The sequence below is a fragment of the Burkholderia sp. Ac-20384 genome, from assembly GCF_017104605.1.
GTDB classification, from domain to species: Bacteria; Pseudomonadota; Gammaproteobacteria; order Burkholderiales; family Burkholderiaceae; genus Burkholderia; species Burkholderia lata.
Genome location: NZ_JAAGPE010000032.1, coordinates 1 through 55692, shown reverse-complemented (window position 1 = coordinate 55692; position 55692 = coordinate 1). Strand labels below are relative to the sequence as shown.

At 66.5% G+C, this 55692-nt stretch carries 57 protein-coding genes and 1 tRNA gene (1 of these 58 only partly in view); 31 read left to right on the top strand and 27 right to left on the bottom strand.

Annotated elements, in window-relative coordinates; genetic code table 11:
- Positions 1–244, top strand: partial view of a class II histone deacetylase gene (locus G3O00_RS08975; protein WP_206142747.1) — the end only. The gene continues 866 nt to the left of window position 1, outside the view; only the last 244 of its 1110 coding nucleotides appear in the window; its start codon lies off the left edge, out of view; it ends in the stop codon at positions 242–244.
- A gap of 117 nt (positions 245–361) precedes the next feature.
- On the top strand, positions 362–592 hold the full coding sequence (locus G3O00_RS08970; protein ID WP_174930944.1) for a hypothetical protein: 231 nt from the start codon (positions 362–364) through the stop codon (positions 590–592).
- A 105-nt stretch (positions 593–697) separates the two neighbouring features.
- Here G3O00_RS08970 and G3O00_RS08965 read toward each other — a convergent pair whose 3' ends face one another.
- Both G3O00_RS08965 and G3O00_RS08960 read right to left on the bottom strand, forming a co-directional pair.
- The gene (locus tag G3O00_RS08965; RefSeq protein ID WP_206142746.1) at positions 698–994 is read right to left on the bottom strand and encodes a hypothetical protein; all 297 of its coding nucleotides are present in this window, start codon (positions 992–994) and stop codon (positions 698–700) included.
- 193 nt (positions 995–1187) lie between these two features.
- Positions 1188–1274, bottom strand: a tRNA-Leu gene (locus G3O00_RS08960).
- A gap of 235 nt (positions 1275–1509) precedes the next feature.
- Here G3O00_RS08960 and hpnD point away from each other — a divergent pair.
- Positions 1510–2343, top strand: a complete 834-nt coding sequence (gene hpnD / locus G3O00_RS08955) for a presqualene diphosphate synthase HpnD (RefSeq protein WP_206142745.1) — start codon at positions 1510–1512, stop codon at positions 2341–2343.
- A 10-nt stretch (positions 2344–2353) separates the two neighbouring features.
- Here the strand turns inward: hpnD and G3O00_RS08950 are convergent, their stop codons facing one another.
- From G3O00_RS08950 to G3O00_RS08940, 3 genes are all read right to left on the bottom strand, one after another.
- On the bottom strand, positions 2354–3574 hold the full coding sequence (locus tag G3O00_RS08950; RefSeq protein ID WP_206142744.1) for a DUF1501 domain-containing protein: 1221 nt from the start codon (positions 3572–3574) through the stop codon (positions 2354–2356).
- A 67-nt stretch (positions 3575–3641) separates the two neighbouring features.
- Complete coding sequence (locus G3O00_RS08945; protein WP_206142743.1) at positions 3642–5144, bottom strand: DUF1800 domain-containing protein; 1503 nt, start codon at positions 5142–5144, stop codon at positions 3642–3644.
- 132 nt (positions 5145–5276) lie between these two features.
- Positions 5277–5555, bottom strand: coding sequence for a hypothetical protein (locus tag G3O00_RS08940; RefSeq protein WP_011352385.1), 279 nt, complete (start codon positions 5553–5555; stop codon positions 5277–5279).
- A gap of 267 nt (positions 5556–5822) precedes the next feature.
- On the opposite strand from G3O00_RS08940, the gene ompR reads away from it, so the two are divergent.
- From ompR to G3O00_RS08920, 4 genes are all read left to right on the top strand, one after another.
- Complete coding sequence (ompR, locus tag G3O00_RS08935; RefSeq protein ID WP_004199523.1) at positions 5823–6548, top strand: two-component system response regulator OmpR; 726 nt, start codon at positions 5823–5825, stop codon at positions 6546–6548.
- 40 nt (positions 6549–6588) lie between these two features.
- Entirely contained in the window at positions 6589–7950 is a 1362-nt protein-coding gene (locus G3O00_RS08930; RefSeq protein WP_206142742.1) for an ATP-binding protein, read from the top strand.
- Positions 7951–8139: 189 nt separating this feature from the next.
- On the top strand, positions 8140–8688 hold the full coding sequence (locus G3O00_RS08925; protein WP_011352387.1) for a peroxiredoxin: 549 nt from the start codon (positions 8140–8142) through the stop codon (positions 8686–8688).
- 76 nt (positions 8689–8764) lie between these two features.
- Positions 8765–9292 (top strand): carboxymuconolactone decarboxylase family protein, encoded by a 528-nt coding sequence (locus G3O00_RS08920; protein WP_011352388.1) that lies wholly within the window; start codon positions 8765–8767, stop codon positions 9290–9292.
- Positions 9293–9426: 134 nt separating this feature from the next.
- Here G3O00_RS08920 and ispF read toward each other — a convergent pair whose 3' ends face one another.
- Both ispF and ispD read right to left on the bottom strand, forming a co-directional pair.
- Complete coding sequence (gene ispF / locus G3O00_RS08915; RefSeq protein ID WP_174930950.1) at positions 9427–9912, bottom strand: 2-C-methyl-D-erythritol 2,4-cyclodiphosphate synthase; 486 nt, start codon at positions 9910–9912, stop codon at positions 9427–9429.
- A 28-nt stretch (positions 9913–9940) separates the two neighbouring features.
- Entirely contained in the window at positions 9941–10651 is a 711-nt protein-coding gene (gene ispD / locus G3O00_RS08910; protein WP_011352390.1) for a 2-C-methyl-D-erythritol 4-phosphate cytidylyltransferase, read from the bottom strand.
- Between the two features lie 107 nt (positions 10652–10758).
- Here ispD and mfd point away from each other — a divergent pair, with 107 nt between their 5' ends.
- The 4 genes from mfd (at position 10759) to G3O00_RS08890 (ending at position 17213) form a co-directional block, all read left to right on the top strand.
- Positions 10759–14229, top strand: a complete 3471-nt coding sequence (gene mfd, locus G3O00_RS08905) for a transcription-repair coupling factor (protein ID WP_206142741.1) — start codon at positions 10759–10761, stop codon at positions 14227–14229.
- A gap of 105 nt (positions 14230–14334) precedes the next feature.
- Positions 14335–15555, top strand: a complete 1221-nt coding sequence (argE, locus tag G3O00_RS08900) for an acetylornithine deacetylase (protein ID WP_011352392.1) — start codon at positions 14335–14337, stop codon at positions 15553–15555.
- 61 nt (positions 15556–15616) lie between these two features.
- Entirely contained in the window at positions 15617–16636 is a 1020-nt protein-coding gene (locus G3O00_RS08895; RefSeq protein ID WP_011352393.1) for a threonine/serine dehydratase, read from the top strand.
- 145 nt (positions 16637–16781) lie between these two features.
- On the top strand, positions 16782–17213 hold the full coding sequence (locus tag G3O00_RS08890; RefSeq protein ID WP_206142740.1) for a DUF3574 domain-containing protein: 432 nt from the start codon (positions 16782–16784) through the stop codon (positions 17211–17213).
- Positions 17214–17297: 84 nt separating this feature from the next.
- On the opposite strand, the gene G3O00_RS08885 is transcribed toward G3O00_RS08890, so the two are convergent.
- Complete coding sequence (locus G3O00_RS08885; RefSeq protein ID WP_174930952.1) at positions 17298–19814, bottom strand: penicillin-binding protein 1A; 2517 nt, start codon at positions 19812–19814, stop codon at positions 17298–17300.
- A 443-nt stretch (positions 19815–20257) separates the two neighbouring features.
- Between G3O00_RS08885 and G3O00_RS08880 the strand changes: the two genes are divergently transcribed.
- The 4 genes from G3O00_RS08880 (at position 20258) to G3O00_RS08865 (ending at position 23636) form a co-directional block, all read left to right on the top strand.
- The gene (locus G3O00_RS08880; protein WP_011352396.1) at positions 20258–20938 is read left to right on the top strand and encodes a PspA/IM30 family protein; all 681 of its coding nucleotides are present in this window, start codon (positions 20258–20260) and stop codon (positions 20936–20938) included.
- A gap of 88 nt (positions 20939–21026) precedes the next feature.
- A complete protein-coding gene (locus G3O00_RS08875; RefSeq protein WP_206142739.1) occupies positions 21027–22193 on the top strand; it encodes a tetratricopeptide repeat protein in 1167 nt (388 codons plus the stop codon).
- A gap of 231 nt (positions 22194–22424) precedes the next feature.
- Positions 22425–22856 (top strand): large conductance mechanosensitive channel protein MscL, encoded by a 432-nt coding sequence (gene mscL, locus G3O00_RS08870; protein ID WP_006487991.1) that lies wholly within the window; start codon positions 22425–22427, stop codon positions 22854–22856.
- A 333-nt stretch (positions 22857–23189) separates the two neighbouring features.
- Positions 23190–23636 (top strand): hypothetical protein, encoded by a 447-nt coding sequence (locus G3O00_RS08865; protein ID WP_027784713.1) that lies wholly within the window; start codon positions 23190–23192, stop codon positions 23634–23636.
- 66 nt (positions 23637–23702) lie between these two features.
- Here G3O00_RS08865 and G3O00_RS08860 read toward each other — a convergent pair whose 3' ends face one another.
- On the bottom strand, positions 23703–24596 hold the full coding sequence (locus G3O00_RS08860; protein WP_206142738.1) for an NAD(P)-dependent oxidoreductase: 894 nt from the start codon (positions 24594–24596) through the stop codon (positions 23703–23705).
- A 135-nt stretch (positions 24597–24731) separates the two neighbouring features.
- On the opposite strand from G3O00_RS08860, the gene G3O00_RS08855 reads away from it, so the two are divergent.
- The gene (locus tag G3O00_RS08855) at positions 24732–24941 is read left to right on the top strand and encodes a dodecin (protein ID WP_011352399.1); all 210 of its coding nucleotides are present in this window, start codon (positions 24732–24734) and stop codon (positions 24939–24941) included.
- A 220-nt stretch (positions 24942–25161) separates the two neighbouring features.
- A complete protein-coding gene (locus G3O00_RS08850) occupies positions 25162–26091 on the top strand; it encodes a LysR substrate-binding domain-containing protein (protein ID WP_006402708.1) in 930 nt (309 codons plus the stop codon).
- A gap of 94 nt (positions 26092–26185) precedes the next feature.
- Here the strand turns inward: G3O00_RS08850 and G3O00_RS08845 are convergent, their stop codons facing one another.
- Positions 26186–27598 carry an 8-oxoguanine deaminase gene (locus G3O00_RS08845; protein WP_011352400.1) on the bottom strand — a complete coding sequence of 471 codons (1413 nt, stop codon included), beginning with the start codon at positions 27596–27598 and terminating at the stop codon, positions 26186–26188.
- 509 nt (positions 27599–28107) lie between these two features.
- On the opposite strand from G3O00_RS08845, the gene uraH reads away from it, so the two are divergent.
- The gene (uraH, locus tag G3O00_RS08840) at positions 28108–28461 is read left to right on the top strand and encodes a hydroxyisourate hydrolase (RefSeq protein ID WP_011352401.1); all 354 of its coding nucleotides are present in this window, start codon (positions 28108–28110) and stop codon (positions 28459–28461) included.
- A gap of 52 nt (positions 28462–28513) precedes the next feature.
- Positions 28514–29707 carry a urate hydroxylase PuuD gene (locus tag G3O00_RS08835; protein WP_011352402.1) on the top strand — a complete coding sequence of 398 codons (1194 nt, stop codon included), beginning with the start codon at positions 28514–28516 and terminating at the stop codon, positions 29705–29707.
- Positions 29708–29800: 93 nt separating this feature from the next.
- Here the strand turns inward: G3O00_RS08835 and G3O00_RS08830 are convergent, their stop codons facing one another.
- Both G3O00_RS08830 and G3O00_RS08825 read right to left on the bottom strand, forming a co-directional pair.
- Positions 29801–30217 carry an ACT domain-containing protein gene (locus G3O00_RS08830; protein ID WP_206142737.1) on the bottom strand — a complete coding sequence of 139 codons (417 nt, stop codon included), beginning with the start codon at positions 30215–30217 and terminating at the stop codon, positions 29801–29803.
- Between the two features lie 72 nt (positions 30218–30289).
- The gene (locus G3O00_RS08825; RefSeq protein WP_206142736.1) at positions 30290–31210 is read right to left on the bottom strand and encodes a LysR substrate-binding domain-containing protein; all 921 of its coding nucleotides are present in this window, start codon (positions 31208–31210) and stop codon (positions 30290–30292) included.
- Positions 31211–31344: 134 nt separating this feature from the next.
- Here G3O00_RS08825 and G3O00_RS08820 point away from each other — a divergent pair, with 134 nt between their 5' ends.
- Positions 31345–32160 carry an aminotransferase class IV family protein gene (locus tag G3O00_RS08820; RefSeq protein ID WP_206142735.1) on the top strand — a complete coding sequence of 272 codons (816 nt, stop codon included), beginning with the start codon at positions 31345–31347 and terminating at the stop codon, positions 32158–32160.
- 31 nt (positions 32161–32191) lie between these two features.
- Here G3O00_RS08820 and G3O00_RS08815 read toward each other — a convergent pair whose 3' ends face one another.
- Positions 32192–32596 (bottom strand): RidA family protein, encoded by a 405-nt coding sequence (locus G3O00_RS08815; RefSeq protein ID WP_174930958.1) that lies wholly within the window; start codon positions 32594–32596, stop codon positions 32192–32194.
- Positions 32597–32747: 151 nt separating this feature from the next.
- Here G3O00_RS08815 and G3O00_RS08810 point away from each other — a divergent pair, with 151 nt between their 5' ends.
- The gene (locus G3O00_RS08810) at positions 32748–33713 is read left to right on the top strand and encodes a LysR family transcriptional regulator (RefSeq protein ID WP_206142734.1); all 966 of its coding nucleotides are present in this window, start codon (positions 32748–32750) and stop codon (positions 33711–33713) included.
- Between the two features lie 81 nt (positions 33714–33794).
- On the opposite strand, the gene G3O00_RS08805 is transcribed toward G3O00_RS08810, so the two are convergent.
- The 11 genes from G3O00_RS08805 to G3O00_RS08755 form a co-directional block, all read right to left on the bottom strand.
- The gene (locus G3O00_RS08805; protein ID WP_043187989.1) at positions 33795–34307 is read right to left on the bottom strand and encodes an ureidoglycolate lyase; all 513 of its coding nucleotides are present in this window, start codon (positions 34305–34307) and stop codon (positions 33795–33797) included.
- Positions 34304–35317, bottom strand: coding sequence for an allantoicase (gene alc / locus G3O00_RS08800; protein WP_206142733.1), 1014 nt, complete (start codon positions 35315–35317; stop codon positions 34304–34306). Before alc ends, G3O00_RS08805 begins: the two co-directional genes overlap by 4 nt.
- A gap of 62 nt (positions 35318–35379) precedes the next feature.
- The gene (uraD, locus tag G3O00_RS08795) at positions 35380–35901 is read right to left on the bottom strand and encodes a 2-oxo-4-hydroxy-4-carboxy-5-ureidoimidazoline decarboxylase (RefSeq protein ID WP_011352410.1); all 522 of its coding nucleotides are present in this window, start codon (positions 35899–35901) and stop codon (positions 35380–35382) included.
- Positions 35898–36851, bottom strand: a complete 954-nt coding sequence (gene puuE, locus G3O00_RS08790) for an allantoinase PuuE (RefSeq protein WP_041492879.1) — start codon at positions 36849–36851, stop codon at positions 35898–35900. The genes uraD and puuE overlap by 4 nt, the downstream gene beginning before the upstream one ends.
- A 148-nt stretch (positions 36852–36999) precedes the next feature.
- Positions 37000–37791 carry an aspartate/glutamate racemase family protein gene (locus tag G3O00_RS08785; RefSeq protein ID WP_206142732.1) on the bottom strand — a complete coding sequence of 264 codons (792 nt, stop codon included), beginning with the start codon at positions 37789–37791 and terminating at the stop codon, positions 37000–37002.
- 10 nt (positions 37792–37801) lie between these two features.
- Positions 37802–39286, bottom strand: a complete 1485-nt coding sequence (locus tag G3O00_RS08780; RefSeq protein WP_011352413.1) for an NCS1 family nucleobase:cation symporter-1 — start codon at positions 39284–39286, stop codon at positions 37802–37804.
- 150 nt (positions 39287–39436) lie between these two features.
- Positions 39437–40141 (bottom strand): GntR family transcriptional regulator, encoded by a 705-nt coding sequence (locus G3O00_RS08775; RefSeq protein ID WP_174930963.1) that lies wholly within the window; start codon positions 40139–40141, stop codon positions 39437–39439.
- Between the two features lie 307 nt (positions 40142–40448).
- The gene (ldcA, locus tag G3O00_RS08770; RefSeq protein ID WP_011352415.1) at positions 40449–41387 is read right to left on the bottom strand and encodes a muramoyltetrapeptide carboxypeptidase; all 939 of its coding nucleotides are present in this window, start codon (positions 41385–41387) and stop codon (positions 40449–40451) included.
- 111 nt (positions 41388–41498) lie between these two features.
- Positions 41499–42095, bottom strand: coding sequence for a tRNA adenosine(34) deaminase TadA (tadA, locus tag G3O00_RS08765; protein WP_206142731.1), 597 nt, complete (start codon positions 42093–42095; stop codon positions 41499–41501).
- On the bottom strand, positions 42092–42493 hold the full coding sequence (locus G3O00_RS08760) for a DnaJ family domain-containing protein (RefSeq protein WP_006478536.1): 402 nt from the start codon (positions 42491–42493) through the stop codon (positions 42092–42094). The genes tadA and G3O00_RS08760 overlap by 4 nt, the downstream gene beginning before the upstream one ends.
- A gap of 280 nt (positions 42494–42773) precedes the next feature.
- Positions 42774–44000 (bottom strand): MFS transporter, encoded by a 1227-nt coding sequence (locus G3O00_RS08755; RefSeq protein ID WP_206142730.1) that lies wholly within the window; start codon positions 43998–44000, stop codon positions 42774–42776.
- 323 nt (positions 44001–44323) lie between these two features.
- On the opposite strand from G3O00_RS08755, the gene G3O00_RS08750 reads away from it, so the two are divergent.
- From G3O00_RS08750 to G3O00_RS08715, 8 genes are all read left to right on the top strand, one after another.
- Positions 44324–45094, top strand: a complete 771-nt coding sequence (locus G3O00_RS08750) for a GntR family transcriptional regulator (protein ID WP_206142729.1) — start codon at positions 44324–44326, stop codon at positions 45092–45094.
- Positions 45091–46830 (top strand): fumarate reductase/succinate dehydrogenase flavoprotein subunit, encoded by a 1740-nt coding sequence (locus tag G3O00_RS08745; protein ID WP_206142728.1) that lies wholly within the window; start codon positions 45091–45093, stop codon positions 46828–46830. The genes G3O00_RS08750 and G3O00_RS08745 overlap by 4 nt, the downstream gene beginning before the upstream one ends.
- Before the next feature lie 10 nt (positions 46831–46840).
- Positions 46841–47086, top strand: coding sequence for a ferredoxin family protein (locus tag G3O00_RS08740; RefSeq protein WP_206142727.1), 246 nt, complete (start codon positions 46841–46843; stop codon positions 47084–47086).
- 31 nt (positions 47087–47117) lie between these two features.
- A complete protein-coding gene (locus G3O00_RS08735; protein WP_206142726.1) occupies positions 47118–48113 on the top strand; it encodes a HEAT repeat domain-containing protein in 996 nt (331 codons plus the stop codon).
- Positions 48110–48397, top strand: a complete 288-nt coding sequence (locus G3O00_RS08730) for a DUF971 domain-containing protein (RefSeq protein WP_206142725.1) — start codon at positions 48110–48112, stop codon at positions 48395–48397. The genes G3O00_RS08735 and G3O00_RS08730 overlap by 4 nt, the downstream gene beginning before the upstream one ends.
- Before the next feature lie 97 nt (positions 48398–48494).
- On the top strand, positions 48495–49379 hold the full coding sequence (locus G3O00_RS08725; RefSeq protein WP_206142724.1) for an NAD(P)-dependent oxidoreductase: 885 nt from the start codon (positions 48495–48497) through the stop codon (positions 49377–49379).
- 51 nt (positions 49380–49430) lie between these two features.
- Positions 49431–49922: an NUDIX hydrolase gene (locus G3O00_RS08720; protein WP_174930972.1), complete on the top strand. Its 492-nt coding sequence runs from the start codon at positions 49431–49433 to the stop codon at positions 49920–49922.
- A 113-nt stretch (positions 49923–50035) separates the two neighbouring features.
- Positions 50036–50500, top strand: coding sequence for an acetyltransferase (locus G3O00_RS08715; RefSeq protein WP_174930973.1), 465 nt, complete (start codon positions 50036–50038; stop codon positions 50498–50500).
- 127 nt (positions 50501–50627) lie between these two features.
- Here the strand turns inward: G3O00_RS08715 and G3O00_RS08710 are convergent, their stop codons facing one another.
- Complete coding sequence (locus G3O00_RS08710) at positions 50628–51182, bottom strand: TetR/AcrR family transcriptional regulator (RefSeq protein WP_174930974.1); 555 nt, start codon at positions 51180–51182, stop codon at positions 50628–50630.
- 93 nt (positions 51183–51275) lie between these two features.
- Here G3O00_RS08710 and G3O00_RS08705 point away from each other — a divergent pair, with 93 nt between their 5' ends.
- Together G3O00_RS08705 and G3O00_RS08700 are read left to right on the top strand one after the other, a co-directional pair.
- Positions 51276–51941, top strand: a complete 666-nt coding sequence (locus G3O00_RS08705) for a DJ-1/PfpI family protein (RefSeq protein WP_206142722.1) — start codon at positions 51276–51278, stop codon at positions 51939–51941.
- A 234-nt stretch (positions 51942–52175) separates the two neighbouring features.
- Positions 52176–52793 (top strand): 3'-5' exonuclease, encoded by a 618-nt coding sequence (locus G3O00_RS08700; RefSeq protein WP_206142748.1) that lies wholly within the window; start codon positions 52176–52178, stop codon positions 52791–52793.
- A 155-nt stretch (positions 52794–52948) separates the two neighbouring features.
- Here the strand turns inward: G3O00_RS08700 and G3O00_RS08695 are convergent, their stop codons facing one another.
- Both G3O00_RS08695 and guaA read right to left on the bottom strand, forming a co-directional pair.
- Complete coding sequence (locus G3O00_RS08695) at positions 52949–53242, bottom strand: hypothetical protein (protein ID WP_174930976.1); 294 nt, start codon at positions 53240–53242, stop codon at positions 52949–52951.
- 546 nt (positions 53243–53788) lie between these two features.
- On the bottom strand, positions 53789–55408 hold the full coding sequence (guaA, locus tag G3O00_RS08690; RefSeq protein WP_174930977.1) for a glutamine-hydrolyzing GMP synthase: 1620 nt from the start codon (positions 55406–55408) through the stop codon (positions 53789–53791).
- Positions 55409–55692: the final 284 nt, after the last annotated feature.

Sequence of the window (55692 nt, the reverse complement as noted above, 5' to 3'; positions counted from 1 at the left end):
GCGTGCGGTGAAGGAGGCCGCGCAACGCCATTGCGGTGGGCGGCTCGCGATCGTCCACGAAGGCGGCTATTCGGAAGCGTACGTGCCGTTCTGCGGGCTCGCGATCGTCGAGGAACTGGCGGGTGTTCGCACCGACGTCGGCGATCCGATGCTCGACCTCGCGATCGCACAGCAGCCGGGCGAGCGGTTCGTCGCGTTCCAGCGCGAACTGCTCGACGAACTGGCGGCGTCGTTCGGGTTATAGCGCGCGCACCGGGAGACGCGACGGAGGGTCGGCCTGAGCCGGCCCTCTTGCGCGATCGGAGCGAATGGGGTTTCCTGTGCTTTTACCCCCGTTCCGGCGCAAAGCCCCACTCTTCCGATGAAATCGTCCCCGCGCGATAACAATGACGATACAAAGACGCGCCGCCAGCCTTCGAAGCTGGTCCTGAACATTGCCGCCGTGACGGTCGGCCTCATCACGTTCGCGATCGGCGCGGCGTGGGTGATCTATAGCTGGGTCGTCGATCGCGAAGCGCAGTATTTCGCGATCCCGCTGGTGTTCTCGGTGCCGGTGATCGTCGCGGTCGCGATCCGGAGTTTCTGGGAATAGGCACGCCTGACATGACGAAGCGCCGCGGGTCGGGCGACGCGCGGCGCTGGGTGTCTGGCTTGTTTCAGATGAAGCGGGGATTCCCGCGGTTCGCTTGCGGGCCGGTCACAGGCCCGGGCGCGCGCACGGATTGGGAGCTGCGCCCTGATATCCGCCTGTGACGGCGCCCAGCGCAGCGCCGGCCAGCGACGTGCCGAGCGCTTTCAGCACGTTTTCCGTAGAGAATGTCTCGCCGCTCGACATCAAGCGCCCTGAATACGCAGAGCATGCCGACGACGCCGATGCCACCGTCTGCACGGGCCTGGCGCTCCACGCAATGTTCTCAGCAGGCGTATTGGCAAAAGCCGGCGCGACCAGCATCAGTGCCAGTACGGAAATCGGAATGCGTACGGTGTTTTTCATCGGTGGTCCTCGGCGCAATTGTGTTTCTTGTTTGAGCGGTGAACACGATATTACCCGCGGCACGAATCTTCGCGCACCGCTTGCCCAGGCTCGTGCGCCCGGAAAAGCACCGACATCAACAAAAAAGCGCTGCGGCCAATCGACCGACAGCGCTTTTTGGTGAACGGCCCCTGTCAGAGGCGCATTCGACTTCTGGTGCGTGAGGCCGGACTCGAACCGGCACACCCTTGCGGGCGTCAGGACCTAAACCTGGTGCGTCTACCAATTTCGCCACTCACGCGCATTTCTGTCGCCTGACCACGTGGCACGCAAGATGCGTTGCCACGCGCCCGGGACATCGCGCCGGCTTGTAACCGGCACGCCCGATCAGGCGAGCGCGAGATTCTACCCGATCCGTACGAGCTTGTCTCGCCCCCGCCGGCACCCATCGTGCAGCGATGCTAGAATGCCGCGCTCGACGTTTCGGCACCGCGCCGCCGCGCGTCCCCCGAACCCGCCCCCACACGATTCCGCCCGTGAACTTCGACGACTACTGTCAGCAAAAGGCCGCCCCTGCGGGCTCCAGCGTCTACTACGCGCTGCGCCAGGCACCGCTCGCCACGCAGCCGCGCCTGACCGCGCTGTTCGCGCTGCGCCGCGAACTCGAGGAAACCGTCAAGGAAACCAGCGACCCGACCGTCGGACACACGAAGCTCGCGTGGTGGCACAAGGAACTCGCGGCGCTGGCCGACGGACAGCCTTCGCACCCGGTCACGAAGGCGCTCGCCAAGCATCACCCGGCGATCGCCGCCGAAGCCGATGCGTTGCGTACGCTCGTCAACGGTTACGGGATGGATCTCGAACAGGCGCGCTACCTCGATCTCGCGAACCTGCAGCGCTATATCGCGCAGGTCGGCGGCACTTTCGCGTCGCTGGTCGCGCGCGCAAGTTCGGCAAACCCGGCGGACCCGCAACCGTGGGCCGCGGACGCCGGCCGCGCGCTGATGCTCGCGCAATTCGTGCAGGACCTCGGTAACGATGCGCGCCACGGCCGCATCTACCTGCCGATCGACGAACTGCAGCGCTACAACGTGACCGCGGCCGATCTGCTGAACCGCCGCTACAGCCCGGCCTTCACCGAATTGCTGCAATTCCAGACGGCCCGCGCGCGCGAAGCACTCGTGGCCGCCGAAGCGGCGATCCCGGCATCCGAACGCCGCGCCCAGCGCACGCTGCGCGCGCAGATCGCACTGGCTGCTTCGCTGCTCGACGAAATCGAACGCGACGGCTACCAGGTGCTGCATCAGCGCATCGCGCTGACGCCGATCCGCAAGCTGTGGATCGCGTGGCGCACCGCGCGCCGGCGCTGACCCTTCTCCCTCACGCCTTCAGCAACGGCAGCGTGTCGAAGCGCTGCTGCAGCACGCGGGTCGCGTCGAGCCCCCACCACGGCCCGAGCACGGTCGCGTAGAGCTGGCGGAAATCGACCGCGACCGGCAGATTGCCGTTGCCGTCGAGCCGCCCAAGCGCCGGCGGCGCACCGTACAGCCCGCCGGCCACGCGGCCGCCCATCACGAAATGCGGCGCGGCCGTGCCGTGATCGGTGCCGTTGCTCTGGTTCTCGCGCACGCGCCGCCCGAATTCCGCATACGTCATCACGAGCGTCTGGTTCCAGCGCCCGAGTTCGATCAACGCGCCGCGCATCGCGCTCATCCCTTCCGCGAACTGCTTGAGCAGTGCAGCCTGCTGCCCCGGCTGGTTCTGATGCGTATCGAAGCCGTTGAGCGTCAGCCGCAGCACCGCGACACCATCCTGCGCGCCGGGCCCGGACGCTTCGCACGCGGCCAGCACCTGCATCGCGGTCTTGACCGACGTGCCGAACGCGCCGGCCGGAAAGGCTGTCCGGAATTCACGCATCCCGCCGCGCGGGCGCAGCCGGTCGGCCGCCTTCACGATGTCATTCTCGACGTCGATGATGTGGGCGAGCGCAGGGTTCTGTTCGCGCAGCGACGACGGCTCGGCAAGCCGGGCCGCACGGATGAACTGCGCGGGATTGACGAGCGCGATCGCACGCGCACCGTTCGACAGCGGCCCCATCTCGGCGCTGCCGAGCACGACGCCGTCGGCCGCGAAACCGGGCGGTACGGGTGCTTGCGCGAACGTGCGCGTGAGCCAGCCTTCGTGCAGGTATTGATCCGAGCGCGACGCGGTATCCCAGATCTCGATCGAGCGAAAGTGCGACAGGTTCGGCTGCGGATAGCCGACGCCCTGCACGACCGCGACCTGCCCATCGCGCCACAGCGGCATCAGCGGCGCAAGCGACGGATGCAGCCCCGTGTGTGCGTCGAGTTGCAGCACCTGCTCGCGCTTGATGCCGATGCTGCGCCGGAACTGGTAATACAGCGGGTCCGCATACGGCACCACCGTGTTGAGGCCGTCGTTGCCACCCTTCAACTCGACGAGGATCAGCACGTTCGCATACCCGGGCGCCGGTTGGCGCCCCGCCTGCGCCACGGAAGTCGCCATCGCAGGCGTCTGCCACATCGACACGCCGGCCGCGGCCGCAGCGCCCGTCAGCGTCAGAAAATCACGTCGGTTCATCGCGCATCCTTTGGTTTGCCGTCCGGCACCTTTGCCGCACCGGCTCCCCGCTTCATCGTCGTTCGAATCATTTCAGTTGATAGGCCGGATCCATCAGCAGCGCCTCGAGATACGCGCTGCCGGTCGAATCCGTATCGATCGCCGCGACCGGCGACAGTTGCAGCACCGCGTGCTGCAACTGAAGCTCGGTCGACAAGCCCGCGATCGCCTGCGGCCGTGCGCGATATTGGGCAAGCCAGCGTTCGAGGTCGAAACGCAGGCCAGCGCGTGCGGGCTTGGCGGGCGTGCTGCGCATGCCGGCAGCGGACGCCGTATCGACCACCGGCATCGCATGCGCGCGGACATTCGGCGCCGGCGACATCGCATGCGCCGGCGGGTGCATGCCGGCTGTCTCCGTCGCGCGAAACAGTTGCTCGACGAACTGCTTGCGCGCGAGCAGCGTGGTGCTGTTGATCCACAGCGCGCCGCCGGGCCAGCCCTTCACGTTCGGCGGGTAGAACAGGTTTTGCCCGAGCGTGCGCACGGTGTTCGCGAGCATCTGCGGATCGCCGTATGACACGTCGAACAGCCGCACCGACCCGACGACGAATTCCGCTGGCGACTTGACGAGCACGCCGCGGTTGCGTGGATCCCAGAAGGCGTCGGTCGACCACAGCGCGGCGAGCGCCGCGCGAATGTCGTAGCCGCTCGATCGAAACCGTTCGGCCACCGCATCGAGCGCACCCGGATCAGGCGTATCCGACACGAACTCGCGCCACAGCTTGGCGGCGATGAAGCGCGCGGTGCCGGGCCGCTTCAGCAGGATGTCGAGAAAGCCGTCGCCGTCGAACGGCCCCGTTTCGCCGAGGATCGTCTTGTCGCCCGCATCGTGCAGATCCGGCCGCACCTCGAAGCGATAAGTATCGGGATCGACGGTCCAGCCCGTCATCGCGCGCGCGGCTTCGGTCACGTCGTATTGCGTGTAATGCCCTTCGCCGAGCGTGAACAGCTCCATCACCTCGCGCGCGAAATTCTCGTTCGGGCGCCCCTTGCGATTGCTCGCGCCGTCGAGGTACTGCAGCATCGCCGGGTCCTTCGCGACCGCATGCAACAGCACACCGAAGTTGCCGAGCGCCTCGCGGCGAAACAGTGCGTTCTGTGCCGCCATCGTCTGCGGGTAAGGCACCTTGTCCTGCCCCGACGTGAAGTGCCCGTGCCAGAACAGCGTCATGCGTTCGGTGAGCGGCGACGGCGTCACGATCATCTCGTTGACCCACGCCGCGCGCAGCGCATCGTAACGAACGTTGCGCTCGCGCTGCTCGTCGCGCCGCATGTCGGGGGTCAGCGCCTGGCGCTGCGCGCGCGTCGGCGGCAACTCGGCGATCCAGTCGGGCCACGTCGTGACGGGGTCGCGGCGAACGTTGCCGAGCGTGTCGGCCACGACCTGCGCGCGCGTCATGCCGACGACGCGCGCAACATCGGCCGGCGCCGGAGAAAAACCGGTACGACTCAGGAAAAACAATGCATCGTCGGCATCGAGCGGCGACTGCATCGCGGGCGACGGCGCCGGTGCGGCAACGTTCGCTTTCATCGTCATGGACTCCCGGAACGCACCGGCGGTGCGGATGCCGGTACAACGGCAATCGGCAGGGGAAAGTTGACGGAAAAATTGCTACGAATCTTTTCCGCGCGGCATGTTCCGCGCAAGGCGAAGGACGGCGTGTCAGCGCTTGTACAGTTCGCGAACGGCGTCCTCGATGTGCTGGCGCAAAAGGTGGCGCTCCTCGGGCGTCATGTGCCCGTCGCGGCGGCGCTGTTCGAGATCGGGAGGCACGGCGGAACGGACCGTCATTTCGGCGGTACGATCGGACTGCGGCGCTTTGCCGCGCGGCAGCTTGCGCGACGATGCGCCCTGCTCGGGGCGCTGCGCATACGCGAAGTTCGACGCATACGGACCGGCAAGCGCGATCGTCAGCATCAGTGCAATCCGGGCAGATCGCATGACCGTCCTCGCTTCTTTGGTCGATTTGTTCCCTTCGTCACGCGGCAACCGGTTACCTCTGGTACTTGAAAAACCCTGCGGAATTCGGGTGTGCAAAGATGAAAGATGGAGTGCAGGGGAGTATCTACCGAATTTCGGCTTCGAGTAAAGGAATCTCTATAGCCTGCCTTTACTCGGCGCGACACTACGGGTAAATTTTGTAACCGACTGTAACGCCCGAAAATACGCGGCCGTGCGTCAATTCCCATTCGCGATAAGATGCCGATCATGGAAACGAAAAACCCCTCCAAGATTCTCGTCGTCGACGACGACCCGCGCCTGCGCGATCTGCTGCGCCGCTATCTCGGCGAGCAGGGTTTCAATGTCTACGTCGCCGAAAACGCGACCGCAATGAACAAGCTCTGGGTACGCGAGCGTTTCGACCTGCTCGTGCTCGACCTGATGCTTCCGGGCGAAGACGGCCTGTCGATCTGCCGCCGCCTGCGCGGCAGCAACGACCGCACGCCGATCATCATGCTCACCGCGAAGGGCGAGGATGTGGATCGCATCGTCGGCCTCGAGATGGGCGCCGACGATTACCTGCCGAAGCCGTTCAACCCGCGCGAACTCGTCGCACGCATTCATGCGGTGCTGCGCCGCCAGGCGCCGGCCGAACTGCCGGGCGCGCCGTCCGAAACCACCGAGGTGTTCGAGTTCGGCGAGTTCTCGCTGAACCTCGCGACGCGCACGCTGACGAAGTCCGGCCAGGAAATTCCGCTCACCACCGGCGAGTTCTCGGTGCTGAAAGTGTTCGCGCGTCACCCGCGCCAGCCGCTGTCGCGCGAGAAGCTGATGGAACTCGCGCGCGGCCGTGAATATGAAGTATTCGACCGCAGCCTCGACGTGCAGATCTCGCGCCTGCGCAAGCTGATCGAACCGGATCCGGGCAGCCCGCGTTTCATCCAGACCGTCTGGGGCCTCGGCTACGTGTTCATCCCGGACGGCGCCGCCTGATCTTTTTTCTTTCCGGTTTCGCCCGCCCACGGCCCGTCCCATGCGTATCGACCGGCGCCTCCTGCAGCTCGCGTTCGGCGGGCTGTTCTGGCGCACCTTCCTGCTGATCGCGCTGCTGATCTCGGTCAGTCTCGCCGCGTGGTTCCAGAGCTTTCGCGTGATCGAGCGCGAGCCGCGTGCGCAGCGCGTCGCGCTGCAGCTCGTCGCGATCGTGAAGCTCACGCGCACCGCCCTGCTCTATTCCGATCCCGATTTGCGGCGCGCGCTGCTTCAGGATCTCGAGAGCAACGAGGGCGTGCGCGTTTACCCGCGCGAGAAAACCGACAAATTCAAGCTGCAGCCCGACGAATCGCTGAACCGCCTGATCGAACACGACATCCGCAGCCGCCTCGGCGACGATACCGTGATCGCACAGTCGGTCAACGACATTCCCGGCGTGTGGATCAGCTTCAAGATCGACGACGACGATTACTGGGTCGCGCTCGACCGCGATCAGCTCGACAACGTCACGGGCCTGCAGTGGGCCGGCTGGGGGCTGTTCGCGCTCGCGTTGTCGCTATTCGGCTCCGCGTTCATCACGAGCCTCGTGAACCGGCCGTTCTCGCGGCTCGCGCTCGCCGCGCGGCAGATCGGCTCGGGCCAGACACCCGAGCTGCTGCCCGAGCGCGGGATGGGCGTCGCGGCCGACACCAACCGCAGCTTCAACCAGATGGTGCGCGACCTCGAGCAGCTCGAGGCCGACCGTGCGCTGATGCTCGCCGGTATCTCGCACGACCTGCGCACCCCGCTCGCGCGGCTGCGGCTCGAAACCGAGATGAGCCCGTCCGACCAGGCGACCAAGGACGCAATGGTCGACGACATCGAGCAGATGGACCGCATCATCGCGGCCTTCATCGACTACGCACGCCCGTCGCAACGCAAACCGGAGCCCGTCGACCTGTCGTCGATCGCGCAGGAAGTCGCCGCACGCGTGTCGGGCGAGGACGGCGTCGAGATCCGCACGCGGCTCGCGCCAAGCGCGATCATCGAAGCCGACGAAACCGACATGCGCCGCGTGATCGGCAACCTCGTCGAGAACGCGCGCAAGTACGGGCAAAGCAAGCAGGACGGCGTGTCGCGCATCACGCTCGAGACACGCGTGTCGCACGCGCGCGTCGAGCTGTCGGTGAGCGACGAAGGCCCCGGCATCCCCGAGGATCAACTGCCGCTCGTGATGCGGCCGTTCTACCGCGTCGACACCGCCCGCACCAAGGCGGACGGCACGGGCCTCGGGATGGCGATCGTGCTGCGTCTCGTCGGCCGCTATCGCGGCGCGCTGCGCCTGCGCAACCGCAACCCCGAAGCGGGCCTCGAAGTCACGCTCGAATTCCCCGGCGCCGGCAAGGCGCGTGCGACTGCGTGACGCGCTCGCGCACGCTTCTTGCACTGCACACTATCGATCCGGTTGAAAAAAGCTATGAGAGTCGTTAGTCAAAATCTATTGAAGCGACTAACTAATAGTGTTATAGTTTTGCCCATGCTGTCACATCATCGTTGCAGCACCGAGGTAGCTTGACTCAGTCTTCTTCCCAACTCATACAGGAGTATCCGCATGAAAACCGTGGGCGATAAACTCGAAGCTTTCACCGTCGTAGCCGCGAAGCCGGGCTTCAATCATCACGAGGAAAACGGCCAGTCGGCATTCGAGACCGTCACTGAAGCGTCGTTCCCGGGCAAGTGGAAGATCATCTACTTCTATCCGAAGGATTTCACGTTCGTGTGCCCGACGGAAATCGTCGAGTTCGCGAAGCTCACGAAGCAGTTCGAAGAGCGCGATGCCATCCTGCTGGGCGGCAGCTCGGACAACGAATTCGTCAAGCTCGCATGGCGCCGTGAGCACAAGGACCTCGACAAGCTGAACCACTACGCGTTCGGCGACGTCAAGGGCGAGCTGATCGACCAGCTCGGCGTGCGCGACAAGGAAGCCGGCGTGGCCCTGCGTGCAACGTTCATCGTCGATCCGGACAACACGATCCAGCACGTTTCGGTGAACAACCTGAACGTCGGCCGTAGCCCGGAAGAAGTCCTGCGGATTCTGGACGGCCTGCAAACGGACGAACTGTGCCCGTGCAACCGTGCAGTCGGCGGCGCAACGCTGTAAGCGCATCGATGCACGAAGCCCGCGGCGCACGTCCTGCCTGCGGGCTTTTTTAACGGCCAACCCATAGGAGATATCAATGGAATTCATCGATTCGATTAAGGCGCGTATTCCCGACTACGCGAAGGACATTCGCCTGAACCTCGACGGCACGATCTCGCGCTCGTCGCTCGAAGGCACCGACGCGGTCGGCGTCGCGCTGGCGGCGGCCATCGCGGCGAAGAGCACGGTGCTCATCAAGACGATCCGCGAAGCCGGCGTCCTGTCGCCCGAAGAGACGAACGCCGTGCTGACGGCGGCCGCGCTGATGGGGATGAACAACACCTGGTATCCGTATGTCGAGATGGCCGACGATGCCGACCTGAAGACGCAACGCGCCGAGCTGCGGATGGGCGCGTATGCAACGCACGGTGGCGTCGACAAGCGCAAGTTCGAGATGTATGCGCTCGCCGCGTCGATCGTCGGCAAGTGCCACTTCTGCGTGAAGTCGCACTATGCGCTGCTGAAGAACGAGCAAGGAATGACCGTCACGCAGCTGCGCGACGTCGGCCGCATCGCGTCGGTGATCAACGCCGCCGCGCAAGTGATCGCCGCGGAAGGCGAATAAGCGGTTGCACCACCCGGCCGGCCGCCATGCCGGCCCGGTAGCCGCTCCAAAAAAAGAAAATGCCACGCATTCGCGTGGCATTTTTCATTTCCGCGGCACGGCGCGACGGGCGAACCGCGCGCCGCAGCCGGGCGTCAGCCGCCCTGCTTCACCAGCAGCGCGGCGGCCTGCGCCTCGATCCCCTCGCCGCGGCCGAGATAGCCGAGCTTCTCGTTGGTTTTCGCCTTCACGTTCACGCGCTCGAGCGGCAGCCCGAGATCGGCCGCGATGTTCGCGCGCATCCCGTCGATATGCGGTGCCAGCTTCGGTGCCTGGGCGATCACGGTGCTGTCGACGTTCTGGATCGTGAAACCGGCCGCGTTGATGCGTGCAACGCACTCGCGCAGCAGCACGCGACTGTCGGCGCCCTTGAATGCCGCGTCCGTGTCGGAGAAATGGCGGCCGATGTCGCCGAGCGCCGCCGCGCCGAACAGCGCGTCGGTGATCGCGTGCAGCAGCACGTCCGCGTCCGAGTGGCCGAGCAGGCCGCGTTCGTACGGAATCGTCACGCCGCCGATGATGAGGGGGCGCCCCTCGACGAGCTGGTGCACGTCGTAGCCTTGTCCGATTCTGAAATCCATGCGTATTCCGATTGTGAGGGGGTGAAAGTCAGGAAGCGTTCGTGGAACGCGCGAGGATCGCTTCCGCGAGCGCGAAATCTTCCGGGTACGTGACCTTGAAATTGCGCAGGCTGCCCTGCACCACGCGCGGCGTATGGCCAGCCCATTCGATCGCGCTAGCTTCGTCGGTCAGGTCGTGCCCTTCGCGCTGCGCGCGCAGGATCGCCTCGCGCAGCATGCCGATGCGGAACATCTGCGGCGTCTGGGCCTGCCACAGCGCGTCGCGCGACTCGGTGCGCGCGATCGCGTCGCCGCCGGCCGGCACGCGCTTGAGCGTATCGGCCACCGGCAGCGCGACAATGCCGCCGACCGGATCGTCCTTCAGCGTCGCGACCAGCGTGCGGATCAGCTCCGGCGTGATGCCCGGGCGCGCGGCGTCGTGCACCAGCACCCAGTCGTGGTCGGTCGCGCCGAATTCGGCCAGTTCGAGCAGCCCGTTCAGCACCGACGCCTGGCGCGAGCCGCCGCCGCAGCGGCGCACCGCGAAGCGCAGGCCCGCGAAGCGGCGTGCGTCGAAATGGGAATCGTCGGGCGCGAGGACGACGAGCGTCTGTGCGAATTCGCTGCACGCGTCGAACGCGGCAAGCGTGTAGTGCAGCAGCGCGCGGCCGGCCAGCGTGCGGTATTGTTTCGGCACGGCCGAGCCGGAACGGCTGCCGGTGCCGGCACAGGGAATCAGGGCGAAAAGTCGGGGAGTCACGAAAGGAAACGCCGGAAAGATGAAATCGAGAAGCGGATTTTATAATAGGTCTTTCGTCTCGACCGGCGCACCGCGATGCGCCCGTGCACGCCACCCCTGTCGTCCCTATGCCAGATAACGCTTCCACCCCGTCCGCCTCGCCCGTTGCCCGCGTCAAGCCCGGCCAGCGCTTCGCCTTCGACGGCGCGCATGGTTCCGCCGACGCGCTCGCCATCGCCCGTTATCTCGCCGACAACCGCCAGGACGTGCCGCTCCTTGCGGTGATCTGCGCGAACGCGGTCGACGCGCAACGGCTCTCGCAGGAAATCCGCTACTTCTCGCCCGACGCGCGCGTACGCCTGCTGCCGGACTGGGAAACGCTGCCGTACGACACGTTCTCGCCGCACCAGGATCTTGTATCCGAGCGGCTCGCGACGCTGCACGACCTCGGCGAGGGCCGCTGCGACATCCTGCTCGTCCCCGCGACCACCGCGCTGTACCGGATGCCGCCTGCGTCGTTCATGGCCGCCTACACGTTCGCGTTCGCGCAGGGCGAGCGGCTCGACGAGGCGAAGCTGAAGGCGCAGCTCACGCTGGCCGGCTACGAGCACGTGAGCCAGGTCGTGCGGCCCGGCGAATACTGCGTGCGCGGCTCGCTGATCGACCTGTACCCGATGGGCTCGCCGCTGCCGTACCGGATCGACCTGTTCGACGACCAGGTCGACTCGATCCGCGCGTTCGACCCGGACACGCAGCGCAGCCTCTACCCGGTACGCGACGTGCGTCTCCTGCCCGGCCGCGAGTTTCCGTTCGACGAAGCCGCGCGCACGGCCTTCCGCAGCCGCTGGCGCGAAACCTTCGAAGGCGACCCGAGCCGCGCACCGATCTACAAGGACATCGGCAACGGCGTGCCGTCGGCCGGTATCGAGTATTACCTGCCGCTGTTCTTCGACGAAACCGCCACGCTGTTCCACTACCTGCCGCAGGAAGCGCACCTCGTGTTCACCGGCGATCTCGAAGCGTCGATCCGACGCTTCACGGCGGATACGAAGCAGCGCCACGCGTTCCTCGCGCACGATCGCGAGCGGCCGATCCTCGAGCCGCAGCGGCTGTTCCTGTCCGACGAGGATTTCTTCGCGTTCGCGAAGCCGTTCGCACGGGTCGTACTGCCCGCGCAGCCGGCCGGCGGCTGGGCGACGGGACTGCCCGAGCTCACCGTCGACCGCCATGCCGACGATCCGCTCGCGTCGCTGCGCACGTTCGTCGAATCGTCAGGCAAGCGCGTGCTGCTGACCGTCGAATCGGCCGGCCGCCGCGAAACGATCCTGCAACTGCTCGCCGAACACCATCTGCGCCCCGCGTCGAACGACCACTTCGCCGGCTGGCTCGAAAGCGACGAACGCTTCGCGCTCGGCGTCGCGCCGCTCGCGAACGGCTTCGCGGTGCCCGGCGAAGGCTACGCGGTCATCACCGAAACCGAGCTGTACGGCGCGCTCGGCCGCCGCGCGGGCCGCCGCCGTCAGGAACAGGCGAGCAACGTCGACGCGATGGTGCGCGACCTGTCGGAGCTGAAGGTCGGCGACCCGGTGGTCCACGCGCAGCATGGCATCGGCCGCTACATGGGCCTCGTGTCGATGGATCTCGGTGAAGGCGAAACCGAATTCCTGCATCTCGAATATTCGGGCGACAGCAAGCTCTACGTGCCCGTCGCGCAATTGCACGTGATCTCGCGCTACAGCGGCGCCGATCCCGACAGCGCGCCGCTGCACGCGCTCGGCTCCGGCCAGTGGGAACGCGCGAAGCGCAAGGCCGCGCAGCAGATCCGCGATACGGCCGCCGAGCTGCTGAACCTGTACGCTCGCCGCGCGGCCCGCGAAGGCCACGCGTTCTCGCTCGATCCGCGCGACTACGTGAAGTTCGCGGAAAGCTTCGGCTTCGAGGAAACGCCCGACCAGGCGGCCGCCATCGCGGCCGTGATCGGCGACATGACGAGCGGCAAGCCAATGGACCGCCTCGTGTGCGGCGACGTCGGCTTCGGCAAGACCGAGGTCGCGTTGCGCGCCGCGTTCATCGCGGTGCTGGGCGGCAAGCAGGTCGCGCTGCTGTCGCCGACCACGCTGCTCGCCGAGCAGCACACGCAGACCTTCGCCGACCGCTTCGCGGACTGGCCGGTGCGGATCGTCGAGCTGTCGCGCTTCAAGACCGCGAAGGAAGTCAACGCGGCGATCGCGCAGATCAACGAAGGCAGCGTCGACATCGTGATCGGCACGCACAAGCTGCTGTCGTCGGACGTGCAGTTCAAGCGCCTCGGCCTCGTGATCATCGATGAGGAACACCGTTTCGGCGTGCGCCAGAAGGAAGCGCTGAAGGCGCTGCGCGCGGAAGTCGACGTGCTGACGCTCACCGCGACGCCGATCCCGCGTACGCTCGGGATGGCGCTCGAAGGGCTGCGCGATTTCTCGGTCATTGCAACCGCGCCGCAGAAGCGGCTCGCGATCAAGACCTTCGTGCGCCGCGAGGAAGAAAGCGTGATCCGCGAGGCGATGCTGCGCGAACTGAAGCGCGGCGGCCAGGTGTACTTCCTGCACAACGAGGTCGAGACGATCGAGAACCGCAAGGCGATGCTCGAGGCGCTCGTGCCCGAAGCACGCATCGTGATCGCGCACGGCCAGATGCACGAACGCGAACTCGAACGGGTGATGCGCGATTTCGTCGCGCAGCGCGCGAACGTGCTGCTGTGCACGACCATCATCGAAACCGGCATCGACGTGCCGAGCGCGAACACGATCATCATGCACCGCTCGGACAAGTTCGGCCTCGCGCAGCTTCACCAGCTGCGCGGCCGCGTCGGCCGCTCGCATCACCAGGCGTATGCGTACCTGCTGGTCCACGATCCGCAGGCGCTGACCAAGCAGGCGCAGCGCCGGCTCGAAGCGATCCAGCAGATGGAGGAGCTCGGTTCGGGCTTCTATCTCGCGATGCACGACCTCGAGATCCGCGGCACCGGCGAGGTGCTCGGCGACAAGCAGTCGGGCGAAATCCACGAGATCGGCTTCCAGCTCTATACGGACATGCTGAACGACGCGGTGAAGGCGCTGAAGAACGGCAAGGAGCCCGACCTCACCGCCCCGCTCGCGGCGACGACGGAAATCAACCTGCATGCGCCCGCGATCCTGCCGGCCGACTACTGCGCGGACGTGCAGGAGCGGCTGTCGCTGTACAAGCGCCTCGCGAACTGCGAGCACGGCGACGCGATCGACGGTATCCAGGAGGAGCTGATCGACCGTTTCGGCAAGCTGCCGCCGCAGGCGCACGCGCTCGTCGAGACGCACCGGCTGCGGATCGCCGCGAAGCCGCTCGGCATCGTGAAGATCGATGCGAGCGAGGTAGCGATCGGGCTGCAGTTCGAGCCGAATCCGCCGATCGATCCGATGCGGATCATCGAGATGGTGCAGAAGCATCGGCATATCAAGCTCGCGGGCCAGGACAAGCTGCGCATCGAGACGCGCTCGCCCGATCTCGCGATCCGCGTGTCGACGATCAAGGAAACGCTGCGTGCGCTCGGACCTAGGCAGGGAGCAGCTGCCGCGGCGCGCTGACGCGATAGTGACGGGTGCGGCGTTGCTGCACCGCGTCGCGCGCGATGCGGGCGGGCCGACGCGTTTTTGAGTATGATTTTCCCATTCATCAGACGGAGTTTTGCCATGTCCACTCTCGACGCGACAGCGCCGTCCGCCGCAACCCAAGGCGACGCGTCGCTCGTCAGCCTGCCCTGGATCAAGCAACTGGTGTCGATGGACACGACGAGCCGCGTGCCGAACCTCGGCCTCATCGAAACGGTGCGCGACGCGCTCGCCGCGAAAGGCATCGCATCGACGATCACGCACGATCCGCGCGAAGGCTGGGCGAACCTGTTTGCGACCGTGCCCGCGCACGACGGCTCGACGAACGGCGGCATCGTGCTGTCGGGGCATACCGACGTCGTGCCGGTCGACGGCCAGCAATGGGACAGCAACCCGTTCGCGCCGGAAATCCGCGACGGCCGCCTGTATGGCCGCGGCACCTGCGACATGAAGGGCTTCATCGGCACCGCGCTCGCGCTGCTGCCCGAGATGCAGGCGACCAAGCTCGCGAAGCCGATCCATTTCGCGCTGTCCTACGACGAGGAAATCGGCTGCGCCGGTGCGCCGCTGATGATCGCCGACCTCGTCAAACGCGGCGTGCAACCGTCCGGCTGCATCGTCGGCGAGCCGACCAGCATGCGGCCGATCATCGCGCACAAGGGCATCAACGCGTACCGCTGCTGCGTGCGCGGCCACGCGGCGCATTCGTCGCTGACGCCGAAGGGGCTGAACGCGATCGAGTATGCCGCGCGCCTCATCTGCCACATCCGCGACATCGCCGACCGCTTCCGCGCCGAAGGCCCGTTCGACGCGCTGTACGACGTGCCGTTCACGACCGCGCAGACGAGCACGATCCAGGGCGGCAACGCGATCAACACGGTGCCGGCCGAATGCCGGTTCGACTTCGAGTTCCGCAACCTGCCGACGCTCGATCCCGAGCAGATCTTCACGCGCATCGAAGCGTATGCACGCGAAACACTGCTGCCGCAGATGCTGCGCGAGCATCCGAATGCCGCGATCGAGTTCTCGAAGATCGCCGCGGCGCCCGGCCTCGACGCAACCGAACAGGCCGCAATCACGCAGCTCGTGCGCGCGCTGACGGCCGACCAGGACAAGCGCAAGGTCGCCTACGGCACCGAGGCCGGCCTGTTCGAACGTGCGGGCATCCCGAGCGTCGTGTGCGGGCCCGGCAACATCGAGCAGGCGCACAAGCCGAACGAATATGTCGAGCTCGCGCAGCTCGCCGGCTGCGAGCAGTTCCTGCGCAAGTTCATCCGCAGCATGTCGGTCGACGCGCACTGACTGCCCCCCCGCCACGCCGGCCCGCGTGTGCGGGCCGGCCCACTCCGCCACCCGCCACGTCATGTCGACTGAACAACAGGGCACCGCCCATCCGACGATCGACGGCGAGCCGATCCCGACGCTCGACGAAATCGCCGCGCAGCATTTCGCGCTGTCGCCCTGGGTCGCGCGCACGCCCGTGTTCGAGCGCGCCGACCTGCCGTCCCTCGAGGGCACGCACGTCAACTTCAAGTTCGAGTTGCTGCAGGTCAGCGGCAGCTTCAAGGCGCGCGGCGCATTCACGCACCTGCTCGCGCTCGACGAGGCGCGCAAGAACGCCGGCGTCACCTGCGTGTCGGCCGGCAATCACGCGGCGGCCGTCGCGTATGCGGCGATGCGGCTCGGCAGCAGCGCCAAGGTCGTGATGTTCCATACCGCGAGCCCGTCGCGCATCGCGCAGTGCAAGCAGTACCGCGCGGAAGTCGTGCTGGCCGGCAGCGCGTCGCAGGCATTCGACCTGGTCCGGCGGATCGAGGCCGAGGAAGGCCGCTTCTTCATCCATCCGTTCAACGGGTATCACACGATCCTCGGCACCGCGACGCTCGGCTACGAATGGGCGACGCAGACGCCCGACCTCGACGCGGTGATCGTGCCGATCGGCGGCGGCGGGCTCGCGGCCGGCATGGCGACCGCGCTGCGGCTCGCGAACCCGCGCGTGCACGTGTACGGCGTCGAGCCGGAAGGTGCCGACGCGATGAGCCGCAGCTTCGCGGCGAATCACACGATCAAGATGAGCGCGATGCAGACGATCGCCGATTCGCTTATGGCGCCGCATACCGAGGAATACAGCTACCAGCTGTGCCGGCGCCACGTCGACCGCATCGTCACCGTGTCCGACGACGCACTGCGTGCCGCGATGCTGTTCCTGTTCTCGCAACTGAAACTGTCCGTCGAACCGGCGTGCGCGGCCGCGCTGGCCGCGCTGCTCGGCCCGCTGCGCGAAACGCTGCAGGGCAAGCGCGTCGGCGTGCTGCTGTCCGGCACCAATACCGACCCAGGCACACTCGGCATGCATCTCGCGCACGCGAAATTGCAGCCCTGACCCCACATCGGGCCCACGCGGAAAAACCTAGGGTTATCCCCAGATTATGTTGACAGCCCTGTTGATAACCCGCCGGACAAGCACGCAAGTGGTTGAGCGCGCAGCATTTTGCGCGCGCGGAGGTCGATCGTCACGAAATGGGCAAATGCGGCCGCTGGCCGCATGCACGATGGCGATCGCGCTGCTCGCCGGTTGCGCGGCACCGCCCTCGCCCGTTGCCGGCGCGCCGTCGGCCTGCTCGCAGGCGGGCGAAAGCGCCATGCTGCAGGCCGACCTGCTGTTCGGGCGCGACATCACGGGGCGCGGCCCCGTCACCGATGCGGAGCGCGCGGCCTTCCTCGCCGACACGGTCACGCCGCGATTCCCCGACGGCCTCACCTACTGGGACACGCACGGCCAGTGGCGCGACCGGGCAAGCGGCGGGATCACGCGTGAAGACAGCTTCGTGATCCGTATCATCGCCGACGATACGTCCGACACACGTGCGCGGCTCGCCGCGATCCGGCAAGCGTACATGCAGCGATTCCACCAGCAATCGGTCGGCATGACGGTCGTAGCGGCCTGCGCGTCGTTCTGATTCCCCTTCTCTCCGCCGACAATTCGCGCAAAAAAAACGGGCGCCCGAAGACGCCCGTCGCATGCCGGAACAGCGGCGTGCCGCTTACTTGCTCTCGAACATGTCCATGATCTGCTGCTTCTCCTGCGGCGTGACGGGCGGCGGCGCAAGCCCCGCCGCGCCGGCCGAACCAAGTGCGTCGTTCGCGCTGATCGAATTCTCGGCCGGGTTGATGTCGACGTTCGCGACGAAGCCGTTGCCCGGCGTGCGATCGGCGTAGTACAGCTCGCCGTCGATCGAGGTCAGGCCGTCCGGCATCGGCATCTGCTGCTCGGGCACGCCGTTCAGCGCGGTGCGCATGTAGTTCACCCAGATCGGCAACGCGAGCTGTGCGCCGAATTCGCGGCTGCCGAGGCTCTTCGGCTGGTCGAAGCCCATCCACGCGACCGCGACGAGCGACTGCTGGTAGCCGGCGAACCAGCCGTCCTTCGCGTCGTTGGTCGTACCCGTCTTGCCCTGCAGGTCGCTGCGGCCCAGTGCATTGGTGCCCGCGCCGGTGCCGGCCGTCGCGACCGAATGCAGCAGGCTGTTCATCACGTACGCGTTGCGGCCTTCGATCGTGCGCGGTGCCGTGCTGCCCGCGAGCACCGGCTGCGACTTCTGCAGCGCCTGGCCGCGTGCGTCGTCGACCTCGGCGATCAGGTACGGATCGACCTTGTAGCCGCCGTTCGCGAACACCGCATAACCGGTCGCGAGCTGCAGCGGCGTCACAAGGCCCGCGCCGAGTGCCATCGGCAGGTAAGGCGGCGTCTTCGCGGGATCGAAGCCGAAGCGCTGCGTCACGTACTGCTGCGCATACTGCGTACCGATCGACGCGAGGATCCGGATCGACACGAGGTTCTTCGAACGCTGCAGGCCGGTGCGCATCGTCATCGGGCCGTCCGGCTGGTCGTCGTCCTTCGGCTCCCATGCGGTGCCGCCCGGCACGCTCGGCGGGAAGTACAGCGGCGCGTCGTTGATCATCGTCGCCGGCCCCATGCCCTTGTCGAGCGATGCCGAGTAGATGAACGGCTTGAACGACGAGCCCGGCTGCCGCCATGCCTGCGTCACGTGGTTGAATTTGCTCTTGTTGAAGTCGAAGCCGCCGACGAGCGAGCGGATCGCGCCATCCTGCGGCGCGATGGCGACGAGCGCGCCTTCGACCTGCGGCAGCTGCACGACCTGCCAGCCCGTCTTGCCGTCCTTCAGCACGCGCACGACCGAGCCCGGCTTGATGCGCAGCGTGTCGTTCGCGCGGGGGCTGAGCGCGCCCGCCACGAAGCGCAGCCCGGCCGGGCCGATCGTCGTGGTCGCGCCACCGACGAACTGCACCTCGACCGCATTCGGCGATGCCGACAGCACCACTGCCGACTGCAGGTCGCCGTTGTCCGGGTGATCGGCGAGCGCGTCGTCGATCGCCTCGTCGCGGTCGTCGCCGGCCGCGGGCAACTTGATCGTCGCTTCCGGCCCGCGATAGCCGTGGCGGCGCTCGTAGTCGAGAATGCCGCGACGCACGGCCTGGTACGCGGCTTCCTGGTCGGACGAGTTGATCGTCGTCGTGACAGTCAGCCCGCGCGTATAGGTTTCGTCCTTGTACTGCTGGTACATCATCTGCCGCACCATCTCGGCGACGTACTCGCCGTGCACCGCGTACTGGTTGCCCGGCGTGCGCACGTGGATCTCTTCCTTCACGGCTTCGTCGTACTGCGGCTGCGTGATGTAGCCGACCTCGAGCATGCGCTTCAGGATGTATTCCTGGCGCACCTTCGCGCGCTTCGGATTGACGACCGGGTTATACGCGGACGGCGCCTTCGGCAGCCCCGCGAGCATCGCCGCTTCCGCGAGCGTGATGTCCTTCAGGTCCTTGCCGAAATACACGCGCGCGGCGGCCGCGAAGCCGTACGAGCGCTGGCCAAGATAGATCTGGTTCATGTACAGCTCGAGGATCTGGTCCTTCGTCAGGGCCCTCTCGATCTTGTACGCGAGCAGCATTTCGTAAATCTTGCGCGTGTAGGTCTTCTCGCTCGACAGGAAGAAGTTGCGCGCGACCTGCATCGTGATCGTGCTCGCGCCCTGGCGCGCGCCGCCGTGCATCAGGTCGGCGACACCCGCGCGCAGGATGCCGACGAAGTCGACGCCGCCGTGTTCGTAGAAGCGGTAGTCCTCGATCGCGAGCACGGCCTTCTTCATCACGTCCGGGATTTCCTGGAAGCGCACGAGGCTGCGGCGCTCTTCGCCGAACTCGCCGATCAACACGTGATCGGCCGTGAACACGCGCAACGGCACCTTCGGCTGGTAGTTGGTCAGCGCATCGAGCGATGGCAGCTGCGGCGCCATCACGACCAGCGCGTAGCCGACGATCAGCGCGCCGACGATCGCCAGCGTCACGAACAGGCCGGCGAACCACAGCATGACGCGCGAGCCGAACGAGCGACCGCGCCCTCCGCCGCCGCTGCGCTGGGTGCGGCGGTCGTCGTCGCGATCGTCGTCATCGGGGTAATAGGCTCCGGACGGCGAACGGCGCAGCGTGTAGTGGGGTTCGTTCCTGTCGGAAGAAGAAGGCGGTCGTTTGATAATTGGCATGTCGGAATGGCGGGCGTACGTGGCGCCCTCGGACGCATGCGGAAATGCAGGCGAATGAATCAGAGCGGATACAGCGTGATGCGGCTGTCACGTCGACAGACCCCGCCGCGCGGCGATCCGTTCCCGCGACGTGACAGCGCATTTTAATGAAATCGACCGGGTGCCTTCGCGATTTTTTGTAAAAATTCCCGCAATGCCGTGATTTAAGGAACGTATTGTCGGCATCCTCTGCCTATCATGGACACGCAATATGATGCGCACCGTCGATTTTCTTTCAATCGCGAAAGGTTCGAAATCCTGATGCGCAAGCCGCTTGAACTCGCGCGTTTAAGCCGTATTTAAGTGAACCGGTGGTGTAATATCCGCCGGCTCATGCGGGTCGGAACCGGCTCGCAACGGGCACTGCCGCTCTCACGCGGCGCCTTTCAACCACGGAGGATTTCATGTCGCTTTTCGACTCTGTTTCGCGCACGATCAAAGGCCTGCTGAACGATGCGGCCGATTCGGTACAGGATCCGTCGCGCGACGCACGGCAGATCGTGCGGGAGCTCGACGACAGCATCGGCCGTGCCGAGAATTCGCTGATCGAGATCGAGGCACAGGTCGCGACCCAGCGCAGCAAGCGCGATGCGGCCGACGACAAGGTGAAGAAGTACGAGGACGGCGCGAAGCGCGCGCTGCAGTCCGGCGACGAAGCACTCGCACGCGAGGCGCTCGGCGCGCAGTCGAACGCGGAAGCCGAGCGTGACGCGCTCGCGGCCGAGCTGTCGACGCTCGAACCGTCGGTCGACAAGCTGAAGGGGCAGATCGCCGACATGCGCCAGCGCCGCAACGACCTGAATGCCCGCTCGAACATCCTGCAGGCCAAGCAGGAAATCGCGCAGGCGAAGGATGTCGCGGCCAGCGCCTTGGGCGGCATCGGCGGCAAGAACCTGTCCGAGGATTTCCAGAAGCTCGAGGACAAGGTCGCGCTGCAGAACGCACGCTCGGATGCACGCCTGAATTCGGCCGACACGTCGAGCGGCAAGGCGCTCGACGACAAGCTCGCCGCGCTGAACAAGGGCCCGTCGGTCGAGGATCGCCTCGCCGCGCTGAAGAAGCAGCTCGATACGCCCGCGCAGTAACGGCCACTGCGGGCAACCGCGCCGCCGCCCGCCCCGGGCGCGGCGCGAACCGATCGTCAGGAGACGGGCGCCTGCGCCCGGTTCGACCATGAAGAAATCTCTCGCCGCACTCGGCCTCTCGCTGATGTTGCTGTCGTCCGCCGCGTTTGCGGTCCCGTCGCTGCAGCAGGTCGAGCAATCGATCGCGCAACGCAACTGGCAGCAAGCCGACACGCAGCTGTCGCAAGTCATCGACGCCCATCCGAACAACGCGCACGCGCGCTACCTGTATGCGCAGGTGCTGGACCGCGAGGGCCGCGCATCCGACGCGCTCGAGCAGCTGCAGCGCGCGAAGACGCTCGATCCGCAACTCAAGTTCACCGACGCATCGCGCTTCGCGCAGACGGAGTCGCGCATCCGTGCCGACGCGGCACGCGTGAGCGGCAATGTGCCTTCGGCCACGCAGGCCGGCACGTTGCAATCGTCGCTCGCGCCCGCCGTCGCGCCGGCCGAAAAACATGGCCCGTCGACCGGCATGTGGATCGGCCTCGGACTGATCGTCGCGGTGATTGCGCTGGTGCTGCGCTGGACGCTGCGGCGTGCCCGCACGGCCGACGACAGCCGCGCCGACGACGAACGCCGCACGCAGCTCAAGCGCGCCACCGACGTGCTGAACGACATCCGCCCGCTGAAACTCGACGCGAAGCTGTCGACAGCGCCCGGCGCCGCGGCGCTCACGGGCGAACTCGAAGCGATCGAGACCGATGCGCGCACGCTCGTCGAAACGCTGTCGAACGGCAAGAATCCGGTGCCGCCGTATCGCGTCGATGAACTCGAGCAACGCCATGCAAGCGTGAAGGCACGCGTCGAAGGCCGTCCCGATCCGGCCGCACAACCCGCGGCACCGGCGAACGGCAGCGGCTCCGTGTATGCGCAGGAAGCCGACCGCATGACGGGCGCGCAAGGCCAGCCGTATCCGCAGCAACAGCCCTACCCGCAGCAGCAACCGCCTGTCGTGATCCAGCAAGGCGGCGGCGGTTTCGGTGGCGGCATGGGCGGGCTGCTGACCGGCGTATTGCTCGGCGAAGCGATGTCGGGCGGCCGCGAGCGCGTGGTCGAACGCGACGTGATCGTCGACGGCGAGCGCCGCCGGCAGGAGAACGACCCGGGCTTCGACCTCGGCCGCGGCGACAATTCGAACTGGAGCGACGGCAACGGCGGTGGCGGCATGGATCTCGGCAGCAACGACGACGGCTGGACCGACGACAACACCTGACGCTACGCAGCGCGTCGACGCACCCGCGACGCGCTGCAACGCACGCCACGCTCCCCAGCATGCCGGCCGCGCCGACGCGCGGATTTGTCAATCATTTCAAGATGGACTACCGGCAATGGGGAGCGTTCGCTATCATGCGGCCATCGGCGTGCCACCGACCCTCATTCGACGCTCTGCATCCCTGCGCGTCGCGGCACGCCTCCCCTCGCCCCAACCTGGAGAAAGCCGCTCATGAGCATCATCAAGGAATTCAAGGAGTTCGCCGTCAAGGGCAACGTCATGGATCTCGCCGTCGGCGTGATCATCGGCGGCGCGTTCTCGAAGATCGTCGACTCGGTCGTGAAAGACCTCATCATGCCGGTCATCGGCGTGCTGACCGGCGGCCTGGATTTCTCGAACAAGTTCGTTCTGCTCGGCACCATCCCCCCGACGTTCAAGGGTAATCCCGATTCGTTCAAGGACCTGCAGGCCGCGGGTGTCGCCGCGTTCGGTTACGGCTCGTTCATCACGGTGGCAATCAATTTCGTCATCCTCGCGTTCATCATTTTCCTGATGGTGAAATTCATCAACAAGCTGCGCAAGCCGGAAGAAGCCGCACCGGCCGCGACGCCGGAAGACACCGTGCTGCTGCGCGAGATCCGCGATTCGCTGAAGCAGCGCTGATCGCCAAGCGCCCCGTCAGCCAGGCCCGCCTCGTGCGGGCCTTTTTATTGCGCGCGCGATGCACCGCCGCATGCGGCCTATCTCACTTTTTTGTGACGGGCGAATGCACGCGCGGGGAAAGCAGGTCTATGATGGAGACTAAACGACAGTACGGGCGCCAAGACGCTGGCTGTGTCGATCATGGCGAGCAGGTCGACGGGAGACATTGATCGTCGTACTGCACGAAGGCAGCATTTTCGTGTGCTATAAAGGATCGACATGCGGCGTACATAGCCGGGAGTGGGTCGCATGAAAGTGCCGCATTTCTTGCAATTGTTTTTGAGGCGAGTGTTTATGTCCTTCCCGAAAAAACGTCGGCGTGCCCAGCAGGATGGCCAGGAGTCATTCCTCGCGGTATTGCGCCACTCGAAACCGTTTGCCCAGCTCGACACCAAGATTGCCCGCGCCCGTGCGCAGGACGAACCCGTCCTGTACGCGCATGTGCTGCCCGGTCTCGACGTGCTCCTGTGTAGCGTGCGCGGCGCCCAGCCGCCCTATCCTGCCATCGCCGAACTGCGCAAGCGCTGCATCGAATCGATCGCCAACGCGCTCGAGCAGCCGCTGGACGGCCTCGAGAACGGCGGATACTGGTATGAAGCAAACGGCTTCGGCTTCCTCGTGTTCGCCAGCCGTGCGCGTGCACGCATCCTGCCCGAGTTTGGTGCAGGCACGAAAGCGAGCCTGCGCGGCGGGCTCGGCCGCCAGAACGCCGGCGATACGACTCCACGCTCCCTCGGCTGATCTACCTGCCATTCGATGGGCCGCCTCCGGGCGGCCCATCTGCCATTCACGCGCCCCGCTTGCCCGTCACGACGCCTGCTGACGCCCGTTGCCGGGCCGCACGATGTCGATGAACGCGGCGAAATCGGCGCCGGCGAGCCCTTGCGCGGCGCCGAGCCGCAACACCTGCTGCACGGTGGCCGATACCGGCATCACCGCGCCCGTGTCGCGCGCTGCGTCGGCGATCGCGTCGACGTCCTTCTGAAACGTGCTGAGCGCGCCGATCGGCGGATGGCCGCCCGACGTCATGCGCGGCACGAACGTCTGCAACAGTACCGAATCGGCCCAGCCGCCGGCCAGCGCTTCGGCCAGCCGCGCGGCATCGATTCCGCTCGCCTGTGCAAGACCAACGGCCTCGGCAATCGCGGTCACCGTCGCGGTGACGATCGCCTGGTTGCACAGCTTCGCCGTCTGCCCCGCGCCCGCGTCGCCCATGTGCGTGATCCGCGATGCATACGTGTCGATCAGCGACCGCACCGCGTCGAGATCGGCCGCGCGGCCGCCGGCCATCACCGCAAGCGTGCCGGCCTGCGCGCCGGGCACGCCGCCCGACACCGGCGCATCGACCCAGCCGACGCCGAGTGCGGCCGCGCGCGCCGCGTAATCACGCGTCGCGGCAGGCGGGATGCTCGAATGATCGACGATGCGCTGCAGGCAGCGCGCAGCGGCGTCGCCGGAGAGCAGCCCGTGCTCGCCGAACACGACGTCGCCCACCGCACGGCCGTCGAGCACGCACACGAATACCGTATCGACGCGCTCCGCCAGTTCGCGCGGCGTGCCGACCACCTGCGCGCCGTCCTTCACGAGCGCCTCGGCCTTGTCGCGCGAGCGATTCCACACGCTGACCCGATGCCCCGCCGCCAGCAAATGCCGAATCATCGGCGCGCCCATCAATCCCGGTCCGCAAAATCCGACTTCCACGATGTTCCTCGTCTCCGATATGGGTTGAACTTGCCGCCCATCATACCTATCACTCAAGAAGCCGGGCACGCGCGGCGCCGCTTCGGGACCACGGCTTGCACCGGCCATCCATACCGATATCCCAGGGAGCGCATCATGAGCGACCACGTGTACAAGATGATCGAGCTGACCGGTTCGTCGAAGCAATCGAGCGACGACGCCATCCGCAACGCGATCTCGAAAGCCGGCAAGACGCTGCACAACCTGCACTGGTTCCAGGTGACCGAAACGCGCGGCCACATCGAAGGCGACCAGGTCGTGCACTGGCAGGTCACGCTGAAGGTCGGCATGCGCATCGACGACTGACGCGCCCGTCGCACCCCACGCCGCACCGCGATCCGGATCCGCGCAACGCGCGTCCGCGCGGCGCCGCGCGCTTCACCTCGCCCCCGTTCGGACCCCTTGTCGCGGCCCGGCCGGCGGGTGCCTGCGGGTATCCATCTCTTGACGCTGGCCCAGCTTCATATTAAAAACGATATACCCCCATGCCCCCTCGATCAGCCCAGACATATAAAACGGAGATATCATGAGTCAGCAACGCGAGGCGATCGACACGTACCTCTTGCGCGTCTTGCACACCTTGTTGATGGAGCGCAGCGTCACGCGCGCGGCCGTCAAACTGAACCAGTCGCAACCGGCGATCAGCGCCGCGCTGCGGCGCCTGCGCGACATCACCGGCGATCCGCTGCTGGTGCGCGGCAAATCCGGCATGGTGCCGACCGAATACGGGCTGCGCCTGCTCGAGCCCGTGCAGAATGCGCTGCGTGAAATCGAGCGCATCAAGTTCCAGCAGCACAACTTCGACCCGGCCACGTCGATCCGCTGCTACCGGATCGGCTGCCCCGACTACCTGAACGTGCTGTTCGTGCCGACCGTGGTCGAGCGCTTCCGCCAGGCCGCGCCGAACGCGACGCTCGAATTCCATTCGCTCGGCCCCGCGTTCGACTACGAGCTCGCGCTGGAGGATGGCAAGCTCGACATCGTCGTCGGCAACTGGCCCGAACCGCCGGAGCAGCTGCACCTGTCGAACCTGTTCGTCGACGAAATCGTCTGCCTGATGAGCAACACCCACCCGTTCGCGAAGCGCGGCGGGCTCACGCTCGACCAGTACCTGAACGCGCCGCATCTCGCGCCGACGCCGTACTCGGTCGGCCAGCGCGGCGCGATCGACGTGCACCTCGCGCGCGAACGGCTCAAGCGCCACGTGGTCGTCACGCTGCCGTACTTCAATCTCGCACCGTACGTGCTCGTGAAGTCCGACCTGATCTTCACGACGACGCGCCTGTTCGCCGATCACTACGCGAAGTTCCTGCCGCTGTCGGTCGTGCCGGCCCCGCTCGACTTCCCGCCGATGCAGTACTACCAGCTGTGGCACGAGCGCTGCCACTACTCCGACGAAGTGCGCTGGCTGCGCGGCCTCGTCGCCGAAGCCACCCGCACGCTGATCGAGCCGTAACGGCACGCGCCGCCCGCGCCATCCCGGCGCGGCGTGGCGACAGCTGGCGGCATGCCCGGCGGCAACACGGCCGCCGGATAGCTTCAGACTTCCTTCAGCGCGATGCCTCGACCAGCGCCTGCGCGAGCGCATTGTGACGCGCGATGACGGGCGGCAGGTCGAGCGTCGCCAGACGCCCTTCCCGCACCACCACCTTCCCGTTCACCACCGTGTACGCCGTCTGCGACGGTGCGCAGAACACGAGCGCCGCGACCGGATCATGCAGCGCGCCCGCGAACAGCGGCTGGCGCAGGTCGAATGCGGCGAAGTCCGCGGCCATGCCGGGCTTCAGCGCGCCGATATCGTCGCGGTTCAGCACCTTCGCGCCGCCGAGCGTCGCGATTTCGAGCGCTTCGCGCGCGGTCATCGCATCGGGACCGAAACCGACCCGCTGCAGCAGCAGCGCCTGCCGCACTTCCGCCACCATCTGCGCGCCGTCGTTCGATGCGGAGCCGTCGACGCCGAGGCCGACCGGCACGCCCGCGAGACGCATCTTCTTCACCGGCGCGATACCCGACGCGAGCCGCATGTTCGAGCACGGACAGTGCGCGACGCCCGTGCCGGTGCGCGCGAACAGGCTGATGCCCGCATCGTCGAGCTGCACGCAGTGCGCATGCCACACGTCATGGCCGACCCAGCCGAGATCTTCCGCATATTCGGCGGGCGTCATCCCGAACTTCTCGCGGCTGTACGCGATGTCGTTGACGTTCTCCGCGAGGTGCGTGTGCAGCGACACGCCGTATTCGCGCGCGAGCACGGCCGCGTCGCGCATCAGGTCGCGGCTCACCGAGAACGGCGAGCACGGCGCGACGACCACGCGCAGCATCGCGTAGCGGCCTTCGTCGTGATAGGTCTCGATCAGGCGTTGCGTGTCGCGCAGGATGTCGGGCTCGCGCTCGACAACCGAATCGGGCGGCAACCCGCCGTCGCGCTGGCCGACGCTCATCGCACCGCGGCTCGCGTGAAAACGCATGCCGATCCGCTGTGCGGCGCCGATGCTGTCGTCGAGGCGGCTGCCGTTCGGGTAGATGTACAGATGATCGCTCGACGTCGTGCAGCCCGACTGCAGCAGCTCGGCCATCGCGGTGAGCGTCGACACTTCGATCATCTCGGGCGTCAGGTGCGCCCAGATCTTGTAGAGGTTCGTGAGCCAGCCGAACAGCTCGGCGTTCTGCGCCGCAGGCACCGCGCGCGTCAGGCTCTGGTACATGTGGTGATGCGTGTTCACGAGCCCCGGAATCACGAGGTGGCCGCGCAGGTCGAGCACTTCGTCTGCCGTATCGGGCAGCTCGGCGGTCGGGCCGACCGCGACGATCCGGTTGTCTTCGATGTAGAGCCCCGCGTCGCGCAGCTCGCGGCGCGTGTCGTCCATGGTCACGAGCACGTCGGCGTGCTTGACCAGCAGGGTTTTCGGGCGGGATGAGGAGGTGTTCGGCGCGCGTGCGCCAGCGTGCTGCTCGAGGTTCATGCGTTCTCCGCGTCGGTCTGCCCCCAGGGGCGGATCCTGGGGACGGTCACACACGTTCGAACGCTGAATCGCGGCACGCTCCGGTGCCTGCGTCCGTTCGAACGCCCTGGCCCGGTTACCCGGCGTGCTCGCCGTCTTCGGGGTACGCGCGGGCCATTGGCCGACGCGCACGGCGGGAGGATCGCCCAAGCGCGCGCCGCACACAATGCGCGATCCGGAATACCGCGTTTCACGGTTTCGATATGGTACGCCGCGCGACGCCCCGCCGGAGGCCCGAAATGCCCGCCGGAAGCCGTATCCGGCGTGCCGTCGACAGCCGCTCATGCGCGGCGCATTATCTTTGATATCGCGCCCGTATTTGCGCGGGGAACCTTTTTACAATGCCTGCACGGCGCTCGCTTCAATCTCGCCGACGGGTATGTAGCCACGTGACGTGGAGCCTCGATCCGCCGCACAGTCAATGGATCGAGTCGCCGCCGAACCTCGCATTCACACAAGGACAATTGCGAATGGGAAAGCTCACTACCCACGTACTCGATACGGCGCACGGCCGTCCCGGCGCTGCAATCAAGGTGGACCTCTACGCGCTGGACGGCGAATCGCGCCGCGCGATCAAGACCGTGCTGACCAATAGCGACGGCCGCTGCGACGAACCCCTGCTCGAAGGCGCCGCGCTCGCCGCCGGCGAATACGAACTCGTGTTCCATGCCGGCGACTACTTCGCGTCGCTCGGCGTGAAGGTGCCCGAACCCCGTTTCGTCGATCGCGTCGTGCTCCGCTTCGGCATCGCCGACACCGGCTCGCACTACCACGTGCCGCTGCTCGTGTCGCCGTGGTCGTACAGCACCTATCGCGGCAGCTGACATTCGAATCAGCGCCCGCATCAAACAAACGATTTGAGTCTGGAGGAGTTTCATGGAAGGCTTCATCACCGACTGGCTGAACCTCGCGCTGCGATGGCTGCACGTCATCGTCGCCATTGCGTGGATCGGCGAGTCGTTCTATTTCGTCGCGCTCGACAACAGCCTGAAACCGCCGACCGACCCGAACCAGCGCAAGCGCGGTGTGTTCGGCGAACTGTGGCACGTCCACGGTGGCGGCTTCTACAACATGCAGAAGTACACGGTCGCTCCGCCGGAAATGCCGGATGACCTGCACTGGTCGAAGTGGCCGTCGTACACGACCTGGCTGTCGGGCTTCTCGCTGTTCTTCGTGCTGTACCTGCTCGCGCCGAACACGTACCTGATCGACAAGAGCGTGCTCGACATGGGCCCGGTGGTCGCCGTCGCTTCCGCACTCGGCTTCCTCGCGGCCGGCTGGATCGTCTACGACTCGCTGTGCCGCATCCTCGGCACCAATGACCGCGTGCTCGGCATCTGCGTCGGCATCTACGTGGTCGCCGCAGCCTACCTCGCGTGCCACATCTTCGCGGGTCGTGCTGCCTACCTGATCGTCGGTGCGATGCTCGCGACGATCATGTCGGCGAACGTGTTCTTCGTGATCATCCCCGGCCAGCGCAAGATGGTCGACAAGATGCTCAAGGGCGAAGAGCCGAACCCGATCTACGGCAAGCGCGGCAAGCAGCGCTCGGTGCACAACACGTACTTCACGCTGCCGGTCGTGTTCGCGATGCTGTCGAACCACTACGCGATGACCTACACGAACAAGTTCAACTGGGTCGTGCTCGTGATGATCATGCTGGCCGGCGCGCTGATCCGCCAGTTCTTCGTGATGCGTCACCGCGGCAAGCAGCTGTGGTACCTGCCGATCGGCGGCGTCGCCCTGCTGTCGGCCGCGCTGGTCTGGACGATGCCGAAGCCGGTCGCACCGGAAGCGCAAGCCGCGAACGCACCGAAGGTCGTGATCGCCGACATCATGCCGGTCCTGCAGCAGCGGTGTGTGGAGTGCCACTCGGCGAAGCCGACGCTGATGGGCAGCGCGCCCGCAGGCGTGATGTTCGACACGCCGGACGAAGTGTCGAAGAACGCGCAGCGTATCTACGAACAGGCCGTGCGCCTGAAGGCGATGCCGATCGGCAACGTCACGCACATGACCGACGACGAGCGCACGAAGCTCGCCGCGTGGTTCGAGGGTGGCGCGAACAAGTAAGCCGCCGTGCGCCGGGATCGTTTTCCGGCGCAATCCTTTCCGTTCGCGGGCCCGGTGACGGGCCCGTTTTTTTTGCGCGTTGCAAATGCGTTGCTAGCGCTCGCCGCGCATCGCGTCACGCTGGAGCGCGACGAGCGCATCGAGCGCGCGCGGGCCGTCGTCGACCGGCACGAAGATATGATCGTGGTACGCAGCCGCCATCACGTTGCAGCTGATACCGGCCGCACCGAGTGCGCGTGCGAATGCCGCGGTGAGGCCCACGGCCGCAAGATCGGAATGCACGGTCAGCGTGATCCAGGCCGCACGGAACAGCACGGGCCAGCCGTGCCGCGCCGCGGCCTCCTCGCCGACAACGACCGTCAGGCCTTCCGCTTCGCGAAACGTTGCGACTACTTCGGATAACGATACGTCTGCATCGGATGACAGCGATACGAATGCGAACGCACCCGGATGCAGTTCGGGCTGCATCGTGCTCAGCAGGATCGCGAGGTTGTTTTCAGGTTGGCTCATCGAAGGAACACACCCGGAACCGGGCATCGTGCGGTGGAGATGCGGGCACGATAGCACGCGCCACCGGCACCGCTACGCGCGCATCGTCGCGACTTCGTCCGCAAGCCAGGCGCGCAAGGCGACGATGCGCGGATCGTCCTGCGTGCGCGCCGGATACACGACGTGATACGCAAGGCCCGGCGCCACCTCGACGTTCACGTCGAACAGCGGCACGACGCGTCCTTCCGCGAGATCGCGCGCGATCATGTGCGGCTCCGCCAGGCCGACCGCCGTACCGTCCGTCACGGCCTGCACGACGTGGCTCGAATCCGGAAACGCGACGCACCGGCTGTCGTCGAAACCGTCGACGCCGGCAGCGGCCATCCACGCCGACCAGCGCGGCCAGGTCACACCGTCGACTTCACAGTCTGCGTGGCAAAGCGTGTAGCGCAGCAGATCGCGCGGCTTGCGCAACGGCGGCCCGGCCGACAACAGCGCCGGGCTGCAGACGGCAACGACCGACGTATCGAACAGGTGCTGCGCGCACGCGTCGCGATAGCGCCCGGTGCCGAAGCGGATCGCCACATCGACATCGTCGTCATCGAAGTCGCGCAACCGGTCGGTGATATCGAACGACAGCTCGAATGCCGGATGCGCGGCCCTGAAACGCGGCAGGCGCGGCAGCAGCCAGTGCGTCGCAAAGCGCGCGCCGACCGACACGCGCAGCTCCGTCTGTTCCCGCACGATGCGCCGTGCCCGGGCAGTCGCGCGCTGCATCCCCGCCAGCGCCTCGGCGGCCGCAGCAGCCAGCACGACGCCGGCCGGCGTCAGCCGGATGCTGCGGCTCGTGCGGACGAACAGGTCCATGTCGAGCTGCGCCTCGATTTCCTTGATCTGGTGACTGACAGCTGCCGGCGTCAGTCCGACCTCGTCGGCCGCCCGCGAGAAATTCAGGTGCCGCGCCGCCGCATCGAACGTCCTCAGCGCGCGCGTACCGGGCCACATGCGTTCCATCGATCTTCAAGCCGGATTTGATGACCGTTCCAAAACTACTCGTTTTTCAAGACACCATCAATCGGCAAACAATAGGCTTTCTTGAAGATGCCGCGAGTCGCCCCGCGCTCGCGACCGAACCCGGAGATCCATCGATGACCGCTGCCCCGTTCCCGTCCGTCGCCCAGCTCAACGGCGTCGCCGCCACCCCGGATGCGCTCGCCGCGCTCGCGTTCGCGGGCCATGCGCATTTCACCGCGATGCAGGTACGCGACGGCCGCGTGCGCGGCCTCGACCTGCATCTCGCACGGCTGCGCGATGCGTCGAACACGCTATTCGGCCAGGCACTGCCCGACGACCGGATCCGCACACTCCTGCGCGCGGCGCTCGATCGCGCGCCGTCGGCGCTTTCGCTGACGGCGACCGTGCATGCGACGACGGGCGAATTCGTCGCGCCGCGCGACGACGAAACGCTCGACGTGCTGGTCCGCACCGCCGCGCCGTCGTCGGGGCCCGCGGGCCCGCTCGATCTCGCGCTGTTCGAATACGAGCGCGTGCTCCCGGACATCAAGCACGTCGGCGAAGTCGCGAAGACGCACTTCCTGCGCCGCGCGACCGCGCAGGGTTTCGACGATGCGGCCTTCATCGATCGCCACGGACGCATCAGCGAAGGCTCGATCTGGAATCTCGCGTTCTGGACCGGCGACGCGGTCGTGTGGCCGGTGGCCGGCATGCTCGGCGGCGTCACGATGCGTATCGTGCGCCGGCAACTGGCGCGCCTGGGCATCGCGCAGCACGATCGCGAACTGACGCCGGCCGACCTGCCGTCGATGGCCGGCGCCGTCGTGATGAATTCGTGGACGCCCGGGATCGCCGTGCGCCGGTTCGGCACGGCGACGCTGCCCGACGCTGCGTCGTTCGTCGCGCTGCTGCATCGCGCGTACGAACAGGAGCCGCCGGTCGCGCCGTGACGCGCATCGCCACGGACCGCGGGCACCCTGCTCAACCGTCAACCGTCTCCGGCAGCCGCGCGATCGCCTTGATCTCGAACTGGAACCCATACAGCCAGGTCACGCCGACGGCGGTCAGCGTCGGATGCGGCGCGTCGCCCCAGTATTCGGGAACGATCTCCCAGATCCGCTCGAACGTCGCTTCGGGATCGACGAGGAACACCGTCACGTCGACGACGTCGTCGAACGTGCAGCCGGCCGCACGCAGCACCGCATTCAGGTTGTCGAACGCGCGGCGCACCTGCGCACCCAGTTCCGGCTCGGGCGAGCCGTCCTCGCGGCTGCCGACCTGCCCGGACACGAACAGGAAGCCGTTCGAGCGCACTGCCGGCGAATAGCGGTTGCGGTCGTACAGTGCCTGGCGACCGGGCGGAAAAACCACGCTACGCTTTACCATCCCCTACCTCCTTCGGTTTGTGGGGCGAATCCGCCCCGGCATCAACGATGAAGGCACTTTAAGGTCCGTTGCACGGCGAATAAACCGGCAACGCTGTCCAACACTGTTTGGACATCCCAAACAATTCCGACCGACGCGGAGCCCTGACCCGATGGATCGATTCGACGCAATGCAGGCGTTCGCCCGCGTGGTGGAAGCCGGCAGTTTCACGAAGGCAGCCGAGACACTGCACATGAGCCGCACCACCGTCACGCAGCTCGTGCAGCAGCTCGAAGCGCGGCTGCGCGTGAAGCTGTTCAACCGTACGACGCGCAAGGTCGTCGTCACCGCGGACGGCGCCGCGTACTACGATCGCGTCGTGCGGCTGCTGGCCGACATGGACGATGCCGAAACGAGCCTGTCCGCCGCCTCCGCATCGCCCCGGGGGCGGCTGCGCGTGGACGTGCCGAGCCCGTTCGCGCGCCTGATCCTGATCCCCGCGCTGCCCGCGTTCCATGCGCGCTATCCGGACATCCAGCTCGACATGGGCGTGAGCGACCGCGTGGTGGACGTGATCGGCGAGAACGTCGACTGCGTCGTGCGCGGCGGCGAGCCGACCGACCGCTCGTTGGTCGCGCGTCACGTCGGCGACCTGCGGCTCGGCGTGTACGCGTCGCCGGCCTATCTCGCACGTGCCGGCACGCCGACGCATCCTGACGAGCTGGAGGACACCCATCACCGGATCGTCGGTTTTCTGTGGGCGCGCACCGGTAAGGCATTGCCGTTTGCGATGACATGCGACGGCGAGCAGGTCACCGTGCGCGGACGCTACGTGCTCGCGGTCGACGACGGCAATGCGTACCTCGAGGCCGGCCTCGCCGGGCTGGGCATTCTGTGGCTGCCCGACTACATGGCCGGCGTGCATCGCGCCCGTGGCGAACTGGTGCCGCTGTTCGAGCCATGGCAGCTCGAACCGATGCCGATGTACGTCGCGTTTCCGCCGAACCGGCACGTCAGTGCGAAGCTGCGGGTGTTCGTCGACTGGGTCGCCGAGCTGATCGCGCAGCATACGCCGGTCGCGAACCGGCGGCGCGGCGGCGGTGGTTCACGCGACACGCGCAAAACTGCCGCGACCTGAATCGCGCCGAATCGACCGCACATAAAAAAACCCGCGCATCGTGCGCGGGTTTCGTCAGACGCTGGCAGAAACGCCAGCGACTCAGGCCGTCAGCGCGTGCAGCGCCTCGTCGGTGAGCCACAGCGATTCCTGCAGGTCCTGCTCGTTCAGGTTCAGGCCGTCGCCACCCCGATCGACGACGATGAAGTCGCTGACGCCGCCCAGCGCGATCAGCGGGTGATGCCACACGCCCTTCGCATAGTTGACGCCCTGCCACCCGCTCGTCACGAACGCGCGGATCTTCGCCGGATCGAGATCGCCCGCGGGCGCCACGACGACGAGATACGGCTGGTCGTTCAGCGGCACGAAGGCCTGGCTGCCGAGCGGGTGCCGCTCCAGCATCTTCACTTCGAACGGCAGCGTGCGCGGCTGGCCGCGGAACAGGTTGACGAGCGTGCGGCCGTCTTCATCGGTCACGTCGACTTTCGCGAGATCGTGAAAGCGGATCGTCGTGCCGAGGTTGATCGGGATCTGCTTCGCCCCTTCCGTTTCGATCACGTCGCCGAACGGCGCGAACGCTTCCTTGGTCAGCGGTTCGATGGCAAGCGTCTTCATTTGTCGAGCGTCCCCCACAGACGCAGGCGCGACACGCCGCCGTCCGGAATGATGTTCAGTCGCACGTGCGTGACGGGGCCGAGCGACGCGATGTCCTGTTCGAAGTAGTGCTGCTTGTCCATCTGCAGCTTCTGTTCGCCGAGCAGCACGGGCCAGAACATCGACTGCGTGATCAGCGAGCTGTCGGTGCCGCCCGACACGTACGCCGCCTGGATCGAGCAGCGGTCCGGGTAGTTGCCCTTGAAGAACGCGGTATCGACTTCGATCTTGCGGATCACGCCCGGCTGCGCCAGCGCGAGGATCGCCCAGTCGTTGCCCGGTTCGCGGCGGCGGCGGGTTTCCCAGCCGTCGCCCATGTTCACGCCGCGGCCCGGCAGCAGCAGGTTCGACGCGACGCCGAAGTGCTGGTTGTTCGCGGCCACCACGTAACCGCCGTTTTCCATCGCCGCGAGATCGAATTGCTCGGTCGCGCTCGCGCCGGCCCAGTCGAGCTGCGGCTGGCCGTACACGCGCAGGCGTGCAATGCCGCCATCCGGATAGATGTTCACGCGCAGGTGCGTAAACGCGCGCGCATCGCTCGCTTCGACGTAATGATGGCTGTTGCCCTGCAGCGTCGTCGACGGCACGATCTCGACCCACTCGGTCGCATGCGTCGGTGCGCCGTCGGCCACGAACGCGGCCTCGATCGACGCGGCCGGCGGGAAGTTGCCGGTGAAGTGGCTCGTATCGATGTCGAAGCCCTTGATCACGCCCGGGCGCGCGAGCTTGACGATGCACCAGTCGTAGCCCGTCGTGCGCTTGCGGCGCGTTTCCCAGCCGTCCATCCACTTGCCGTGGTCGTCGTACTTGCCGGGGATGAAAACGGCCGGCTCGGGGTTCAGCATCCGGTCCTTCGGCGCGAAGAAATCGTCGCTGGCTTCGAGCGCCTGCGCACCGAGACGCGGGTCGGCAAGATTCACGTAGCGCCGCGTGAAGTCGGGTGCGTTGGGATCGAGAAGCGGAACAGCCATGATGTTTCCTTGTTTCAGTGAGGCGATCAGGCCGCTGCGACGCAGCAGGCCGTATTGCGGTGTCAGGCGTCGATCAGGTCGTCGAGGCGGAAGCGCGCGATCCGGTAGATCTGGTCGAGGCTCGCCCGCAGTTCCTCGGTGCGCGAATGATTCACGCGCGACTCGAAGTTCGCGATGATGCCGTGCCGGTCATAGCCGCGCACCGCGAGGATGAACGGGAAGCCGAACTTCTCGCGATACGTGCGGTTCAGCGTCAGCAGCTTGTCGAACTCTTCCTGCGTGCACTGGTCGAGGCCCGCGCCGCTCTGCTCGCGCGTCGACTCGGCGGTCAGCTCGCCACGCACGGCAGCCTTGCCGGCCAGCTCCGGGTGAGCGTTGATCAGCGCGAGCTGGCGCACTTCGCCGCCCGTCTCCACCGCACCCGACATCGTCTTGTGCAGCGCGTCGATGCTCGCGAACGGCCGCTCGCCCGCGGCGACTTCAGCCACCCACGGCGAATGTTCGAAGATCCCCGACAATGCCGCGACAAATGCGCTCGGCGCCATCGTGTTCAGTTGTTCCAACGTGTAGCGCATCGCCTTCATGCTTTCCCTTCGTTTCGATGATTGGGCTGATACGGATGATGTTCACGCCAGTGACGCGCGATATCGACACGGCGCGTCACCCATACGCGATCGTGCTTCTCGATGTGATCGAGGAAACGCTGCAGCCCGCGGAACCGGCCCGGCCGGCCGAGCAACCGGCAGTGCATGCCGATCGACAGCATCTTCGGCGCTTCGTCGCCTTCCGCGTACAGCACGTCGAATGCATCGCGCAGATAGTCGAAGAAGTGATCGCCGGTGTTGAAGCCCTGCGGTGTCGCAAAGCGCATGTCGTTCGTGTCGAGCGTGTACGGCACGATCAGCTGCGGCGATTTCTTGCCGCCGGAGACTTCGACGTCCATCCAGAACGGCAGGTCGTCGCCGTAGTTGTCGGAGTCGTACAGGAAGCCGCCGTATTCCGCGACGAGGCGGTGCGTATTGGGGCTGTCGCGGCCGGTGTACCAGCCGAGCGGGCGCTCGCCCGTCACACGCTCGATCGCTTCCATCCCGAGGCGCATGTGCTCGGCCTCGAGCTCCGGCGTCATGCTCTGGTAGTGGATCCAGCGCCAGCCATGGCAAGCGATTTCATGGCCCAGCTCGACGAATGCACGCGCGAGCTCCGGGTGGCGTTCGATCGCCATGCCGACGCCGAACACCGTCAGCGGCATCCCGCGCTTCTCGAATTCGCGCAGGATGCGCCACACGCCGGCCCGCGAACCGTATTCGTAGATCGACTCCATGCTCATGTGGCGGTCGGGATACGCGGCCGCGCCGACGATTTCCGACAGGAACTGCTCGGAGCCCGGATCGCCATGCAGCACGCAGTTCTCGCCGCCCTCCTCGTAGTTCAGCACGAATTGCACGGCGACGCGGGCACGCCCCGGCCAGTTCGCCTGAACGGGATGGCGGCCGTAGCCGATCAGGTCGCGAGGATAGTTGGGATCGAGTGACATGGTTCGAAGTGCGGCGAAAGCTCGCTGAAATAATGGGTTCGCATCGACTGCGCGGGTGCCGGAAGCCGGCTGCGCAAGCCGATGCGATGACGGCCCAGTGTAGCGAAAACGTTCATACGCGCCCATACAGCGACGCAGATAGTGCGTGTCAGACGGTGTGTATGTGCGGTTGCGGCAAATTCGGGACCGGTTCCGCCTTATCCCCGTCCGGCGGGCTGAAGCGGGCGAACGCGCCGTCGTAGCGCTTCGGCAGCGGGCGCGCGTAGTCGCCGCGCTTCGCGGTCGCGAGGCGCAGCGCGACGAGCGCCTCGGCCCATTTGACGGCCGCGGTGACGCCCTCGACCACCGGCGCGCCGATCTGCTGCTCGATCTCGTGCGCGAATTCGGCCATCCCCGCGCAACCGAGCACGATCGCGTCGGCGCCGTCCTCGTCGAGCGCGTGCCGGCACTCGTCGACGATGATCCGGCGCGCGGCCGAGCCCGGCCGGTCGAGTTCGAGCACCGCGACGTCGGTCGCGCGCACGTTGCGGCAGAACCGCTTCATCCCGTAGCGCTCCGCGAGATGCCACGCCATCCCGCAGGTGCGGGCGAGCGTCGTGACGACCGAGAAGCCCGGTGCGAGCACGCTCGCCGCATGCATCGCGGCCTCGGCGATGCCGATCACCGGCCCGCGTGCGAGCTCGCGCGCCGCGTAGAGGCCGGGATCGCCGAAACACGCGATCACGTACGCGTCGCAGCCGTCGCGCTCGCCCTGCACGATCTCGGCGAGCAGCCCCGGCGTCGCGAGCGCCTCGTCGTAATACCCTTCGATCGACGGCGGCCCCATCGGCGGGCTCACCGCCACGATTTCCGTGCCGGCGGCCGCGACCTCGCGCGCGCAGCGGCCCATCGCGTCGGTCATCCGCTGCGTCGTATTCGGATTGATCAGTCGAATCTTCATCGCACGCTCCTCAGGCCTTCGTGCTCACGAGCAGCCGGTAGAACACGAAGCCGAGCCCCGCGCCGATGAACCACGAGAAGTTCGCGACGCCCTGCCAGCCCGGCATCATCACGCAGACGATCGCGATCACCGCGGCCGGCAACAGCGCGGCAAGCGCACGGCGGTTCACGCCGCCCGTGTACCAGTACGTGCCGCTTTCCGACATCGTGTACAGGTCGTCGCGCACGAGCCGGCCGCGCTTGACGAGGTAGAAGTCGGCAATCAGCACGCCGTACAGCGGGCCGATGAACGCGCCGAGCACGTCGAGCGTGTAGTGGATCACGGCCGGGTTGTTGAACAGGTTCCACGGCGTGATGAAGATCGACGCGACGGCCGCGAGCATCCCGCCCGCGCGCCAGCTGATCAGGCGCGGTGCGACGTTCGAGAAGTCGAACGCGGGCGACACGAAGTTCGCGACAATGTTGATGCCGATCGTCGCGATCGTAAACGTCAGCGCGCCGAGGATCACCGCGGTAGGATGGTCGATGCGGCCGACCGTCTCGACCGGATCGGTGATGAGTTCGCCGAACACCGGCAGCGTCGCGGCCGTCGTGATCACCGTGACGAGCGAGAACGCGAGGAAGTTGACCGGCAGCCCCCAGAAATTGCCGCGCTTCACTTCGCCGAACGAGCGGCAGTAGCGCGAGAAATCGCCGAAATTCAGCATCGGCCCGGAGAAGTACGACACGACCAGCGACACGGCCGTGATCATCACCGGAATCACTTCCGCGCCGTGGTATTTCACGCCGCCGAGGTTGATGCCGATGTTGCGCCAGCCCGCGCGCCACACCATGTAGCCGGCGAGGATGAACATCACGACGTAGACGGCCGGCCCCGCGAAGTCGATGAACTTCTTGATCGTCTCCATCCCGTTCCAGAACACGAGCGCCTGGAGCACCCACAGCAGCATGAAGCCGGCCCAGCCGACCGCCGACAGCCCGAGGAAGCCGTAGCGATGCACGTCCGCGTAAGGCAGCCATTGCGGGAAGAATTTCAGCACGACGATCACGAGCGCGCTCGATGCGAGATAGGTCTGGATGCCGTACCACGCAATCGCGATCAGCCCGCGGATCACGGCCGGTACGTTCGCGCCGAGCACGCCGAACGTCGCGCGGCACGCAACCGGATACGGCACGCCGACCTGCTGGCTCGGCCGCGCGATCAGGTTGCACAGCAGGTTCACGAAGCCGATCCCGACGATCAGCGCGATCAGCACCTGCCAGCTCGTCAGCCCGAGCGCGAACAGGCTGCCCGCGAACACGTAGCCGCCGACGCTGTGCACGTCCGACATCCAGAACGCGAAGATATTGTATGAACCCCAAGTCTGATTTTTCAGGGGTGCCAAATCTTCGTTGTACAGACGTTCGCTGTAACCATTCGGCAGTGCCGGGTCGCCGCCCTCGCCGCCTTCTTCTGCCGGATAGGCGCTGTCGTGCGCCACACTGAACTGAGCCATGACTTCTCCTTGACGCGGCCGGGCGGCCGCTCCACCGTCATCGATATCGCTCCGGATCGACGCCCGGAGTCGGACCAGCGGCCCGCGGCAAACGCCGCGGGCCTGCATTTCGCTCGTTCTTGTGGCGCGCGGCCGGGTTCGCGTCGCCGCTCAGGCGCCGCCGAACACTTCGCGCAAATCGACCTGCCCTTGTGCGGGCCGGTCCAGCATCTTCAGTTCGACATGCTGCAGGTGGTGCGCCATCAGCGTCACCGCCCGCTTCGGATCGCCCGCCTCCAGCGCGCCGAGGATCTCGTCGTGGTCGTCGCACGAGCACGGGCTGCGGCCGTGCGACTCGTACAGCGCGGACATCAGCGTCGAGCGTGCGACGAGCCCTTCGAGACACTCGCTGAGCGTCGCATTGCCCATCAGCGTGGCGAGCGTCGTATGGAATTCGCCCGACAGACGGATCCAGGCCGCGAAGTCCTGCCGCTGGAACGCCTTGCGTTCCTTCTCGATCAGCGAGGCGACGCCCTTCAGCCGCTTCGCGCCGGGGCCGGTCGCGAGACGCTCGACCACGGCGAGCTCGATGATCCGGCGCATCTCGAACACCTCGTGCACGTCCTGCAGCGTCGGACTCGCGACGAACGCGCCACGGTTCGGCTCGAGATCGACGAGCTTGTCGGTCGCGAGCTGCGCGAGCGCCTGGCGGATCGCCCCGCGCTTCACGTTGAACACGTCGCAGAGCTGCGCCTCCGTCAGCTTCGCGCCCGGCGCGAGCCGATGCTCGAGGATCGCCGTGCGGATCCGCTCGGCGATCGCTTCGGGACTGGCTGCACCGGACGGGTGGGATTCGGGCTCGTTCATGATCGGCATCGTGTGATGATCCTCATCCTAGGGCGGACATAAAGATTGTCAACAATTCTTTTCCGGTATTGCGCACAGTCGTCGTGCATCGATGCGACCCCGTTCGGTGCACGATGCGTCGAATCCATGCACGACAAGGCTGAGGCGTATGGCTGAGGCCATTCTCGTCGTATACCCTCCCGGCCATTTTGTTGACAAAACTGGCGCAAGATCTGGCGCAGACCCTGTTTGCGTCGACGAAAAATATAGACCGTTAGTTGCGCGTTTACATAAAGAAAAAGGCGGGAAACCCGCCTTTCGACCGACTGCGTCTGCCTCAACCGAGGTGCGGATAGTCCGACAAAGTGAGGCGGAAACCATGCGCGTTCGCGACCAGTTGCGCCTGCGCGCCGAACGGCAGCGTCAGCAGATCGGGCACGTGGCCGAACTGGAGCCCCGTCACGACCGGGATGCCGACCACCTCACGCACCTGGTCGATCATCGCCTGCATGTCGTAGCCGTTGTCGTACTCGAACGGCCGCGCGCCGGTGAACTGGCCGAGCACGAGCGCCTGCTGGCGCGCGAGCAGCCCCGACAGGTGCAGTTGGTAGATCATCCGTTCGATCCGGAACGGCTGCTCGTTCACGTCCTCGATGAACAGGATGCCGCCTTCGATGTCGGGCATGTACGGCGTGCCGACCAGCGACGTGAGGATCGCCAGGTTGCCGCCCCACAGCGTGCCCGTCACGTTCACGCTCTGCACCTGCGGCGCTTCGGCGATGATCGTCGTGCTCGGTTGCGTCAGCGTCTGCCAGAAGTGCTGCATCGTGAAATCGCTCGGCGTTTCCGCGCCGAAGTCGGCGGACAGCATCGGGCCGCCGAACGTCTTGATGCGCGCCTTCGCGTACAGCGCGAGCTGGAGCGCCGTGAAGTCGCTGTGGCCGACGAGCGCGACCGGCTGGTCGCGCAGCCTGCGCTCGAGCCCGCGATAGTCGAGCCCGTGCAGGATGCGCGCGGCGCCGTAGCCGCCGCGCACCGCGAGCGCGATGTCCGGCAGCGGCCGCTCGGGATCGGCAAGGCGGTTCAGGTCGCCTGCCCGCTCGCCGTCGGTGCCGCCGAACCGCTGGAAGCGCCGCTGCGTCGCTTCGATGTTCTCGATGCGGTGCTGTGCGGTGCTGAGGCGTTCGAGCGCGCGATTGATCGCGTCCGGGTCGTGCGGATAGCCGGACGGCGCAAGCAGGCGGATGGTGTAAGACGCGGCGGGCTGGAAGGACATGGCGAAGTGAGGTGTCGGGTCGTCAAACCTGCTTAGAGGGTCCGAACCGTCTCCGGTTCACGGAACCGTGCGCGCCCCGCTCGCACCGTGCGACGGGCGCGGCGGACGCGCCTATGACGCGCCGGATTCGGCGTCGCGGGCGAGCCGCGCTTCGCGCAGCGCGCGACGACGCTCGGCAAAGAACGACTTCAGCGCGGCGCCGCACTCGTCGGCGAGCACGCCGCCGGTCACTTCGGTATGGTGGTTCAGTTGCGGATTCGCGAACGCGTCGATCACGCTGCCGCACGCGCCCGTCTTCGGATCGGCGGCACCGTAGACGACCCGCGCGATGCGTGCATGCATGATCGCGCCCGCGCACATCAGGCACGGCTCGAGCGTCACGTACAGCTCGCAGCCGGGCATCCGGTAATTCTGCAGATGCTGCGCGGCCATGCGCAGCGCGGCCATTTCCGCGTGGGCCGACGGGTCGTGCCCGCCGATCGGATGATTGAAGCCGCGTGCGATCACTTCGTCGCCACACACGAGCACCGCCCCGACCGGCACTTCGCCGGCCGCGCGCGCCTCTTCGGCGGCAGCCTGCGCAAGACGCATGAAATGCAGGTCGCGCGCCGATACGGGCGCGGCTTCGGGAACGGGAGAATCGGCGGCGGGTTCGGCCGCCGGGGCGGCCGCCGACCCGGCTGCGTCGTGCAGCGCGTCGGACGTCACATCGGCCCCGCTTCGGCGGACGCTTCGTCGAGCCCGCGCTCGCACAGCCGCTCCGCGATGCGCCGGCAGTAGTCGCGCGGCATCACCATCGGGCCGCCGCGCAGCGATTCGAGCGCCATGTCGAGTGCGAGGATCTTCGCCTGCAGCCGGCACCGCGCGGCACGGTCGCTGACCGCCTGCACTTCGTCATGCAGGTTGCGCAGCGCGCGCAATTGCTCAACGGCCGGCGGCACGAAGCCCGCATTCTTCAGGATACGGTTGGCCACCCGCACCTCCTCGGGCACGAGCAGGTCGTCATCCAGCGCCTGCGGCGCGCCGGTACCCGGCAAATCGTCGAACTCGCCCCGCGCGGCGGCGGCGGCAATACGTTGTTCGACCAGGGCGTCAAGCAATCTCATCAGTCAATCGGAACAATGCGGCAGGCCGAATTCTAGCAGGGTGACGCGGGTATGACAGGCCCTTCGAATATATGCTCGATATTGCGTTTTTTAGGGGCCGAATCGCGGGGCATGCGAGCCGATCGGTCTCGTTTGCCGCTCTGCTGCGCCGCAGCGGGCTGTGGGCCGTTCGGGCACCCGCCAACGTGCACGGTGTCGGGCCCTGATTTTTTCTTCTGCAACGTGGACCAAACCGCGCCGATCCGGTGAAACGGAAGCCGCCCCCACCTCCGTCGCCGGGTCACGCGGTCACCGTTTCAGGTCGAGTTTTCACGAACGGGCGGAACATCGTCGCCATCAGGAACGCGCCGACGCCGATCGCGAACGAACCGACATACAGCCAGCCGTAGCTGCCGAACGTATCGACGATCAGGCCGCCGGCCACAGGGCCCGCGGCCATCCCGAGGCTGCCGGCCATCGCGCAGCCGCCGATCACGGTGCCCATCATCCGCAGTGGGAAGTTCTCGCGCGCCAGCACCGAATACAGCGGCATCACGCCCGCGTAGATGAAGCCGAACACGACCGCGACCGCGTAAAACCCGTCGAGCGTGCGCACGAAGTCATACCCGAGCGCACCGAGCGCCTGCGCGAACAGCCCGGCCACCAGCATGCGCTTCGCGCCGATGCGGTCGCCGAGGATCCCGAACGCGATCCGGCCGCCCATGCCGGCAAGCCCTTCGACGCTGTAGATCGACACCGCGACGATCAACGGGATCCCGCACGTCACCGCGTAGCTGACCGTATGGAAGATCGGGCCCGAATGCGTGGCACAGCAGAAGAAGTTGGTCAGCAGCAGCACGATGAACTGCGGCGAGCGCAGCGCATCCGCGACCGACATCGACATCGCCGCAGGCTCGCCGGCGGGCGCCGATACCGCTGGAGCCGCATGCTCGCCTTCTAGCGCGGGTGCCCGGCGCACCAGCAGCGACACCGGAATCATCACGGCGGCCGCCAGCGCCGCAATCAGCAGCATCGACGTGCGCCAGTCGCGCACCGACACGAGCCACGCGGCCAGCGGGGCCATCGTCATCGGCGCCATCCCCATGCCGGCCGACACGAGCGACACCGCAAGGCTGCGGTGCGTGTCGAACCAGCCCGTCACGCAGGCCATCATCGGCGCGAATATCGCAGCCGTCGCGCCGCCGACGGCGAGGCCGAATGTGAGCTGGAACGCGAGCAGCGACGGCGCGCGGCTCGCCAGCGCCAGGCTCGCCGACAGCAGGACGGCGCCCGTGATGACGACCGGACGCGTGCCGATGCGGTCCGACAGGCTGCCCCACGCCATGCTCGCGAAGGCCATCGCGATGAAGCCGACCGTCATCGCACCGGAAATACCGGTCATCGACCAGCCCGTGTCGCGCGCGATCGCACGCAGGAACACCGGCAACGAAAACATCGCGCCGATCGCGATGCAGCCCATCAGGCCGCCCGCGGCGACGATGACCCAGCGGTATCGGGAATCCGGCATGGGGTGCCTCCTTGTCGTGACGGCAATCCTCGGGAACCGGGTGCCACGTGCGTGGCGCAATACCCGGTCGACATGGATACGACGGGCGACGCATCGGGAAATCGACATGCGCGGCACACGCGCCGCTGCAATTTTCATTGTCCGCCGATCCGCTCTGCCCGCAACGGGCGGATCGGGCCGACCCCCCATGCCGGATCGTTCGTTCGGTCTGCCCCTTGTCGCCGCGCTTTTCCGGAATCGGAAAGTCGAAATCAGAAATAGTTGGTTGGGGCGTGCAATCGCGCTCACTACACTCGAGCGATCTTGTCATAACAAGTTGATCGATGACCTCCCCCAACATCGTGCCGCTGTCGGCGGCCCCACTCTACGTGCAGATCAAGGACACGCTGCGCGCGCGCATTCTCGACGGCACCCATGCGCCGCACAGCCGGATGCCGTCCGAGCACGAACTCTGCGCGATGTTCGACGTCAGTCGCATCACGGTGCGCCAGGCGCTCGGCGATCTGCAGAAGGAAGGACTGCTGTTCAAGCTGCACGGCAAGGGCACCTTCGTGTCGAAGCCGAAGGCGTTCCAGAACGTGACGTCGCTGCAGGGCTTCGCCGAGGCGATGTCGTCGATGGGGTACGAGATCGTCAACCAGGTGCGCAGCTTCCGCACCGTCAAGGCCGATCGCCATCTCGCGACGAAGCTGAACGTGCCCGAAGGTGCGCCGCTCGTCGAGATTCATCGCGTGCGGCTGCTGAATCGCGAGCCCGTGTCGCTTGAACAGACATGGGTGCCCGAAGCCGTCGGCAAGCGTCTCGCGGGCGCCGATCTCGCGACCCGCGACATTTTCCTGGTTCTGGAAAACGACTGCGGCATCCCGCTCGGCCATGCCGACGTGTCGATCGACGCGATCCTCGCCGACGACGAAATCGTCGATGCGCTGCACGTCGAGGAAAGCAGCCCCGTGCTGCGCATCGAGCGGCTCACGCATGACGCGGCGGGCGCACCGATCGACTACGAATACCTCTACTTCCGCGGCGACGCCTTCCAGTACCGGCTGCGCATCGACCGGCAGAAGCCGCGCAAACCTGCAAGGAAACAGCGATGACTACCCATGTGCTCGAATACGACATCGTCGTGGTCGGTGGCGGCACCGCCGGCCCGATGGCGGCGATCAAGGCGAAGGAGCGCGATCCGTCCCTGCGCGTGCTGCTGCTCGAAAAAGCCAACGTGAAGCGCAGCGGCGCGATCTCGATGGGGATGGACGGCCTGAACAACGCGGTGATCCCCGGGCACGCGACGCCCGAGCAGTACACGCGCGAGATCACGATCGCCAACGACGGGATCGTCGACCAGGAAGCCGTGTACGCGTATGCGGCGCACAGCTTCGCGACGATCGAGCAGCTCGACCGCTGGGGCGTGAAGTTCGAGAAGGACGGCACCGGCGACTACGCGGTGAAGAAGGTCCATCACATGGGCTCGTACGTGCTGCCGATGCCGGAAGGACACGACATCAAGAAGGTGCTGTACCGCCAGCTGAAGCGCGCACGCATCGCGATCACGAACCGGATTGTCGCGACGCGCGTGCTATCCGACGCGCAAGGCCGCGCGAGCGGCGTGCTCGGCTTCGACTGCCGCACCGCCGAGTTCCACGTGATCCGCGCGAAGGCCGTGATTCTCTGCTGCGGCGCGGCCGGCCGCCTCGGGCTACCGGCCTCGGGTTACCTGATGGGCACGTACGAGAATCCGACCAACGCAGGCGACGGCTATGCAATGGCGTATCACGCCGGTGCCGCGCTCGCGAATCTCGAATGCTTCCAGATCAACCCGCTGATCAAGGACTACAACGGCCCCGCGTGCGCGTACGTCACCGGCCCGCTCGGCGGCTTCACCGCGAACGGCAAGGGCGAACGCTTCATCGAATGCGATTACTGGAGCGGCCAGATGATGTGGGAGTTCTACCAGGAACTGCAAAGCGGCAACGGCCCCGTGTTCCTGAAGCTCGACCATCTCGCGGAAGAAACCATCCAGACGATCGAGCAGATCCTCCATACGAACGAGCGGCCGAGCCGTGGCCGCTTCCATGCGGGGCGCGGCACCGACTACCGCAGCCAGATGATCGAGATGCACATCTCCGAGATCGGTTTCTGCAGCGGCCACAGCGCATCGGGCGTGTACGTGAACGCACGCGCGGAGACGACGGTGCCCGGGCTCTACGCGGCCGGCGACATGGCGGCCGTCCCGCACAACTACATGCTCGGCGCATTCACGTACGGCTGGTTTGCCGGGCAGAATGCGGCCGACTACGTGGCTGGCCGAGAGCACGCGCCGGTGGACGACGAACAGGTCGCCGCCGAACGCACGCGCGTGCTTGCGCCGCTGCTACGCGATCGCGGCCTGGCCCCGGCGCAGGTCGAGTACAAGCTGCGCCGCATGGTGAACGACTATCTGCAACCGCCGAAGGTGACGCGCAAGATGGAAATCGGGCTGCAACGCTTTGACGCCATTACTGAGGATATCGAAGAGATCAAGGCGAGCCACCCGCACGAACTGATGCGCGCCGCCGAAGTGCGTGCGATTCGCGACTGCGCGGAAATGGCCGCGCGCGCGTCGCTGTTCCGCACCGAGAGCCGCTGGGGGCTGTACCACCATCGCGTCGACTTCCCGCATCGTAACGACGCCGATTGGTTCTGCCACACCTGGCTGCGCAAGGACGCCGACGGTGCGATGCGCAGCGAGAAGCGGCCGGTCGAACCGTACGTCGTGCCGCTTGCCGACGACGATCGCGCCGCCTACACGAATCTGCGCATCCGCGAACCGGCCGCGCTCGCGGCCGCCCTTTGAGGAACCCGCCATGCCCCATACCTCGCACGACATCTTCCTGCGCAGCAGCGCACCCGTCACGATCGACGAGACCCTGTGCATCGCCGACAAGGGCTGCACCGTCTGCGTCGACGTGTGCCCGCTCGACCTGCTTGCGATCGACGTGTCCAAAGGCAAGGCCTATATGCAGTTCGACGAATGCTGGTACTGCATGCCATGCGAGCGCGATTGCCCGACCGGCGCGGTCAAGGTCGACATCCCTTACCTGCTGCGCTGACCGCGCCCCTCAACGCCCTCTCCCGTCACCCATGACCGATTCCTCCTTCGCTGCCGCGTTGCCCCGCGTACACGCCCCCGACGAAGCCGCACTCGTCGCCCGCCTCGCCGCGCCCGATCCCGCCGTGCGCCGCGTCGCACTGTTCGAACTCGCCGATCTCGAGGACCCCGGGTTCGTGCCCGCTTTCATCGCCGCACTGCGCGACGATCCGTCGGCCGACGTACGCGGCGAAGCAGCCCGGGTGCTCGGTGCGTGGGAGCAGCCCGACGTCGTCGATGCACTCTGCGGTGCACTACTCGATCCGGACGACGACGTGCGCACCGCCGCGGCGCAAAGCCTGTCCGAACTGAAGGACGCGGCATCGGGCGCGGTGCTGTGTCGATGGGCCGCCCGGCCCGAGCCGATCGTGCGCCGCGCCGTGCTGCGCGGATTGCGCGAGTTGCGCGACCCCGATGCGTTCGCACCCGCGCTGCACGCGCTCGACGCCGAACACGCCGCGGTGCGCGCCGAAGCCGTGGCGGTGCTCGGCTGGCTCAAGGATCCGCGTGCGCTGCCGCCGCTCGCATGCATCGCGACCACCGATGCCGCAGCGGACGTGCGACGACTCGCGGTCGGCGCAATCGGTTTCGCGGCGCCCGACGATGCGCCCACCATCGACGCACTGTTCGTCGCGCTACGCGATCACGAATGGCAGGTGCGCGAGGAAGCGGCCACGACGCTCGGCAAGCTGCGCGTTGCGACCGCGCGCGCGCCCCTCGTCGCCGCGCTCGACGATGACTACTGGCAAGTGCGCTTGCGTGCCGCGCGTGCGCTCGGGCAACTGCGCGATGCGGCTGCGGCGCCTGGCGTCGTCGCGCTGCTGTCGCATGCGATCAGCAACCTGCGCAAGGAGGCCGCGCTTGCGCTCGGTGAATTGCGCGACCGCACGACATTGCCCGCACTGACGCACGCATTGGAGGATCACGATCCGGAAGTACGAAAAGCCGTACGGATCGCGATCCGGCAAATCGACGAGGCGCCGCGATGATCTCCCCGACCGAAATCGTGCTCGATCATCCGGCGCGGACGTTGACACTCAGCTGGCCGGACGGTCACACGCAACGCATCGGCTATGCACAATTGCGCGTTGATTGCCCGTGTGCGGAATGCCGAAAGATCCGGCTCGACGGCGGTCGTGTCGATGCGCGGCCCGACCTGACGCTGGACAGCCTCGAAGCAGCCGGCTACGGCATCCGCGCGGTGTTCGGCGACGGTCATGCCCGCGGCATCTATCCGTGGCCGTATCTGGCGGACATGACGGCACGGTCGTGACGTGGCGCGCGCAGGTGCGCGGACGAAATAGCGGGCGTGCGGAAACGCTGCGATACTGACGCCCACGATCGTCTCCACCCACCGTGGGAGCCAGAACATGCAAACCGCAGTCGGATTCATCGGCCTCGGCGTGATGGGCACGCCGATGGCGCTCAATCTTGCGCGGGCCGGCACGCCGCTCGTCGTGTGGAGCCGGTCGCACGGCAGCGATGATGCACTGCGCGACGCCGGCGCGCGCGTGGCCGAGCACATCGACGACGTGTTCGCGACCTGCCGCACCGTGATCCTGATGCTCGCGAACGACGCGGCGATCGACGCCGCCCTCGCGCGCGGCACGCCCGGTTTCGCCGCCCGTGTCGGCGAGCACACCATCGTGAACATGGGCACGAACGCCCCCGAGTATTCGCGCGCGCTGGCCGATGACATCGCTGCCGCGTCGGGCCGTTACGTCGAAGCGCCCGTGTCGGGGTCGCGCAAGCCGGCCGAAGCCGGGCAACTCGTCGTGATGCTCGCCGGCGCACCGGACGACGTCGACGCCGTCCGCGCGCTCGTGAAACCGCTGTGCCGCGACAGCTTCGTGTGCGGCGACGTCCCGTCGGCGCTGACGATGAAGCTCGCCGTGAACCTGTTCCTGATCACGATGGTCACCGGCCTGACCGAAGCCACGCATTTCGCGCAACGCCACGGCATCGATCTCGCCCGCTTCGCCGACGTGCTGAACGCGGGCCCGATGGCGAGCGACGTGTCGCGCGTGAAGCTCGGCAAACTCGTCACCGCGGATTTCTCGGTGCAGGCCGCGATCACCGACGTGCTGAAGAATGCACGCCTCGTCGCCGAAGCCGCACGCGGCATCGGCATCGCGTCGCCGCTGCTCGACATCTGCCATGCGCTGTACGGCGAGACCGAGCGGGCCGGACATGGCGCGGACGACATGGTCGCCGTGATCCGCGCGATCGAGCAGCGCACCGACGACGCGCGATGAAACGTCGCTGGCCGCCCCACTCACTCGAACGCACCCGCGCGTAGATCCATCATGTCCGATTCGCCCCGCCCACCGACCGACGTCACTGCTTCTGTCCGCCCGGTTCCTGCCGTGATCGGCATCGTCCTGCGGGAGCGCGACGTGCTGCTGGTACGCCGCGCCAATCCGCCCGATGCAGGCTACTGGGGCTTTCCTGGCGGCAAGATCGAAGCGGGGGAATCGATTGCGAACGCGGTCGTGCGCGAGATCGCCGAGGAGGCCACCGTCGACGTCGAGGCGCTCGACGCCTTTACCGCGCTGGATGCGTTCGATTACGATGCTGGCGGCGACGTGCGTCAGCATTTCGTCATGGTCGCGGTGCTGTGCCGATGGTTGCGCGGCACGCCTGCTGCCGGCGACGATGCGCTCGACGCGCGCTGGTTCGATCTCGCCGAGCTCGATCGCGATGATTTGCCGATGAGCGCAGGCGTTCGCGATGTCGCACGACGCGCGATCGAGCGTGCGGCGGACCTTGGCGACGCGCGGCGCCCGGCCAGTTCTTGAATACCCGAAACGCCGCCGTCTTTCTCGCAGCCCTTGCGAGCAGCCCGATCGGGGCCATGACGGCGTCGGCTAGCCGCCGAACTTCCCATTACAAATCAAAAACGGGCCAAACCATGATCAGAATTCGCAAGTCCACCCAGGCCGACGGCGCACGCGTGCTGGATATCTGGCGCAACGCGGTCGACGCCACGCACCACTTCCTGAGCGACGACGACCGTCGCGCGATCGAATCCGAAGTCGTCGCGTTCCTGCCCGGTGCACCGCTCGACCTCGCCGTCGACGATACCGACCGCGCGATCGGCTTCATGCTGCTCGATGGCAGTCACATGGAGGCGCTGTTCGTCGATCCCGCTCACCATGGCGCGGGTGTCGGGCGCCTGCTCGTGGAAGAGGCACTCGAGCGTCATCCCGACCTGTCGACCGACGTCAACGAACAGAACGAATCGGCAGCGGGATTCTATGAGCGGCTCGGCTTCGAGCGCACCGGGCGATCGGCGCTCGATGGACAAGGGCGCGCCTATCCGCTGATTCACCTGCGCTATCGCGCTGCGCCGCCGTCATCGCCGCAGCACGCATGACCGTCGCCGGCGCGGGGTATCGCGCCGCGCTCCACGTCATGCGCACCGGGCACGCGAACACGGCTGCCCGATACCGGGCCCGCTCCACGCATGCCGCATGCACACCGGTACGCGGCCACGTGACACGTCATGCGCGACGCATCGGCAGCACGCGTTCGGCCATTGCAACCGCGCGCTGCATGAAGCCGTTGAACCGGCCGGCGTCGCGCCGCAGCCCGGCCTGTTGTCCGCCGATCAGGCACATGTGCACGGCCTGCCCGACGATCTCCGCCTCGCCCGACGTACGCACCAGCCGGCGCGACGTCTCGATCGCAAACGCGAGCCGCGCCGCGTCGACACGCTGCTGGAATTCCGCGACGAGCGGATCGTGCAGAGCCCATGCGCGGATCGCGATTTCACGCCCGGGCCGCTTCTCGGCCGCAATGCGCAGATAGCGCGCCAGCGTGTCGCCGGCACCGCGGCCGCCCGCCGCATAAGCAAGCATGCGCGCGGTGTAGTCGTCTTCCCACGCGGTCAGCAAGGTCGTGACGAAGTCCTCGCGATTGCGGAAGTGGTGATAGAACGATCCGCGGGTCACGTTCAGCCGTCGCGCGAGGCTCTCGGCCGAAATACCCGCATACCCTTCCCCGTCGAGGGCGTCGAAGCCCGCTGCAATCCAGTCGTTTCGCGTCAGTGTGCTCATCGTCATCGCCATACAGGCTGTGTATGTTGCGGCATGGACAGATAGGCTGCGGACTCTATCACGGCCGCCGCTTCCGGCTGCGCGCCACTCAGCATGGAGTCCACCTTGAAAGACATCGCGCTTGTCGCATTCGACCGCTTCACCGACATCGACCTGTTCCTGATGTGGGACATTCTCGGCCGCAACCACCGGGACTGGCGCGTCCGGATTCTGGGCGCACAAACGGTGCTGCATTCCGCCCATGGCCTGGCCATCCCGACGCACGGTCCGCTCGCCGACGCCAATCACGCCGACGCGATCCTCTTTTCGAGCGGCAAGGAGGGCGTACCGGCCGCACTCGCCCATCCGGATTTCCTGCCATCGTTCAATCTCGATCCCGAACGCCAGCTTGTCGGGTCGATCTGCGGCGGGGCCTTCATTCTCGAGCGGCTCGGGCTGCTGCCGCAGCGCCGCGCCACGACGCATCCCGACGCGCGAAAGGGGTTGCAGGCACTCGAGCTGGACGTCCCGGAGCAGCCGCTGGTGTGCCACGGCAATGTCGCGACCGCGGGCGGATGCCTTGCATCGGTCTATCTGACAGGATGGCTGGTGGAATCGCTGTTCGACGCGGACAAGCGCCGCGAGACGCTGCTGCCCGTGCTGCCTGCCGGGCAACGGGAGATTTACGAGGATCTGATCGAGTTCAGCATCAAGCAGGGAGCGGGACAAGCCGCAGGCCCGATCCGGATGGTTGAAGGTGAAACCGGGCTTGCGGCGTGACGCGCGGACCCATGCGCGGCCGATAGTCGGCAGCCAGCACCCTGTTGCATCGTCGTGCGTGCTGCCGAGCCTGCGGCGGACCGCGACGTATTCGCGGGCGGCCCGGATCATCGATCGGGCCGGCATTCGCCGCACGGATGGCCGTTTCCCGGGCTGAACGAGCCTGTCGCGGGCCTGGAGATGCTACCCTCTCGGCCACTCTAACGACACCGCGTGAAGCAACAGGATTCAACCATGCAAACCGTTGCGGTACTGGACTTCGAAACAACCGGACTGTCGCCGAATATGGGCGACCGAGCGACCGAAATCGCCGTCATCCTGCTCCGGGACGGACAAGTCGTCGACCGTTTCCAGAGTCTGATGAATGCAGGCAGACGGATACCGTCGGATGTCGTCGCGCTGACGGGCATCACCAACGAGATGATCGCAGCGGCGCCGCCGGCGTCGAACGTCATGAAGGAAGCCGCGGCGTTCGTCGGCAAGCATGCCGTCGTCGCCCACAACGCCGGTTTCGACAAACGGTTCTGGCAGTCAGAGCTCGGGATTCTCGGCATGTCGGCAGAGCATGCCTTTGCGTGCACGATGCTCGTGGCGCGACGTATCTACCCGGATGCCCAGAGTCACCGCTTGTCGAGCCTGGTGGATATGCTGCGGTTGCCCAAGTCGGGCCGTGCACACCGGGCGATGGTCGATGCCGAGATGGCTGGTCACCTGTGGTGCCGGTTGCAGCATGACATTGCGCGGACTTACGGGCTGAATCGCATCGATCACGCGCTCATGACGCGTGTGCAGGCCACGGCCAAGGCAAAAGTGCCGACGTACCTGCGTTCGCTCGTGGGCTCGCACGCGTGAACAGCCGAGTCACGATGGTTCTGACTCGCGCAATCCATTGATGCAAAACGGCTTGGCAACCTGCCAAGCCGTTTGCTTGTCGCGACAATCTTCCAGTTGATTCCGTCGTGCCCTGCCACCAGGCTGACCAACTGAGTCGCGACTTATTTTTCGTACTATGCAAGGCCGATAAGGAGCACCTTGAGGGCACCGCCGTGCTTGAGGTCGCCCAGATAGGCCACGACCTTCTGCTTCTGTCCAAGCGCTGTGAGCGCGTTTCCGATCTGGATCAGCAACGCCGTGTTCGAGGCATTCACGTAAAACGAATTCCCGCCCTCGTTGTTGAGCATGAAAGGAAGGTTATCCTGATTGTCCCAATAACCCAGCTGAATTGACTCGACGTCTACCCGTTTCAAATCGTCCGCCTGCTCCGCGAACTTCTGAATTTCGCTGACATTTTCGTTCGACATGACAATTTCTCCTGCAGTGAGTTGAAAGAAAGCCGAAAACCAGGGTCGTACAGACTGAATCTGACTTGCGCGCATCACGCATCGATAACGTTCATCACCCTCTCCGCGGTGGCTTGGATCCGCCATCCACGAAGCGTCCTGCCGGGAAGAAATTAGGCTGAGCGCGCGGAGCAATCAATTACACTCGATTACACTCGCGGCGAAATTGGGGAGTGGCAGCACGTCGTTTTACGACGCCGCCATCGAGCGGCGTCGCTACGCACGCGGACGCTGTTTCAGATCCGCACCGTTTGCGCCGCAATGGATTGCGGGTTCCGATCGAGCACGGCATGGCGCAGTCGATACGCGGAGCCGCTCGTTGAACGAGCGCGGAAATGGAGGCATCCGCGACACCTGATGGCGCACGAATGTTGTCGGTGTGTTCCAGTCGATGAAACACGCAATCCGCGCAATGCTCCAATCCGGCCAAAAACAAAAAAGCCCGCTGTGAAGCGGGCTTTGATGTGTTCTGCTGTCAGGGCGTACCGGCACGTGCCGGACGTCCAGTTACTCCCACTCGATCGTCGCCGGCGGCTTGCCCGAGATGTCATACACCACACGGTTGATCCCGCGCACCTCGTTGATGATCCGGTTCGACGCGCGGCCGAGCAGCGCGTACGGCAGATGCGCCCAGTGTGCGGTCATGAAGTCGGTCGTCTGCACCGCGCGCAGCGACGTCACGTAGTCGTACGTGCGGCCATCGCCCATCACGCCCACCGACTTGACCGGCAGGAACACCGCGAACGCCTGGCTCGTCAGGTCGTACCAGCTCTTGCCGACATCGGCTTCGCCGCACAGGCCGGCAGCCGCATCGTGCGCGGTCGCGGTCGTGTTGCGCAGTTCCTCGATGAAGATCGCGTCCGCGCGGCGCAGCAGATCCGCGAACTCGCGCTTCACTTCGCCGAGAATCCGCACGCCGAGGCCCGGGCCCGGGAACGGATGGCGGTACACCATCTCCGGCGGCAGGCCGAGCGCGACGCCCAGCTCGCGCACTTCGTCCTTGAACAGGTCGCGCAGCGGCTCGAGCAGCTTGAGCCCGAGCGTTTCCGGCAGGCCGCCGACGTTGTGGTGGCTCTTGATCGTCGTTGCCTTCTTCGTCTTCGTGCCGCCCGATTCCACCACGTCCGGGTAGATCGTGCCCTGCGCGAGCCACTTCGCCTTCGACAGCTTCTGCGCCTCGGCCTGGAACACCTCGACGAACTCGCGGCCGATGATCTTGCGCTTCGCTTCCGGATCGGTCACGCCGGCCAGGTGGCCGAGGAACTGCTCGGATGCGTCGACGTGCACGACCTTCGCATGCAGGCGCCCCTCGAACATGTCGAGCACCATCTTGCCTTCGTTCAGGCGCAGCAGGCCGTGGTCGACGAACACGCAGGTGAGCTGGTCACCGATCGCGCGATGGATCAGCGCGGCCGCGACGCTCGAATCGACACCGCCCGACAGGCCGAGAATCACTTCCTCGTCACCGACCTGCTCGCGGATCTTCGCGACGGCTTCCTCGATGTGGTTCTTCATGATCCAGTCGGGCTTCGCGCCGGCGATCTGCAGCACGAAGCGCTCGATGATCTGGCGGCCCTTCACCGTGTGCGTGACTTCCGGATGGAACTGCACCGCGTAGTAGCCGCGTGCCTCGTCGGCCATGCCGGCGATCGGGCAGCTCGGCGTCGACGCCATCAGCGCGAAGCCCGGCGGCAGCTCGGCAACCTTGTCGCCGTGGCTCATCCAGACCTTCAGCATCCCGTGGCCTTCGTCCGTCTTGAAGTCCTCGATGCCGTCGAGCAGGCGCGTATGGCCGTGCGCGCGCATTTCCGCGTAACCGAATTCGCGGTGGTCGCTCCACTCGACCTTGCCGCCGAGCTGCACGGCCATCGTCTGCATGCCGTAGCAGATGCCGAGCACCGGCACGCCGAGATCCCACACAGCCTGCGGCGCGCGCAGCTGATGGTCTTCGTAGGTGCTCGCGTGGCTGCCCGACAGGATCACCGCCTTCGGCGCGAACTCGCGGACGAAGTCGTCGGACACATCGTTCGGATGGATTTCGCAGTAGACGTGCGCTTCGCGCACGCGTCGCGCAATCAGTTGGGTGACTTGCGAACCGAAGTCGAGAATCAGGATTTTGTCGTGCATGGCTGCGGACGGGATGAAGAGAATAAGAAAAGCAGCGCATCATTTGCATCATGCGCTGCGTCAATAGCATGGACAACGGCGTCGGGCGGAAGGCAGCACGCTCGACGCATGGCCGGTCATTCCTGCATCGGCGGGCGCTCGTCGAGTGCGACGGTGCCAGACGACGATTGGCCGGATGCGGCCGGTGACGACGCTGCAGCGGGCGCTGCGGGACGGCTGACGACGGGCTCGACACGCTGCGGTGCCGGCGACGACGCACGCGCCGTCGCCGGCTCGGCCGGACA

Excerpts from the sequence above, each read along its gene's own strand:
- G3O00_RS08710 (WP_174930974.1), bottom strand. The coding sequence starts at position 51,182 with ATGAGCACACTGACGCGAAACGACTGGATTGCAGCGGGCTTCGACGCC.
- G3O00_RS08700 (WP_206142748.1), top strand. The coding sequence starts at position 52,176 with ATGCAAACCGTTGCGGTACTGGACTTCGAAACAACCGGACTGTCGCCG.
- guaA (WP_174930977.1), bottom strand. The coding sequence starts at position 55,408 with ATGCACGACAAAATCCTGATTCTCGACTTCGGTTCGCAAGTCACCCAA.
- G3O00_RS08835 (WP_011352402.1), top strand. The coding sequence starts at position 28,514 with ATGGAAGGCTTCATCACCGACTGGCTGAACCTCGCGCTGCGATGGCTG.
- G3O00_RS08730 (WP_206142725.1), top strand. The coding sequence starts at position 48,110 with ATGATCTCCCCGACCGAAATCGTGCTCGATCATCCGGCGCGGACGTTG.
- G3O00_RS08920 (WP_011352388.1), top strand. The coding sequence starts at position 8,765 with ATGGAATTCATCGATTCGATTAAGGCGCGTATTCCCGACTACGCGAAG.
- G3O00_RS08745 (WP_206142728.1), top strand. The coding sequence starts at position 45,091 with ATGACTACCCATGTGCTCGAATACGACATCGTCGTGGTCGGTGGCGGC.
- G3O00_RS08845 (WP_011352400.1), bottom strand. The coding sequence starts at position 27,598 with ATGAACCTCGAGCAGCACGCTGGCGCACGCGCGCCGAACACCTCCTCA.
- ispF (WP_174930950.1), bottom strand. The coding sequence starts at position 9,912 with ATGGATTTCAGAATCGGACAAGGCTACGACGTGCACCAGCTCGTCGAG.
- G3O00_RS08855 (WP_011352399.1), top strand. The coding sequence starts at position 24,732 with ATGAGCGACCACGTGTACAAGATGATCGAGCTGACCGGTTCGTCGAAG.
- G3O00_RS08880 (WP_011352396.1), top strand. The coding sequence starts at position 20,258 with ATGTCGCTTTTCGACTCTGTTTCGCGCACGATCAAAGGCCTGCTGAAC.
- G3O00_RS08780 (WP_011352413.1), bottom strand. The coding sequence starts at position 39,286 with ATGGCTCAGTTCAGTGTGGCGCACGACAGCGCCTATCCGGCAGAAGAA.
- G3O00_RS08890 (WP_206142740.1), top strand. The coding sequence starts at position 16,782 with ATGCGGCCGCTGGCCGCATGCACGATGGCGATCGCGCTGCTCGCCGGT.
- G3O00_RS08965 (WP_206142746.1), bottom strand. The coding sequence starts at position 994 with ATGAAAAACACCGTACGCATTCCGATTTCCGTACTGGCACTGATGCTG.
- argE (WP_011352392.1), top strand. The coding sequence starts at position 14,335 with ATGTCCACTCTCGACGCGACAGCGCCGTCCGCCGCAACCCAAGGCGAC.
- G3O00_RS08970 (WP_174930944.1), top strand. The coding sequence starts at position 362 with ATGAAATCGTCCCCGCGCGATAACAATGACGATACAAAGACGCGCCGC.
- G3O00_RS08705 (WP_206142722.1), top strand. The coding sequence starts at position 51,276 with ATGGAGTCCACCTTGAAAGACATCGCGCTTGTCGCATTCGACCGCTTC.
- puuE (WP_041492879.1), bottom strand. The coding sequence starts at position 36,851 with ATGTCACTCGATCCCAACTATCCTCGCGACCTGATCGGCTACGGCCGC.
- G3O00_RS08930 (WP_206142742.1), top strand. The coding sequence starts at position 6,589 with ATGCGTATCGACCGGCGCCTCCTGCAGCTCGCGTTCGGCGGGCTGTTC.
- uraD (WP_011352410.1), bottom strand. The coding sequence starts at position 35,901 with ATGAAGGCGATGCGCTACACGTTGGAACAACTGAACACGATGGCGCCG.
- mscL (WP_006487991.1), top strand. The coding sequence starts at position 22,425 with ATGAGCATCATCAAGGAATTCAAGGAGTTCGCCGTCAAGGGCAACGTC.
- G3O00_RS08950 (WP_206142744.1), bottom strand. The coding sequence starts at position 3,574 with ATGAACCGACGTGATTTTCTGACGCTGACGGGCGCTGCGGCCGCGGCC.
- G3O00_RS08895 (WP_011352393.1), top strand. The coding sequence starts at position 15,617 with ATGTCGACTGAACAACAGGGCACCGCCCATCCGACGATCGACGGCGAG.
- G3O00_RS08850 (WP_006402708.1), top strand. The coding sequence starts at position 25,162 with ATGAGTCAGCAACGCGAGGCGATCGACACGTACCTCTTGCGCGTCTTG.
- G3O00_RS08940 (WP_011352385.1), bottom strand. The coding sequence starts at position 5,555 with ATGCGATCTGCCCGGATTGCACTGATGCTGACGATCGCGCTTGCCGGT.
- G3O00_RS08695 (WP_174930976.1), bottom strand. The coding sequence starts at position 53,242 with ATGTCGAACGAAAATGTCAGCGAAATTCAGAAGTTCGCGGAGCAGGCG.
- G3O00_RS08725 (WP_206142724.1), top strand. The coding sequence starts at position 48,495 with ATGCAAACCGCAGTCGGATTCATCGGCCTCGGCGTGATGGGCACGCCG.
- G3O00_RS08830 (WP_206142737.1), bottom strand. The coding sequence starts at position 30,217 with ATGAGCCAACCTGAAAACAACCTCGCGATCCTGCTGAGCACGATGCAG.
- G3O00_RS08735 (WP_206142726.1), top strand. The coding sequence starts at position 47,118 with ATGACCGATTCCTCCTTCGCTGCCGCGTTGCCCCGCGTACACGCCCCC.
- G3O00_RS08760 (WP_006478536.1), bottom strand. The coding sequence starts at position 42,493 with ATGAGATTGCTTGACGCCCTGGTCGAACAACGTATTGCCGCCGCCGCC.
- G3O00_RS08810 (WP_206142734.1), top strand. The coding sequence starts at position 32,748 with ATGGATCGATTCGACGCAATGCAGGCGTTCGCCCGCGTGGTGGAAGCC.
- G3O00_RS08740 (WP_206142727.1), top strand. The coding sequence starts at position 46,841 with ATGCCCCATACCTCGCACGACATCTTCCTGCGCAGCAGCGCACCCGTC.
- G3O00_RS08925 (WP_011352387.1), top strand. The coding sequence starts at position 8,140 with ATGAAAACCGTGGGCGATAAACTCGAAGCTTTCACCGTCGTAGCCGCG.
- G3O00_RS08785 (WP_206142732.1), bottom strand. The coding sequence starts at position 37,791 with ATGAAGATTCGACTGATCAATCCGAATACGACGCAGCGGATGACCGAC.
- ldcA (WP_011352415.1), bottom strand. The coding sequence starts at position 41,387 with ATGTCCTTCCAGCCCGCCGCGTCTTACACCATCCGCCTGCTTGCGCCG.
- G3O00_RS08865 (WP_027784713.1), top strand. The coding sequence starts at position 23,190 with ATGTCCTTCCCGAAAAAACGTCGGCGTGCCCAGCAGGATGGCCAGGAG.
- G3O00_RS08775 (WP_174930963.1), bottom strand. The coding sequence starts at position 40,141 with ATGCCGATCATGAACGAGCCCGAATCCCACCCGTCCGGTGCAGCCAGT.
- alc (WP_206142733.1), bottom strand. The coding sequence starts at position 35,317 with ATGGCTGTTCCGCTTCTCGATCCCAACGCACCCGACTTCACGCGGCGC.
- G3O00_RS08805 (WP_043187989.1), bottom strand. The coding sequence starts at position 34,307 with ATGAAGACGCTTGCCATCGAACCGCTGACCAAGGAAGCGTTCGCGCCG.
- mfd (WP_206142741.1), top strand. The coding sequence starts at position 10,759 with ATGCCAGATAACGCTTCCACCCCGTCCGCCTCGCCCGTTGCCCGCGTC.
- ompR (WP_004199523.1), top strand. The coding sequence starts at position 5,823 with ATGGAAACGAAAAACCCCTCCAAGATTCTCGTCGTCGACGACGACCCG.
- G3O00_RS08750 (WP_206142729.1), top strand. The coding sequence starts at position 44,324 with ATGACCTCCCCCAACATCGTGCCGCTGTCGGCGGCCCCACTCTACGTG.
- G3O00_RS08875 (WP_206142739.1), top strand. The coding sequence starts at position 21,027 with ATGAAGAAATCTCTCGCCGCACTCGGCCTCTCGCTGATGTTGCTGTCG.
- G3O00_RS08885 (WP_174930952.1), bottom strand. The coding sequence starts at position 19,814 with ATGCCAATTATCAAACGACCGCCTTCTTCTTCCGACAGGAACGAACCC.
- G3O00_RS08720 (WP_174930972.1), top strand. The coding sequence starts at position 49,431 with ATGTCCGATTCGCCCCGCCCACCGACCGACGTCACTGCTTCTGTCCGC.
- G3O00_RS08755 (WP_206142730.1), bottom strand. The coding sequence starts at position 44,000 with ATGCCGGATTCCCGATACCGCTGGGTCATCGTCGCCGCGGGCGGCCTG.
- G3O00_RS08945 (WP_206142743.1), bottom strand. The coding sequence starts at position 5,144 with ATGAAAGCGAACGTTGCCGCACCGGCGCCGTCGCCCGCGATGCAGTCG.
- G3O00_RS08820 (WP_206142735.1), top strand. The coding sequence starts at position 31,345 with ATGACCGCTGCCCCGTTCCCGTCCGTCGCCCAGCTCAACGGCGTCGCC.
- uraH (WP_011352401.1), top strand. The coding sequence starts at position 28,108 with ATGGGAAAGCTCACTACCCACGTACTCGATACGGCGCACGGCCGTCCC.
- G3O00_RS08815 (WP_174930958.1), bottom strand. The coding sequence starts at position 32,596 with ATGGTAAAGCGTAGCGTGGTTTTTCCGCCCGGTCGCCAGGCACTGTAC.
- G3O00_RS08825 (WP_206142736.1), bottom strand. The coding sequence starts at position 31,210 with ATGGAACGCATGTGGCCCGGTACGCGCGCGCTGAGGACGTTCGATGCG.
- G3O00_RS08715 (WP_174930973.1), top strand. The coding sequence starts at position 50,036 with ATGATCAGAATTCGCAAGTCCACCCAGGCCGACGGCGCACGCGTGCTG.